Raw genomic sequence first — 54,595 nt, forward strand, 5'->3', positions numbered from 1 at the left:
GTGTTCTGTTCAAATCCCGTTATGCAATTCTGACGCCAGGCGCGCCGGGACTGAATGTCTCGCGCCGGATCCGCGATGAGGAGCTGCGCGCAGAGCTGGACGCCCTTGCGGGCCGTGCGATGGCCGGGGCGGCGCCTGATCTGGGGCTGATCCTCCGTTCGGTCTGTGATGCCGCGGAACCCGAAGAAATCGCCGAGGATATTGCCAGCCTGCGCGGGTTGACCGAGGCCGTGCTGGCCGATCTCAATGGCGCGCCGGAACTCCTGGTCGATGCGCCCGGGGCGCATGAGCTTGCCTGGCGTGACTGGGGTGACCCCGCACCTGATGAGGTGATCGAAGAGCCGGGAAGTTTTGCCGATTTTGGCGTGGCTGATCAGCTGGATGCGCTGACCGGGGCGCGGGTCGGTTTGCCGGGCGGGGGGCATATCTGGATCGAGCCCACCCGTGCATTGGTGGCCGTCGATGTGAATACCGGCCCCGATACCTCGCCGGCTGCCGCGCTGAAGATCAATATCGCCGCCGCGCGGGAACTGCCGCGTCAGCTTAGGCTGCGCGGTCTTGGCGGTCAGGTGGTGATCGATTTCGCGCCGATGCCCAAGCGCGACCGCAATATCCTCGACCAGGTGATCCGCGCGTCGTTCAAGGGTGGCGGCGAGACCAGCCTGGCCGGCTGGAGCGGGCTTGGCCTGTTCGAGCTGACGCGGCGCCGGGAGGGACTCGCGCTGAGTACGCTCTGGCCATGACCTGTCCGATCTGCGGTAAAAAGACCGAAGCCGCCTCGCGCCCCTTCTGTTCAAAGCGCTGTGCCGATATCGATCTCGCGCGCTGGCTGGGCGATGGCTACCGGATCGGCGGTGCCGAAGATGATCCCGCAGCTGACCTGCCAGAGGCAGAGCCGCCAGTACCGCCGGATCGGGCACACTGACCGCAGAGCCTGGCTGCCCTTTGATGCGGGCCGCCGGTCGGGCTTAGATATTATGCCGCGCAATCTGTGATTCCGGCGCAGTCAGCGAGACTGCACAGCTTCGCGCGCCATCGGCTTGCCGCCCGGTCCTCTGTGCCGCCTGTAGGCCATGCAACGGGACGCAGGGGGCAAGATCAGTAGAGCCGGTTCACCGGCGAAAAGGCGAATGGCCCGATTGCTTTCTTTTCCGGCGGAAGATGTCGCGACCGCCAATTAGGCAGCCGCGACTCCTGGCTGGCTCTGAGGCGTCTCGGATGGACCAGAGCCGCCCGACACCCCTGAGTGCCCATCCCCTGCGCGCGAGGCCCATAGTGCCCTTTCATGCGCGTCCCCGGGGCGAATGTCTGTCCCTCCTATACTCGGGCCGTTTTCTGTTTCGCTTCCTCGCGGAAACCTGACTCACGGCCTGGGAGAGATTCGCATTCCTGATCCCCCTGTCTGTGGGGATCGGCCCGGACCGGATCGCAGTTGCTGTATCCGCCCTGGTTTTCGGGTCAGCAGAGCATTCTGCGGGCGGTCGCTTGCTGCATCAGAGGCTTTGCTGTGAGAGCTGGCAGCAAAACAGCCAGTCAAAACATTGTTTCAGGACAATGATTTCGCCTTCTTGGAAACTTATTCGTTTTCCCTCTGGACAGCGCCTGACACACTCGGTATCACCCCGCCACCAAGGTTGCCCGGATAGCTCAGTTGGTAGAGCAGCGGATTGAAAATCCGCGTGTCGGCGGTTCAAATCCGTCTCCGGGCACCATATTATCCCTTGATAACTAATAATATTTACCCACTTTAGCGCGGCGCGAAGCTACAGGGAGATGGCTGTGGGTATCGCTTGGGTATCATTAGATGCGGCCCCTGCGCTCACAGGCGATCCCGCAGTGGGCGACCGCACGGTACACCCAATCACGGTTTGGGCACCCCCAAGGTGCGTCGCAATCGGCCCAAAGCCGCCTCTCGCATCATTGATTGTTGCACTACAAACCGGCCGTTCGAGTGCAACGCAGCGAAGGGGTATGCAGCCCGCTAGTTGCCGGTTCGCCAGTCGGCCTGCTTAGACTGGCAGCCGCAGCTCGCTAAAAATCGAAACACCGTACAGGTAGGGCCGCTCGCTCAGCTGCGGACGCTCTTGTATGCATTTCCAAATTGCCGAACCCGCTTGGCGGATGTCGGACGCACCCTGTGCCCCGCACGAGATCTCGCGTGACTTTTGTAGCTTCGCTAGCTACAACTACTTCATGTATGTTCTTCGAGAAGATATTGACAGACATGAGCCCAGTAAGGCTACATTTTGTGCAATTTTTGGGATGCTGGGTCCTTGGAACCGACATTTTCGAGTAAACTCATGAGAGACTTGGCGACAGAACCCAAGAAGGCTTACTGAGCTACTCCCCGGAAATCGGACAGTGACGGAAGCTACGATCTGACGTTTGCTGGTCTCCACGGACGAGGAGATCAGGCATGCGAAAACGCAGGAACCATGACGCGGGCTTCAAGGCGCGCGTGGCACTTGAGGCCATCAAGGGCGAGCGCACTGTGTCGGAGTTGGCGGCCGAATACGGCGTGCATCCGACGATGATCCATCAATGGAAGAAATCGCTGCTCGACGGGGCTGCGGACATCTTCGAGCGCGGCGGCAAGAAGCCCGCGACGGAGGTGGATGAAGAGACGGTCCGGTCATTGCACGCCAAGATCGGGGAGCTGGCTGTCGCCAACGATTTTTTGTCACGAAAGCTCAAGCCGTGGAGCGGAAAGTGAGGCGTGGGATGATCGAACGGGACCACCCTGCACTGTCGATCGGGGCGCAGTGCCGCCTGCTGTCGATCTCGCGCTCGTCGTTCTGCCACGAGCCGGCTGGAGAGACTGATCAGAACCTCGGCCTGATGCAGCTGATCGACCGGCAGTTCATGGATACGCCCTTCTACGGCGTCCGGCAGATGACCTGGCATCTGCAAAACGAGGGGCACGGCGTGAACCAGAAGCGCATCCGGCGGCTGATGCGGCTCATGCGTTTGATGCCGATTTACCAGAAGCCCAACACCAGCAAGCCGAGAAAGGGCCACAAGACCTATCCCTACCTGCTGGGCGGGCTGCGGGTCGATCGCCCCGGTCAGGTCTGGTGCGCCGACATTACCTATCTCCCGATGCGGCGGGGGTTTCTGTATCTGGTCGCCATCATGGACTGGTTCACGCGCAAAGTTCTGGCCTGGCGCATATCGAACACCCTGGAAGCGGACTTCTGCGTCGAGGCGTTGAACGAGGCCATCCACCGGTTCGGCGCGCCCACAATCATGAACACTGACCAAGGCAGCCAGTTCACGTCCTTCGCTTGGACAGATCGGCTGAAACGCGTCGGAACCCGCATCTCGATGGACGGCAAGGGGCGGTGCATCGACAATGTCTTCATCGAGCGCCTGTGGCGGTCCCTGAAATACGAATGCGTCTATCTGCATGCCTGGGAGACCGGGTCTCAGGCAAAGGCCGCAATCGGATCCTGGGTCAGCTTCTATAACCATCGGCGGCCACACACTGCCCATGGCGGGTTGCCCCCCGCCGTGGTCTACTTCAACAGCATCGAAACCGACCGGCAGGCACAGGCGGTAGCTTAAACATCCTCGAAAACTGTCCAAGCATCGGGGAGTAGCTCAATCAGCGTCAGATCGATCAACCACGGTGTCTATGGCTGGTGGTTCGACGGGCGGCTGCCTGCCGTACCGAGGGCTGGCTGCCGCAAGCGAGCGGGGAAAGACCTGCTATACATCGGCATTGCATCTCCCAGCAGTCAACCGGCTCGTTCCAGATCGCCGATGGCACGTCGTATTTGGCGAAATCATCTGCAAGGAACCGTTAGGACGTCTACACTTCGTCTATCGATTGCAGCTTTGTTGCGTACGGAATTGCATCTGGAATTCTTTCGGGACGGGCAGGATCGGGTACGCATGAGCCGCCAGCATGAAGTGCAGCTGAGCACTTGGCTGCATGAGCATGCGGCAATTTCCGTTATGCAACATGATGATCCTTGGTCCGTAGAAAAGGCCCTGATCGAAGATGGCCCGCCGCTTCCACTCAACCTGAGCATGTCCATCCATTCTTTCAGAAAGGCACTAAGCGAGCTTCGGCGTTCACTTGGGCGCAAGCCCACGCTACCCGGATAGTTAGCCACGTGCCGAGGGAACCGCCACAGGCCGAGCAGGACTGGCGCAGGACGACGAAATCGGGTGTTTCCGGAGGAACCCCTGCGGATTCTGTGCAAAGGGCGTAAAACTAGGGTCAGGACCCATTGATCTTGTGCTTTCAGCATGATTCAGGCTCGTCAAGGAGATCGATGGATGAGCAACCTATTTTGGCTGACTGAGGCGCAGATGGCGCGTCTGGCGCCCTTCTTCCCCAAGAGCCACGGGAAGCCTCGTGTTGATGACCGGCGTGTTTTGAGTGGAATTATATTCATCAATCGCAATGGCTTGCGGTGGAGAGATGCCCCTAAGGAATATGGTCCTGCGAAGACCCTCTACAATCGTTGGAAGCGCTGGAGTGACAGGGGTATCTTCGCCTGCATGATGCACGGCCTGGCGGCAGAGGCGGCTGTTCCGAAGACGGTGATGATCGATGCCACATATTTGAAGGCGCATCGCACGGCATCCAGCCTGCGGATAAAAAAGGGGGGGCAGACGACAGACGGGGGCGGGCAATCGGTCGAACCAAAGGCGGGATGAACACCAAACTGCACGCCGTGACCGACACCGCAGGACGCCCCATCCGGTTCTTCATGACCGCAGGCCAGGTCAGTGATTACACTGGGGCCGCCGCGTTATTGAGCGGCCTGCCATCGGCAGACTGGCTGCTTGCAGACCGTGGATACGATGCCGACTGGTTCAGAGAAGCCTTGAAAGACAAGGGGATAAAGCCGTGCATCCCGGGCAGGAAGTCTCGGAGCAAGCCCGTCAAATATGACAGGCGCCGCTACAAGCGCCGAAATCGGATCGAGATCATGTTCGGCAGACTGAAAGACTGGCGGCGGGTCGCAACGCGATACGACAGGTGCCCGAGGGTGTTCCTCTCAGCAATCGCGCTCGCCGCAACCGTCATCTTCTGGCTGTAAAACAATAACGAGTCCTGACCCTAGCCTCCTACGCCAATTTTGAGCCTTTCTTGGGTCTGTTTGCCTCCCGAGCGATACCCGCAAGGTATCCGTCCGACTGGCCTGAAATCGTAACGATATGAATTTGCACATATTTTTTGGAGGATTGAGCGTGGGGCAGAAAGATAGATAGTCAGAAGGTCAGGCAAATGCCGCGTTCGAGTTGGTCCCAGCGTGGTTGACAGCACGTGCGCTGCCCCCACCCAGAGGCGCGCGCCGGTCTTGCCTTGGGTCACATTGATCCCATCGCCCTCGATATCGCTCCAGCGCATCTTCAACACGTCCCCGATCCGCTGGCCGGTGCCGAGGGCAAGCTCGAAGATCAGCAGCGCGCGCCCGGTGGCCTTGGCGCGATAGGCGTCGATCATATCTTGCGGCCAAGCCTCGCGCGGCGGTGCGCCGGACTTCAGCAGGCTCACGCCTTTGGCCGGGTTATCCTCGCGCCAGCCCTGGTCAATCCCATGCTCGAAAAGGATGCGCAGCACCTGGACGATGTAGTTGGCGAATCGCACTGTCTCCGCATTGGCATCACGGGCCCGGATCACGTCCTTGCGCTGCATCCCGGCAACGTCCAGCGCTCCCAGCTTGCTTTTGATCCAGACCAGCACCTTATCGTAGTCGCGGGCTGTGCGCGGGGCGAGGCCCTTGTATCGCGGGCTGGCGTGATAGGACTGGATCAGCGCCGCGAATGTGCGCCCGGCGGCGGTCTGCGGGGCGACCAGCGCGCCGTTGAGTATCGCAGCATATTCCAGCGCGAATTCCTTGGTGCCGGGCACCGAGTTGATTTTAACCGTCTTCCAGCCTCGCCGCTGGAAATAGAGGCCTTTCGGCTTCTGGTAGACATGGGCGGGCAGGGCGCGCTTCAACGTCTAAAGTCCACCATATCGAATGCGTCAGGCGTTCCGCCTTGAGGGCCGGGTGGGGTGATTTCCATGAGGCCAGTGTTCGTGTCCCACTGGACCTTGCAGCCCATGGCAACCATTTCTTTCATCACCGCCAACCGCTCGCTCGGGCGGATAATCGGCTTCACTTCACCCATATGAACCTCCATCCGATAATGTAAATTTATTGGACATAACCACCCCTGCGACCGGCGCGGCGCTTATGTGCTGATGCGCCCCTATCATCCGCCCCCTTTCTCTCGCGCGGCGCGGGCGAACAGATCACCGGCCGCCTTCCTGCTGCGCCTCGTTGCTGCCGAATTCGCCGCGTGGTGCTTCGCGTCATAGCGAAGATGGCACCGCTGGCACCATGCGCGCAGGTTGGACCTGGCGCAGTTCTCGGGCTGGTGATCGAGGTGCGCGACGGTGAGGATGATCCTGACCAGACCGCGCGTCGGATATTCAGACCCTCGCGCCATGCCCTTGTATTCGCCGGTCTCTGCGCAATGAACTTGTCCATGCATCAGCATATAAGTGCCCACTGCGAACCCCGTCCCGCGCGAGATATATTCGCCGTTCGGTGCCCCGCACTTCTCGCACTTATTGCCGGCCGCCTCGCGCACCTCACGGCTGATCCGCTTCCAATCTGCCGGGTATCAGCTCAACGACATCGGCATGATGATGTCGCTGGGTCAGAGCCCGTTCATGCTGATGATGCAACAAGGGCAGCAGGTCGTGCAGGTCTTTGGCCAGATGCGCGCGGCTGGCATGCAGATCGGGCCGGCCATCGCCAGCGCTTTCACCTCGATGCTGAACCCGCTTTCCTTCGCCACCATGGCGGTGATCGGCTTTGGCGCGGCGGCGCTGCAATGGTTCACCGGCGCGGGCGAAAAGGCAAAGAGCCTAAGTGAAGTGATTGACGAATTGTCGTCGCGGGTTCGGGCATACCGGTCGGCGGTCGATGATACGCTGACGCCCATGGGTCAATTGCGCAAGGAGTGGGGCCTTCAGGCGGAGCAGATCCGCGAGGTCAATCAGGCGATTGCGCTTCTCGAGCGCATCCGCGCGATCCAGTCGATGACGGAAGGTGTCGCTAAGATCCGTGAGGGTTTTTCCGGGCTGAAGAGCGACCTGGACGAGATAGCAACGCTTCAGGAGGCCATTGAACAGCGCCAGCAAGCTACAGAGTTCGGCGGAGGCGACCCGGCCGGAGTACAATTTGCGCTCGAGATGCAACGAGGCATCATCGAGAGCATTCGCAATGAATATGGGCTGACGGTTGTTCAGGCGCAGCAGCTGCAAACTACTCTGGAAGGCCTGAACGCGGCGAAAGGGCCAGAGGCGCAACGTGCGGCTTTGACCGCCATGCGTCAGGTGCTCGTCCAGATTATGCAGGACAGCGAGGGCCTTCCCGCGAGTTTTACCGCTGCCGCAGAGCAGATCATCACCAGCGAGATGGCGGCATGGGAGCTGGAAAAAGCGCTACGGGATGGTGATGGCTCCGCCAGGTCTCTTGCCTCGGTCAATATGGCGGCCGGGATTTCTGCGGCCGGGGCGCAGGTGCGGATCAATGGGCGCGCCAGCAGCGCCATGCTGCCTTTCGGCACTGCAACCCTGGGCACCGTGGACGCCTATGTGCCGATTGGCGCGAACAGTTATTACACGGATGCCGATGGGGTCTATGTCCGCAGGGCGACCACGGGCGCAGGTGCAGCGGTATCGCTTCGGGCCACGGTCCCGTCTGTTGATGGGAATGTGTACCGGGTCACTGCGAAGGTAAAATCCAGTCACGCACAGACCCTGAGCCTGCGCAGCCAATGGCTGACGGCGGAAGGCACATCCGTGACGGGGGCGCTTTACGCCGCGACCGCTGTGGAAGCCGACACGCTGACCACGATCACCATGATTTTCGGGCGGGTTTCCGGGGGGCTGGTGACGCATAACGGCGGATCGCAGGCCCAGTGGAACAATGCTGCAATGCTGAGGTTCGGCGTCTCGGCTGCGAACGGCATTGCTGCGTCCACTATGAACGTTTACGAAATTTTGGTGGACGATCTGACCGGGGCGGATGCTGCGGCCAGATCCGCCAGCGGCGCGGCTGGTTCCGCCAGCGCGGCCGCAACCTCGGCGTCGTCTGCCGCCGCCAGCCAGACTGCAGCCGGCACCAGCGCGTCCGCAGCCCAGATCGCCCAGACGGCGGCAGAGACCGCGCGGGGGCAGGCTCAGACCCATGCGACCAATGCCGCAACTTCGGCCTCCAATGCCCAGGGCTCTGCCAATGCCGCCGCGATCAGCCAGGGCGCTGCCGCCACCTCGGCCACCGCTTCCGGCAACAGCGCCACCGCCGCCGCCGGCAGCGCATCGCTGGCAAGCACGAAGGCGACCGAGGCCGGCACTTATTCTGCCGAGGCGTTGGATTTCCGCAACACGGCAGCCCGCCTGATGTCGGGCGGTGTCAGCAAGAACCCGGTCTTCAACGACTGATCCAGCACCTGGCCGGCCAATATCGGTCTCAGCGCGACCGGCGGCGCGATTTCGAAGCTCACCAGCGGCATCCGCTACAACAATGCCCTCGACATGCAGGCCACCGTGCCCGGGACGAATGGTCCGACCCTGGTGCTGGGCGTCGTCAATCAGGGCCTCGACTGTTCACGCTCGCCTGCCGGCGTCATGATTCGGATGGTGATCGAATATGTCTCGGGCAATCTGGCAACCAGCGGGGCCGATATCCGCGCTGCCTGGTTCGATGGGCAGACCCGGCTCGTCGACCGCCTTCTGAAGGATCTGATCACCGCGACGACCGGCGTCGTGCAGACCATCGAGATCTACATCCCGCGCCCGGCTGCGGCGAATCCGGTGACGGCCACGGATTTTCAGCTCATCTTTCTGGCTTCGAGTACCGTTGCCGGGTCGGCGGCTTCCAATGTCCGTTTCAGGGTGCATCGCTTCGATTTCGAAGAGGTGCTGACCTCTTCCGAAACCTCGATCTACCAGCGTGCGGTCGCGGATCTCGCGGGGATCCAGTCTGCTGTGATCGGCTTCCGCGCGGTGGCGGGATCTGCCGGTGCGCTGCTGGAGCTGGTGGCGACCTCCGGCCCGACAGGCTCCACCTCTCTGGCGCGGATCTCGGCCGATAATATCCTGCTTCAGGGCACGGTGACGGCCGATTATTTAAATGTGAACTGGCTGGTCGGCGGCAGAATCTCGGCTAGCTATCTTGATGTCGACAGCCTGCTCACCATCCTTCCGGGGGCCGGCCTCAGCTATGGCAAATCCTCGGTCGCCTCGGATGAGACGGACGGGATCTATTTCGGCCATGATGGCGGCCGCTTCGGTCTGGCGGCCAGCCGCACCAATGCAGGCAAGCGGCAATCCCTGAAACTCGCGAGCTCGACGGGGCTTCAGATCCTCAATGCCCGGCATTTCGTCTCCGGTGACGCAGTGCCGACGCAGACGATCTATACCGCCTCGACCGCCGGCATCATCAATGTGCCTGCGGGCACCAGCCGCATGAGTTTTGATCTGATCGGCGGCGGCGGCGGCGGCGGCACAAGGCAGATCAGCGGCGGACAGTCGACCTGGGGTTATCCCGGCGCCGCGACCACCGTTTACGTCTATGACGGCGCCACGCTCAAACACACCTTTGTCTCGGCCGGGGGGCAGGAGGGGCGAGGTCTCAACAGTAATGGCGGCACGGTCTCGACCCATGGCGCGGCCTGGGGCAGCGGCGGCAAAGGTGGCCTGAGCGGCATCGGCGGAGTTCCATCCCAGGGGGGCTGGGCAGCGGCTGCGGTTGTTACCGACTGGATCGACGTCAGCGGCTATGCCTCGCCCCGGATCAGGGTCGTTGTCGGGGCCGGTGGCCTGCCCGGGGCGGGCGGCGCCGGCTGGAATTCCGGTGACCCGGGAACGCCGGGCCGGGTGGTCATGTCCTATAGCGCCGCGCGCGATGTGAAGGCCGATGTGCTGCCGCTGGAACCGACCGCCGTGGGCAGTTTCGTGACCACGGCCACCGGCGCCGGCAGCTTCCCTAACCTCGGGGCGGGGCTGTGGATCCTGCACCGCAACACCGCGACCAATGGCGTCGGCCTTGGCTATGTGACGCTCTCGCCAGGCAATGTGGTGCGGGCCTATCAGGATGGCTCCGCCACGCTGATCAGCAGCCAGACCCCGACTTATACAAGCGGCGAGGCCAACTGGACGGTGTTCTATTCCTTCTACGCAATGGGGAGCTGGGGATGATGCGGGTCTGGTATGACCCGGCTGATGGCCGGATCCTCTATACGATGCAGGGCGCGGCCGACCTGCCGGGCGACTATATCGAGACCGATCTGGCGGCTGAGGATCTGGGCGATCTAACCGGCTGGGCGGTGATCGGCGGCGCGCTGGTCCGGATCTCGCTGGAGCCGCTGCGGGAAGAAGCCCGGATGGCGCTGACGGCCTGGATCACCACAGCGCGCGCCCGCCTGATAACCGCGCTTCCGGGGCAGGATATGATCTATCTCGCCAAAGAGGCCGAGGCGCGCGCCTGGGTCGGGGCCACGGATCCCGATCTCGCGACCTTCCCGCTGCTCTCGGCCGAGATCGGGATCACCGCGCCGGATGCGGATCAGCTGGCGCAGCTCTGGCTCAATATGGCCGATCTCTGGCGGATGGCTGCGGCAGGCCTCGAGGCGCTCCGCCTCTCGACGCAGGCCGCCATCGCCGAAGCCCAGACCCCCGAAGACATCACGGCGGCGCTCGCCGTGATCACCGCTTAACCCCGTGAAAGGAGACAATAATGGCCACGCCCAAAGACACCAACGCCCTCGACATCGCCCAACTTGACGCGCTGCGCGTCAACATCGAGGCGCTCCCGGCCGAGATCGACGGTATCGATCTTTCACAGCCCCGCCAGACTGCGCTGATCCAGCTCGATCAACTCGCAACTTCGGTCAAGATCCTTCGCAAACTCAGCACCTGAAGAGAAGAAACATGGCCCGCAAACCATCGTCCGCCACGAAGCCCGACCATCCCGTCCCTCCGGGCATCGCAATGCCGGCAGTCTATACCAACCATGCCCATGTCTCCAGGGCGGGCGGGGTGATCCGTCTCACCATGAGCGAGGCCATGGACGGCCAGATCATCCCCCGCTCTGCACTCCTGATCACCGTCGATCAGGCGCAGGAGCTGCAAAGCCTCATCGGACAGGCACTGTCGGCGCTGACGCCGAGGGCTGCCGAAGCAGTTTGTTCTGTCACTGAAGCTGGCTGAAAGGCCCAGCTGATGCACTGACCGGCCTCAAGGGAGGCCAGAGGGGGCGGCAACCCGTAGCTTTGAGCCCATAGCCGCCGTTCGTTCTATCTCAGGAACTGAGATAAGCGATGATCCTGGAGGAGAGCTGCATCGTACATTGCAAACACCGAGTTTGCGAATGGTGTGCCAATCACATCGCTCCTTTCAGCGATTATCTTTGCCAGACCGGTCGCAGCGGGACGTTGTTGCGCGTCAATCACCATGACAGCCGGTCCATTCTCACCTTGAAAGTGGATGAGTGCGACCGCACAGCGACTTAGCGGGCCCTCCTCCTCGTCCTCTCCCCAAGGCCCTACTATTAAATCGAAATTCGCAGGATGCGTCGCGAGTGGTGCGCCGGGCGTCCATTGCATGAAATATGACGCCAGGGTTCCGGCATCTTTCAGGTGTAGATAGCCCGAGACCTGACGACTAATGCCGCCACAGCATTCACATGTTGACATGTGTTCTTCCAAGGGCTCTGCGATGAGATCGCCTGCCTGGATGTGTAAATTATCAAAATACTGTCGTTGCTGCTCGTTCATGTGCTCTCTGGTCAAGAAGTTGCGTCTAACCTGCAAAGGTCAACGTAGCCGCACTCATCCTGAAGTAAAGGCGCCGACCGTCCACTTCGTCCCGCATAGCAGTCACGCTACCCAACAGGAACCGGGCTGACGCCGGGTGTTTAACCCTGACTTTAAGAGGGCGTTCAACCCGTGCCGGGAAGGGCGCTCAGGCCCCGGTTTCTAAAAGTCGAATGGTGCAGGTTTGGGTGTCAAACAGTGCAACTTTCGCTGTCACGCTACAACCCACATGCTTCACAAAGTGATTGATGAACCCGGGTGACATCATTGCTTGACATGACAAAGTAAATCAGTCAGGAATGCCCGCAGATCAGCCAGGCTCTTCGCGAGCGCAGCCATAAACTCTCTTAGAGGCGATGGAGAAGACCATGACCCGACCTGCAACGGGCGACCGGCTTCCTTTGGCGGAGATGCTGCGCCAGGCGGCGGCCGGAACGGCCCCTTCGGCGGCACTGGAAGCTCTGATCGAACGCGTAGGGGCAGTGAAATGAACGCCCATACCGAGACCGCTCTGACCCCCTGGCTGCAAAATGACGCGACGCCGGTGCATGATGCGCGTGTGCTGACGGATGGTGGTTCGCTGGCCAAGATCGTGCTGGATGGCCAGGTTTACACCCTGCGCATCACGCGCCAGGGCAAGCTGATCCTGACCAAGTAACCTCCTGCTTTCACGGGCAAAGTCTGCGGGCTTTGGCAGATCAGACATCTATTGAGCAACCAGTCCTGAATGGCGGGGGAATCCGCCTCAGACTTTCCCTCGTCCGGCAGCTCTCCCTCGTGCTGCCGAACGGGGGAATTTTATGTGTGGCAAAGGGATACCGGTGGGGACCTGGCTGGATCCCACCGGGTCAGCCACCGGTATGACTCATATGCCGGCTCATCTGACCCCGGATCAGACCCTGTCCCGCCTCAGGGGAGGCACTGTCTGCCTGGCGGCCATAGTCGAAATCATGGCCCTTGGGCTTGCGGGCAATCGCCTCGCGGATCGCGGCCTCCAGCGGCGCCGGATCGTCCGGATGCAGGCGCAGCGGCGCGCGCAGATCGGCCATATCCTCCTGTCCGAGGCACATGTAAAGCTCACCGGTGCAGGTCAGCCTCACCCGGTTGCAGCTTTCGCAGAAATTATGCGTGAGTGGGGTAATGAAGCCGATCTTTTGTCCGGTCTCATTGATCCGGACATAGCGCGCCGGGCCGCCGCTGCGTTCCAGCAGATCGGTGAGGGTGAAGCGTTCCGCCAGCCGGGCGCGCAGCGCACGCAGGCTCCAATACTGGTCGAGGCGGTTTTCCTCGCCCATCTCGCCCATCGGCATCACCTCGATGAAGGTGAGGTCATGGCCTTCGCGGGCGCACCAGTCGAGTAGCGGGAACAGTTCGTCCTCGTTAAAGCCTTTCAGGGCCACGGTATTGATCTTGACCCGCATCCCGGCGGCCTTTGCGGCAGAGATGCCGTCAAGCACCTGGGCCAGCCGCCCCCAACGGGTGATGGCGGCGAATTTCTCAGGCACCAGGGTGTCGAGCGAGACATTGATCCGCTTCACCCCCAGATCGGCCAGTGGCTGCGCGAAACGGGCAAGCTGGCTGCCATTGGTGGTCAGCGTCAGCTCTTCCAGAGCGCCGCTTTGCAAATGCCGCGCCATCGCCTCGAAAAACGTCATGATGCCGCGACGGACCAGCGGCTCGCCGCCCGTCACCCGCAGTTTCGACACGCCAAGCCTGATAAAGCCCGAACAAAGCCGGTCCAGCTCTTCCAGCGACAGAAGCTCGGCCTTGGGCAGGAAAGTCATATGTTCCGCCATGCAATAGGTGCAGCGGAAATCACAGCGATCCGTCACCGAGACCCGCAGATAGCGGATGGCGCGCGCGAATGGGTCGATGAGCGGAGCCGTGTTGTTCATCTGATTAAAATAGGGGCGGCGGGCCTGTGCCACAAGCTGCAATCGCCGGCCAATCGGGGAGTTGCAGGCAAGGGGCGGGACGCCTATTCTGCCCTTATGATGAAACGCGCCCTTCTCCTCCTGTCGCTGTCCCTGGCTGTGCCGGGATGTTCCGTTTTCGAAGGGTTCGGCAAAGGGCGTGACGCCCCTGCGGCGAATCCGGGCCTTGCGACCGAATTCGCGCCCGCGGTCACGACCACCGCACTCGGGGCGAGCGGTCACAGCGCTGCGGCGCTGGACAAGACCTCGGATGCGGAAAAGGCGGCAGCGCTTGCCAAACCGGTCGCTTCGGGCGAACGCGAACTGGGCAAGGCGGTGGTGGCTCTCGGGCCGCCCGCTGAAACCGGCCTCTGGGTGCAAAGCGTGCTGGTCCAGACCAAAGGTCAGGGCCGGGTCGTGGCCCCTGGCGGGAAATCGCTCGCGGTCGAGCTGCGCCCGGGCAGTGGCGGCGCGCTGATGTCGCTTTCGGCCTATCAGGCGCTTGGCCTGCCGCTGACCGGCCTGCCCGAGCTGACGCTTTACGGCAACTGAGCCGCGCGGGCTTCAGTCGGCTATTTCATAGGGCAGCAGATCGCGGGTATTCGGATCGACCCTGAGCCGGCGTTCCAGCGGCGGAACCGAGCGCTGGTGGCAATTCATCCGCTCGCAGATCCGGCAGGAGATCCCGATCGGCTCGAACCGACCGCGCGGGTCAAGTCCATCAGAATAGACCAGATCCGGCGCATGCTGGATCTCGCAGCCCAGGCCAATCGCATAACGGCGCACCGGCGCGAGGAAGGCGCCGGCGGGTTTTGAGACTTCGCGTGCGAGGTTCAGATAGCGCACCCCATCCGGCGTTTCGACAAATTGGCGCAGGAATTTCCCAGGCGTTTCAAAGGCCTGGTGTACGTTCCACAAGGGGCAGGCGCCGCCGAACCGCGCGAATTGCAGCCGTGTCGCGGAATGACGCTTGGTGATGGTTCCGGCCTGATCGACGCGGACAAAGAAGAACGGGATGCCCTTGGAGCCCGGCCGCTGCAGGGTCGAGAGCCGATGCGCCACCTGCTCGATCGAGGCACCAAAGAGATCGGCAAGCCGCTCCAGATCATGGCGTGTCTCGCGCGCGGCCTGCAAAAATGCGCGGTAGGGCAAAAGTGCGGCCCCGGCAAAGTAATTCGCAAGCCCGATCTTGGCGATATCGCGCGCCTCGGGCGTCGAGAACCGCGCCAGATCCAGCGTCGCCTCCAGCAGGTCATTCTGGGTGATCAGCGCCAGCTGGTGCAACAGCTGAAACCGCTGCGTCGCGTCCTGGGCCTGGCCCGAGATCACCAGCCGCCGCGTTGACGGGTTGTAATGGCGGACAGGCACGCCGGCCTCATAATGCAGCGAGACGCCGCGCTGGCGCAGCAGATCCTGGGCCAGCCGTACCACATCGCGCTTTGGCTCTGCCGATCCGGCAAAGATCTCGGCGGCGCGGTCGACCGCATCGATATAGTTGTCACAATAATGGAAGAAGTCGCGGACCTCTTCCCAGGGGCTGGGTTTCAGCCCGATATCCTCGCGCCCCAATGCCTCATCCAGCGAGGCCAGCCGCTCATGGCTTTGCCGGTAGGCACGGTGCAGGTCGAGAAACGCCCGGGCTAAGGCCGGCGCATTCGAGGCCGCAAGCCGCAGATCCGCCAGCGGCGGGTTAGAGGCGGTGAAAACCGGATCTGCCAGCGCCTCGCGCATATCGGATACCAGCCGCTCGCTCTCGCCCACCGTCAGCTCGGTGACATCGAGCCCGAATTCCTGCGCCAGCGCCAGCACCACCGCTGCCGAAACAGGGCGGTGATTGTTCTCCATCTGGTTCAGATAGGGCAGCGAGACGCCAAGCTTGTCGGCAAAGGCCTTTTGCGTCAGGCTCAGCCGCCCGCGGATCTCGCGCAGCTTCACCCCGGCATAGAGTTTTTGCGTGGCCATATCGGGCTCCGTATTTGCAAATCGCAAGTTCTATTTGCAAAGACAGGTGGTCAAGCGGATTCGCCGCCTGCTGGCGCTATCATCTCGCAGAATCTGGTGCTGCCCATCGCCCGACAGGCAGGGGCAGGGTGGTCTGATGATTTCCATAAAGGACCCGCCCATGGCACAGATCGAAATCCGCCCGCTCCGCGCCTCGGATGAACCCGAATGGCGCCGCCTCTGGGCCGATTACCTGACCTTTTACGAAACCTCGGTGCCGGAAGAGGTGTACCGATCCAGCTTTGAGCGCCTCCTCGGCGACGATCCACAGGATTTCTCGGGCCTGATCGCGCTGGTCGATGGCAGGCCGATGGGGCTCACGCATTTCCTCTTCCACCGCCATGGCTGGAAGATCGAGAATGTCTGCTATCTGCAGGATCTCTATGTTGCCCCCGAAGCGCGCGGCACCGGCCTCGGGCGAAAACTGATCGAAGAGGTCTACCGGATCGCCGATGAAAAAGGCGCCCCCGGTGTCTACTGGCTGACGCAGGAGTTCAATACCACCGCCCGCCAGCTTTATGACCGCATCGCAAAAGTGACGCCCTTCATCCGCTATTCGCGCTGAAGAGCCTCATTTTCTGCCTCTGAATACTCCCGGGGGGCGGGGGCTGGCCCCCGCCTCTGCCATCATCCGGCAGCTCAGCCGTTGCCGCGCCGCGTGAACAGCCCGGCATCCTGCGCTGCACGTCGCAGGGCGTTGGATTTATTGACAGTTTCCTGGTATTCCGCCTCCGGGTCGCTGTCATAGACAACGCCGCCCCCGGCCTGGATGTAGAGCTTTTCATCCTTCAGCACCGCCGTGCGCAGGGCGATACAGAAATCCATCTCGCCATTGGCCGCGAAATAGCCGCAGCCGCCGCCATAGACGCCACGCTTTTCCGGCTCCAGCTCGTCGATGATCTCCATCGCCCGCACTTTCGGTGCGCCCGAGACCGTGCCCGCAGGCAGCCCCGCCAGCAAGGCTGACAAAGCATCCTCGCCCTCGCGGATCTGTCCCACCACATTCGAGACGATATGCATCACATGCGAATAGCGTTCGATCACGAATTTCTCGGTCGGCCGCACGGTCCCCATCTGCGCCACACGGCCCACATCATTGCGCCCCAGATCCAGCAGCATCAGATGTTCGGCCAGCTCTTTCTGATCGGCCAGCAGATCGGCCTCCAGCGCATTATCCTCTTCCACCGTCGCGCCGCGCTTGCGGGTTCCGGCGATGGGACGGATCGTCACCTCGCCATCCCTGAGCCGCACCAGGATTTCGGGGCTGGCGCCGACCACCTGATAGGGGCCGAAATTGAAGAAGAACATGAAGGGCGACGGGTTCGTGCGCCGCAACGACCGATAGAGCGCGAAGGGCGGCAGCGGGAAATCCATCGTCCAGCGCTGCGACGGCACCACCTGGAAAATATCACCGGCGCGGATATAGTCCTTCGCTTTCGCGACCGCTGCCTTATAGCCGTCATGGCTGAAATTCGAGGTCAGCTCGCCCGAGATCGCCACACCGTCGATCTCGCGCTGCACTGCCGGCGCCCGGTCAAGATCGCGCAGCGCATCCATCACCCGCTCGGCCGCCTGGGCATAGGCTGCGCGGGCAGAGACGCCCTTTTCATACCAGGCCGGCGCCACCACGATCACTTCGCCGCGCACCCCGTCCAGCACCGCCACGACCGAGGGGCGCATCAGAACCGCATCGGGCAGGCCAAGCGGATCAGGATTCACATCCGGCAGATGTTCCACAAGCCGGATCATGTCATAGCCAAGATAGCCGAACAGCCCGGCAGATGCCGCCGGCAGATCATCGGGCATGTCGATATGGCATTCGGCGATCAGGGCGCGCAGCGTGTCGAGCGGATGGCCTTCAAGCGCGGTGAACCCATCCGGATCAAACCGCGCCGAGCGGTTGATCTCGGAGGCTTCTCCCCGGCACCGCCAGATCAGATCGGGCTTCATGCCGATGATCGAATAGCGACCACGCACCTCGCCGCCGGTCACCGATTCCAGCATGAACGTGTCTTTGCGCGCCTCGCCAAGCTTGAGCATCAGCGAGACCGGCGTATCCAGATCCGCAGCAAGCCGGGCCCAGATCAGCTGGTTTTTCCCCTCTCCCCAGGCTTTCTCGAAGGCGTCGAAGGAGGGTTCCAGTTTCATTGCAGGCTCGAATTCACTTGGTTGATGGCGTTTTGATTGAGGGTCATGCCCGCTTTATCCGCAACGCTGGTGGTGAAGGCGGTGAAAGCATCTTGGGCGACCGCTTGTTCAAGCTGCGAGGAAATCGCGGCTTTCAGTGCTTCGGCCTCATCGCCGGTTTCCGCTGCAGCGGTCACGTGATCCAGCCGCAACAGGCCGATAAAGCTGCCTTCCTCGATCAGTCGGATATCACCGGCCTTCATCGCGAAGGCGGCTTCCAGCACCGAGGCCGGGATGTTTTCCGTCGTGGCCCCGTCGCGCGAGGTCTCGGCCACGGTCTCGACCGTGCCCAGCGTCGCGAAATCGGTGCCGCTTTCGGCGGCGGTTTTCAGTTCCAGCCCGCGCGCATCCAGTGCGGCGCGAAGGTTGCTTTGCTGCAGCGCCGCCAGCACTTCAGACCGAGCCTCGTCAAAGGGGATCGGCGTCGGCGGCACCATCTCGACGAATTCCAGCGCCACGACACCGCCGTCATCCAGCGTCACCGCCTCGGGGAAGTCGCCTTTTTTCAGGGCACCGGCAGCTGCGCGGAAGGCCTGATAGCCTTCGAGCTTGTTGCCGGTCTGCGCGCCCGGACCGGTGGCGATATAATCGATCTGGCCCAGTTCCATCCCGGTCTGGGTGGCAAGCTCGTCAAGGCTGGCGCCGCCGGCAAGGAGGTCGTCGATCTCGTCGATCTTATGATTGATCTCAAGGCGTGCGGCTTCCAGCTTCACTTCCTGGGCAAGATCGTCATGCGCTTCTTCAAATGTGGTCTCTTCGCCCGGCAGCACGCCGTTGATGCGGAAGAGGGCCGGACCAAGCGATGTTTCTGCCGAAATAACCGCGCCTTCGGCTGCGGCAAAGACCTCGGCCCCCGCCGAACCGAGTTCGGTCTCCGAGACATCGCCCATATCGACCGCAACCATCGACAGGCCGCGTGCGGTGACGAGATCTTCGAAAGTGGCCTCGCCGGCAGTCAGCCGCGCCAGCGCCGCTTCGCGCGCTGCGTCATCGGGATAGACCAGCCGCTCGACAAGGCGGCGCGGCGGGATCACGAATTCCGAAATCCGCGCGTCATACATCTTGCGAATCGCCGCCTCATCGACCGGCAGGCCAGTGGCGATGGTTTCCGGGAGCAGCACGGCATAGCGCAGCCGCTTTGATTCCCCGCGGGTGAATTCAGCGATATTGGCGTCATACCAGGCCTTCAGCGCCGCCTCATCGGGATCGGTCAAGGGGGCGGTGAGGCTGGTTTCCGTCAGCCGGATCAGCGAGAAGCCGCGTCGCTCTGCCACCCATTTATAGATCGCATCGGTGGTGGCCTCGGGGGCGGCAAAGCCGCCGGTCACCGCGCCGGACAAAAGCGCGCGGGCCGCATCACGACGCAGGCTTTCCTCGAAATCGGCCTCGCGCCAGCCGGCACGGCTCAGCGCCTCACGGTAGACGGTACGATCAAAGCTGCCGGAACTGCCGATAAAGGCCCGTTCTTTCATGACTTCCTGTGCGACAGTCGCGTCGCCCACCGAAAGCCCTGCCGAAAGCGCCGCATTGTCCAGAGCTGCGCGGGTCACAAGGCCCGCAAGCGCCTGGCGATCGATGCCAAAGCTGATCGCCTGCTGCACCTGAATTTGCGTGCCGAATTGCTGCGACAGCTTTGCCGCCTCGTCGCGTACGGCCTGGGCGTAATCGCGCACCGGAATGTCGATCTTGCCGACCGAGCCGATGGAATTGATGGTGCCGCCGAAATTGCTGACACCAAAGCCGCCAAGCCCGAGGATCAGCATGCCGGTCATCAGCCAGGTCAGGGCCGAGGTGCCCTTGTTCTTCTTTTTCGGCTGATCATCAGGGCTTTTGGCCATGTCGCGGGCTCCGGTCAGAACATTTGCGCCTGTCTAAGGGCAAGCGGGGTGTGGGGCAAGGGCAGGGGCGTCACGCTTTCGCGGGAGGCGGGTGCGTCAGGGCCGGAAGTCTTGCAGCCGGCGGAACATTTCGGCAATGCCATCGCAATCGATATTGGCGAAAGCGATGCGGATCTGGCGGCGGCCGGCCTCGGAGCCTTCGGGCGTAAAGAAGGTGCCGGGCAGCATCAGGATGGCGCAGTCATCGACAAGCCGACGGCACAGATCATCCGAGGCGAGGTCGAACGGGTGTTCCACCCAGGCAAAATAGGCGCCGCATCCCATCAGCACCCAGTCGGGTAGCGCAGTGAAGCCCTCAACCATCGCCGCGCGCCGTTTCAGGATTTCCTGACGCTCGCCCTCGACCCAGGAGCCGAGGTTGCGCATGCCCCAAAGCGCCCCGGTCTGCCCCAGCTGGTTCGGGCAGATGGCGATGGTGTCGAGCACTTTCTCGATTTCCGTGAGAAGCGCGGCAGAGGCGACAATCGCCCCCACGCGGTGGCCGGTCATCCGGTAGGCTTTCGAAAAGCTGTAAAGCTGGATCACCGTCTCGCCCCAGGCGGGATCTTCGAAAAGATCATGCGGGCGCCCGCCGGTCTGCGGCGAATGGCGGCTGTCGAAATCGCGATAGGTCTCGTCGATCACAAGCGCGATGCCATGCGCGCGGGCAAGATCAAAAAAGGCCCTGAGCGTGGCGGACGGATATTCGACACCGCCGGGATTGTTCGGCGTGACCAGCACGATGGCACGGGTCTTCGGTCCGATCAGCGCCGCTGCTGCTGCCGGGTCCGGGATCAGCGATGCCCCGGTGTCCAGCACACAGGTGGTCACGCCGCTCATATCGAGCCACATTTTATGATTGAAATACCACGGCGTGGGCAGAATGACCTCATCTCCCGGGCCGGCAAGCGCGGCGAGCGTCGCGCAAAAGGCCTGATTGCAGCCCTGGGTGATCGCAACCCGGTCCGGAGCAATCGTGCCGGAATAGGCGCGGGAAAACTGAGCCGCGATCTCTTCGCGCAGCGCCGTCATGCCCAGAACCGGCCCATAGAGATGCGCGTCAGGGTCATTCAGCGCGGCATCGGCGATGGCCTGGCGCAATTCCAGCGGCGGGATCTCCAGCGGCGCGGCCTGGCTTACATTGATCAGCGGACGGTTCGCAGGAAAGCTCTTGCCCTGGATCCAGCGTCGCGCCTCCATCACCGGAGGCAGTTCGGTTGCGCCAAGATTTGAATTTAGCGGAAGAGACATGGCCGGCTCCTGTGCCTGATGGCTGATGTGGAGCGGGGGGCTGCCCGCCCCCCGGGCCCGTTTCGGGCCGCCCCCGGATGCTCTCAGGGGGTAAACAGCGCCTTTGAGGCGCAGGAGGGAGACGGAACGCCCCCGGTCCCGATCAGTCGGTGCCGCGATAGGGCTGCACGTATTGCAGCGCCATATCCCAGGGGAAGAAGATCCAGGTGTCTTGGCTGACCTCGGTGACATAGGTGTCGACCTGCGGCTTGCCATGCGGCTTGGCATAAACGGTGGCGAAATGCGCTTTCGGGTAAAGCCTGCGCACCAGTTCCAGCGTTTTGCCGCTGTCGACAAGATCGTCGACGATCAGGATACCGGCGCCGTCTTCCATCAGCTCGGGCTGGGGCGATTTGGTCACCACCGCCGAGGCCTGGGCCTGGTGATTGTAGCTTTTCACGCTGATCGTATCGATCACGCGGATATCGAGCTCGCGCGCCACGATCATGGCCGGCACCAGCCCACCGCGTGTGATCGCCACAACGGCGCGCCACTGGCCGCCCGCGCCCGGGCCCTTGCCGTCCAGCCGCCAGGACAAAGCGCGTGCATCGCGGTGGATCTGGTCCCAGCTGATATGGAACCCTTTCTCATGTGGCAGGCGGTCAGCGGCCATTGGCGTCCTCTGGTCAGGTAGCGGCGATTTTAAAGCTGAGTAGGGCGAGTATGCCGCCGAAACACCGGTCGATTACGGTTTTCAGCCGGGCATAGGCGCGGCGGGTGCGTTCAAGCGAGAAGAGCCGCGCAATCAGAAGATTGAAGAGAACCTCGTTAAGGAAGACCGCGATCAGAAGCGCGGTCAGCCAGGGCCAGGTGGTGCCCGGCGGCACGGTGCCGACAAAGATGGCCCCGAAAAACACCGCCGCCTTGGGATTTGAGAACTGGGTGGCAAGCCCGAGCCAGAGCGCGGCCAGCGCGCCGCGCGGCGGCTGACCGCTGTTATCGCCCAGGGGTTCGGGCGCGTGGCGCCACATATTGAACGCGATCCACAGAAGGAACAGCGCGCCCGTGATCTTGAAGCCCCAGAACAGCGCCGGGGCGAGTTTGAAAAGCACCGCCAGCCCGAAAAGCGCTGCCAGTGCCCAGAACACCGCCCCGAAGCCGATGCCGCAGGCGAGAAAGAAGCTCGTGCGCATGCCCTCGGTCACAGCCGTTCTCGCTGTCATCAGAACCGCCGGGCCCGGAGAGGCCGCGGCGATCAGATGCAGGAAATAGGCTGCAAGGAATGCGCTGAGGCCCATCTCAGTCCTTCTTGCCGGTCACAACGTCGATATCGGGGGCATCAATCGCCTTCATGCCGACGACATGATAGCCCGCATCGACATGCAGGTTCTCGCCCGTGGTGCCGCTGCCCAGATCCGACAACAGATAGAGCGCGGATTTCCCGACCTCTTCCTGGGTCACATTGCGGCGCAGGGGCGAATTCAGCTCGTTCCATTTCAGGATATAACGGAAATCGCCAATGCCGGAAGCCGCCAGCGTCTTGATCGGACCGGCCGAGATCGCATTGACGCGGATCCCGTCACGGCCGAAATCTTCGGCCAGATATTTCACCGATGCCTCCAGCGCCGCTTTGGCCACGCCCATCACATTGTAATGCGGCATCACCTTTTCGGCGCCGTAATAGGTGAGGGTCAGCATCGCGCCGCCCCGTCCCATCATTGCGCCTGCGCGCCGGGCCACAGCGGTAAAGCTGTAGACCGAAATATCCATCGACATTGCGAAATTGGCGCGGCTTGTATCGGCATAACGCCCGCGCAATTCGTTCTTGTCGGAAAAGCCAATGGCATGAACCACGAAATCAATCGTGCCCCATTTTGCCTTAAGCCCGTCGAACAAAGCATCGAGCGATTCTTCGCTTGCCACATCACATTCGAACAGAAGCGGCTCACCCAGGCTGGAAGCCAGTGGCTCAACCCGTTTTTTAAGCGCTTCACCCTGATAAGAGAAGGCAAGTTCGGCGCCCGCTCCTGCCAGTGCCTGGGCCACGCCCCAGGCAATCGATTTGTCATTGGCAAGGCCCATGATCAGCCCGCGTTTGCCAGCCATCAGTCCGGTTGACATTCCTGGTCCCTCGCACACCTTTACGGTTTGATAGCGTTGACGTTTAGGCGGAAAGGCGGTCTGCCGCAAGGGCGGGAGACCGTTACCGTTGACGTAAGAACAGGAGCGGGCATCGATGGAACGGACCGGAATATTCAAAGGCGACGATCCTTTTGCGATCGCGCGCAGCTGGCTGGCCGAAGCCGAAGCTTCAGAAATGAATGATCCGAATGCGATTGCGCTGGCGACGGTGGACGAGGCGGGGCTTCCGGATGTGCGCATGGTGTTGCTGAAGGAAATCGCGGCCGAATCCTTTGTCTTTTATACAAATTATACTTCGGTGAAGGGGCGCGAGATCGAGGCTTCGGGCAAGGCGGCTTTCGTTCTGCACTGGAAAAGCCTGCGCCGGCAGATCCGCGTGCGCGGCACGGTCACGCGCGAGGAAGGCCGGGTCGCCGATGACTATTACCGGAGCCGCAGCCTGACGAGCCGGCTTGGCGCCTGGGCCAGCCGGCAATCACAGCCCTTGTCCTCGCGTGAGGCGCTGATGGCCGAAGTGGCAAAAGTTACCGTGACGAAAGGGCCGATTCCGTCGCGGCCGCCATTCTGGGGCGGATTTCGCATCACGCCGCTGGAGATCGAGTTCTGGGCAGATGGCGCTTTCCGCCTGCATGACCGGTTCCGCTGGAGCCGTATCGGGGGCGATGACGTGGAGGGCAGCGAAAGGGTTGCAAGCGGTTCGGGCGATTGGACAGTCCTGCGGCTCAACCCCTGATAAGTGCAGAAAAAGGTAAACAATTCTGTCGGATCATACGATTTCCTCTTGATCAGGCGGGGTTAAGCCTTCATCAACCGAAAAGGGCTTAATCTGGGGAGATAGTCCTTGTTATGACTGAAGAAGAGAAGGCCACGCAGGTGTTGCAGGGCCGGGTGAAGTGGTTTGATCCGGCTAAAGGCTTTGGCTTCATCGTCAGCGATATTACCAATGCCGATATCCTGTTGCACGCGAATGTTCTGCGCAACTTCGGGCAGAGTTCAGTCGCGGATGGAGCAGGAGTCACCGTACGGATCCAGACTACACCACGCGGTGTACAAGCGGTTGAAGTTCTTGCGATTGAACCTCCGGAAGGGCCTGTTGTGCCCCTGGGGGAACTGGCGGGTGAGCTTTCGGCAGCGGATTTATCTGTTCTGCCGATGGAGCCTGCACGTGTAAAATGGTTCGACAAAGCCAAGGGATTTGGCTTCGCCAATGCTTTCGGGCGGGCGGAAGACATATTCATCCATGTCGAGGTCTTGCGGGTCTCGGGTTTTGCGGATCTGATGTCAGGCGAGGCGGTGGCGCTCAAGGTGATTGAGGGCCGGCGTGGCAGAATGGCAGTGCAGGTGCTGAGTTGGGAACGTGCAATCGTCGCCCAGACGGGCGAAGCCGAATGATGGCGCGGGCGGTGGCGGTGCTGCCGCCCTGCTGTCTGGTCTTGTCGCAAACTACACATAAATCCCTGGAAAATTCGGACAGCACTCTGGCTGCAGCGCCGGAGTACTGCGTGTCTGGTCGCAGGCCGCGCGGGAACGCTCGTGCGCTGCTTTCGGCCATCCTGGCCGGGGTGATCCTGAGCGGTGTGGCTGTGCCAGGCCTGCCCTTTGCCGGCGCGGCACAGGCGGCGCAAACCTGTTCCCTGTCACGCATCGACCTGCGCCCGCCCGCGAAAGCAGGGCAGGGGGAACCCCAGAGCTTTTCCGTCGAAATCGCCGATACGGCTGCCAGCCGCGCTCAGGGTCTGATGTATCGCGAAAGCCTCGCGCCCGAGGCAGGGATGCTCTTCATCTATGAGACACCGCGTCGCGCCGAGTTCTGGATGAAGAACACGCTGATCCCGCTCGACATCATTTTCGCCGATTCACGGGGGCGGGTGACGGTGGTGCATGAAAACGCCGTCCCGGGCGATGAGACGCCGATTCCGGGCGGTGACAATGTTCTCTACGTGCTCGAGATCAATGGCGGGCTGGCAAAGAAAACCGGAATCGTTCCGGGCAGTGAGATGCGCCATCCGCTGATCAGCGCGGGTGCCTGGCCCTGTCGCTGACCATGTCGCAGCCTCGGCCCCGTCTTTGCCTCGCGCGTAACGGCGCTATCTGCGGCCCTGCCTTGAAATCTGAGTGACGCTGCCGGCTAGAATGCGAGATCAGCCCGATCCGGACGGCAGGGTATTGCAGATCCGGATCTGGCCCCAAGCCACCTGCGGCCGCCCGTCGAAGCGGAAGTGATGAGGGCGCTGTTCTGTCGGTGCCGTGAAGCCGCGACCGGCGCGGGCTTTCCGCTGCAGGTCCGGAGAGTGAAGGCGCCCTCTGTTCGGGCCCGGTGGCGAAGGCAATTGTCAGAGCGCAGCACAGGCCCGCCCCCGGCGCTGCCAAACCCGGCAGCCGGGTCAGATGATCTGGCCGAATTTCTGACATAGTAAAAAACAACGTACTCAGCGCCGGACTGAATCGGTTGCCCGCCGGGGCTCCGGCAGCATGAAGAAGGCCCCGCGCGGGCGGTATTATTTTTTATATTCAGCATCTTATATGGCGATCTCGCTTGGTGGTGCGGGAAGTGAAGGTCTTCGCGTATTGCCGTATGAACAGGCGACCAACAGGTGCGTGCAGAGCTTTCTGTGCCGGTTATTTCGGGTAAAGAGGTGGGGCCGTCAGGCTTCCTGTTCCGTGATTTGCGCCACAGATCGGAAGCCGATGGTGCAAAGCGCATTTTTATTGCAAACGGGGCTTTCCCTGCCGGTGGGAAACAGCTATCTGACTGCCAGTTCGGGGCGTAGCGCAGTCTGGTAGCGCGACGGTTTTGGGTACCGTAGGTCGGGAGTTCGAATCTCTCCGCCCCGACCAGCACTTAGCAGGTTTGCAGGTGCAGATTTTACACCACATTTTACAGCTTTGTTCCGGTTGTGTCCCGAAGGCGGGCCAGCTTGTCGCCAATTCCGTCTGCCATTTGCGGTGACAGCGCGACGTAGTTTTCGATAACCTCCGCCGCATGTTTGATGGACCATCCCATCGCAACCGCGATCTCTTTGAGTTCTGCGCCGGCAGCCAGAAGCCGGGTGGCGGCCGTTCCTCGCGCGTCGTAAAGGCGGAGCTCCTTCCTCATCTTGAGCTTGTCTCGCCATTCACTGACAGAATCACCCAGGTAGTTTTCGTGGCTGTAGGCCTCGCCCCCCTTGTTGATGATGAGGTAGGTCTGATGCTTCGGCATATCATCGATCAATGCCGCCAGGCGCGGCGTTACTGGGATCGATGCCAGTCGGCCTCGTTTGCGGGTCCGCAGTACAATCCTGCGGCCATGCGGTGTGGGTAATATGTCATCACGCGTAAGGCGGACCAGATCGCCCGGCCGCAGGCCGGTCTCGGTTGCTACAATCAGAATCCTGCCCACTTGGGGTGGTGCACCGGCTACGAAGTCGTCGATCTCGGCCTCGCTCCACATAATCTCCGCGCGATCTGACGAATACAGGGCGGGGATATCCCGCAGATGATTCTGCAGTATCATTGCGCGGTCGATTCCGAACTTTACCAGACGCTGCAGGTGGCGCAGTCGGTCATCTCCGACTTTGCCGCCGATCTTGTCGCGCCACTCCAGGACCTTGCGTCGAATTCGAGGGTCGTCAAAGGCGTCCGCGTCGATCTTGCCAAATTTGGTATCAATCCCGTTTTTGGGATGAAAGAAACTGTTGCGCATATCCTTTTGGGTGGTCACCTTCTTGTCGGCCTCGGTTTCCTTCATTGGTGTGCGCTTCGATTTCCGGGAGGCCTTGTCGAGGGCCTTGTTGATCCCGGCGACGGCGCCCATCGTCGTTTGGGCTTCCTCTCCGCCAGCCCGGATGGTCATGCGCGTATCGCCGTCCATGCCGGATCCTTTCAGCAGCATCCCGGCGGGGTGCCGGGGAAGGTGAGGTTGAGGAGGGTGGTCAGCACCGCATGGCCTGCGACCAGGGCGAGCCCGACGACTGCCAAACCAGCGCCGACCACCAACAGCGCCTTCAAGGTCTCGAAAGAGGCGGAGCAGATCTGGGCCAGTCAGCATCTCAACATCGAGATTGGCGTTGGTCTGGGCGGCTCGGCATGGTCAGGGGCGATGCATTGGGAAGAGGCGGTGTGCGAGGGGCTGACCCTCGATGAGCTGCTCGAGCAGAGTGAGGTTTGCACCATCGGGGTTGACTGGGGCGGTGCAGACGACCTTGCGGCCCTCGCAGTTCTCGGACGCCGCAAGGTGGATAAGGTCTGGCTACTCTGGGTTCGTGCCTGGGCGCGACCATCGGTTTTCGAACAACGGCCGAAGATTGCGCCTCAGCTGCGTGATTTCGAAGCAGATGGGGATCTGAAGGTTGTAGCGACCGGCGAGGAACAGGCCGCAGAGGCAGCGGCGATCTGCGCCCGGATCTGGGCGGCAGGAAAGCTGCCGGAGGCGTCGGGGATCGGCCTCGACAGCGCCGGCATCGCGCTGCTGTTCGACGCTCTGACCGCGTTAGAGATGACCGATCCTCTGGTGCAGGCTGTCAAGCAGGGGTGGGCCTTGCAGACTGCGCACCAGACCCTGCCTCTGAAGCTGGAGTCGAAACGCCTGCTGCACGGCAATCAGCCGCTCCTGAACTGGTCGGTTGGCAATGCGAAGCAGGAGTTGGTCCGCAACAATTATATGGTGACCAAGGAAGCCTCGGGCGCGGGCAAGATTGACCCGCTTATGGCCGCTCTGGATGCCGCGATGCTGATGTTTCTCAACCCTGCGGCGTCTGGTGGACCATCGGTCTACGAGTCGCGCGGCATTCTGATGATCTGAGGTGTTCATGGGCCTGTTGGACCTGTGGCGTGGCTCGCCCGCGCCGACTGCCGCCGCCCGCGTGGAGCCGGCGGTCTCTTCGATTGTCGCGCCGGCCGTCTAGGGTCAGGACCCATTGATCTTGTGCTTTCAGCATGATTCAGGCTCGTCAAGGAGATCGATGGATGAGCAACCTATTTTGGCTGACTGAGGCGCAGATGGCGCGTCTGGCGCCCTTCTTCCCCAAGAGCCACGGGAAGCCTCGTGTTGATGACCGGCGTGTTTTGAGTGGAATTATATTCATCAATCGCAATGGCTTGCGGTGGAGAGATGCCCCTAAGGAATATGGTCCTGCGAAGACCCTCTACAATCGTTGGAAGCGCTGGAGTGACAGGGGTATCTTCGCCTGCATGATGCACGGCCTGGCGGCAGAGGCGGCTGTTCCGAAGACGGTGATGATCGATGCCACATATTTGAAGGCGCATCGCACGGCATCCAGCCTGCGGATAAAAAAGGGGGGGCAGACGACAGACGGGGGCGGGCAATCGGTCGAACCAAAGGCGGGATGAACACCAAACTGCACGCCGTGACCGACACCGCAGGACGCCCCATCCGGTTCTTCATGACCGCAGGCCAGGTCAGTGATTACACTGGGGCCGCCGCGTTATTGAGCGGCCTGCCATCGGCAGACTGGCTGCTTGCAGACCGTGGATACGATGCCGACTGGTTCAGAGAAGCCTTGAAAGACAAGGGGATAAAGCCGTGCATCCCGGGCAGGAAGTCTCGGAGCAAGCCCGTCAAATATGACAGGCGCCGCTACAAGCGCCGAAATCGGATCGAGATCATGTTCGGCAGACTGAAAGACTGGCGGCGGGTCGCAACGCGATACGACAGGTGCCCGAGGGTGTTCCTCTCAGCAATCGCGCTCGCCGCAACCGTCATCTTCTGGCTGTAAAACAATAACGAGTCCTGACCCTAAAGGCAACAGGCATAGCAAATGGCGTCAAAGTAAAACATCTTACGGACAGGCACTTTGAGATCGCGGTAGTGGGTAGTGATGGACTAGACCACAACATAGCTGACGTGGGGTTTGGGTGCAGTCAAGTGCTGCCGGTTCTTGTTTCTGGCTTAAAATCAATGATTAGGCAGAAGTTGCCCAGCGGGAGAGTTTCTTTTGGACATTCGACCCTAGTTGTTCAAGAGCCGGAAATTCACCTGCATCCAAATGCCCAAGCTGAACTGGGTTCATTTTTTGTTGGAGTCGCAAATAAGGGACCCCAGGTTTTCCTTGAAACTCACAGCGACAACATGGTTTTGCGTGTCGCTCGCCACATCGCAGCAGGGGACATTGATGCTGATGCTGTGAGAATATTTTACATAAGAGATGACAATGGCACGAAGAGCGTTTCACGGATAGAGTTTGATGAATCTGGAAGATTTAAACCCGAGTGGCCGGGCGGATTCTTCCCTCAACGACAATCAGAATCTTTTGAACTAGCCAAGGCCTCCGTTGCAAGGGTGAAAAAAATTGATGCCACCAACCGTAATTGATGCAAACTGCATGAAGCATTTTCAAGATGAGAGGTTAAATGGAGAGGAAGGTGCTTATCACGAAATGATTAATTGCGCATTCACAAAGGGTTCTGTTGCTATAGATTTAGATAAGCGGGCCGAGCAAGAATACTACGATTGCTGCAAGCCATCCGTTGCAGGTATCAATTTGCAAGATTGGATTAGTGATCAGCTGATTACCGGAAAATTTATTTATTGCATCCATGATGACAGCGCAAAAAGGAAGTTGCGAGAAATGGGAGTTCCTGCAAAGGATTTGAAATGGCCAGCTATTGCCATTGGCTCAGGAGCAGACCTGATAATAACAAATGACATAGACCTATTTGACCCTGCCGCAAAAAATTACACCTCCAAGAAGAAAGATCAGATCAAGCGAGACGGAGGTCCTGTCTCTAAGTATCTTAGGAAGAATCACAGCATAGAGGTATCAAAGGCAGAGCACTTTATTTCAACTTAGCCTTTTATTTTCGGATCTTTGCTTCTCGGAATCGTGGCAGCGCTTGCAGAGGGCTTGCAGGTTGTTCCAGTTCATCACTAGCGCCACGTTGCCGTGGTGGCGCTGGATATGGTCCACAACCTCGGCACCAGCACCGCAGAACGCACAAGTCGGGTGCAGGCGCAGGAACTCGGTCCGTAGGGCTTCCCACTGGCGCGTATAGCCGCGCTGGCGGCTGTTCGGGCGGGTTGCATCATACCGGCGCTTGCGGGCGCGGATGGTATCACGCTGGCAAGCGCAAAGTTCACCAGCCGGAATAATGGCACCACATGAACAGAGACGGGGCGGCGCTGGCATCACGTCACCAGAGCAAGGTGACGGCGACTGCATCCGTGCCGGTCGCCATAATCCGCTTGGGGCGCAAAGCGATGAAAAGCGGCTTGCAATCCAGCGTCATGCCTTGGGCAAGGATGGTCAGTTCCTCACCGTTCTGCATCACCAGCCGAAGCGGGCGCGGTGTCATTGCGTCCTGTATGACGCCGCTGCCGTCTGGCTGTTCCAGATATGGGATATGGATTGCCGAAGGGATCACCGGCAGGTCAGCGGTGTCGTTCGGGGTGACGGTCAGGGCATTGTCATAAGGCGCGCCTTCGCTGGGGGCGCGGCCTTGGAACGGGTCGTTACTCATTGGATACTCGCTACTTAACTGGTGGTGGACTTCCCGAGGAATTTTCCAATCATGCCGCCATTGCTGGCGATGTCCTCGCGGTTGTGGATGCTCAGCGCCCCATTGATCATGGTGCCACCCGTCCAAACCCGACCATAAGCAATAGGGATGATACCCCCTTCGCGGGTTGTGTTTTGCGGGCCGGTCATGGTGAAGGACTTTTCGTTTTCCTCGGCTTTCAGCTCCGGGGCCAGCAAGGTCGCCACGCCGGTAAGCATGAGGCTGGCTCCCATAGCGCCTGCAATGGAACCCATGCTCATACTGCCGCCCGCGAACAACGGGGCAGCAAGGGCCGCGCCACCGAGGGAGGCAAGCCCGATCAGTGCAACCCCTGCAATGATCTTGCCGAGGCCACCGCGTTTTGAACCTTTGATAACCGGGACAATGAACAGGTCTTGGGTGCCAAGTTTGAAGCCCGGCAACATGGCTTCATCCAGTTCCATGCCGTTCTTTTGGGTCTTTCCGACAATCACCCGGAAATGGCCGTTGCGGATGGTATTGAAGAACTTGGGGAAGTTCGCTTGCAGGGCGTCAATGGCCTCTTTGACGGTATCAACCGCCAGCCTGATCTTATGGCCGAACTCACGGCCCAAGCTGCCGTGAAGATGTATCGTTCTCATTGGTGCCTCGCTTTCAATGCCCGCAGCCCTTCGCGGTCAAAGGCAGGGTCAAAATCCTGTTCCTCGATCTGCCGCAGGCGCTCAGGTGTATAGTTCCCGGCAGGGGCTGATTTGTCGGATGGGATGCCAGCAAGGCGCAGTTCGCGTTCGGCTTGCGCTTCCAGCGCCGTGACGATCTCGGCCACAGAAGCGTTCCAGACCTCGGACGGGGGCCAGTGCAGCCAGCTTGTGGCGCGGCTGAACAGTTCGGTGAAGAACCGGGATAGCGGCATGGGGTCGGATGCTGGCGCTGGTGATGGGGTTGCCTCGCCCTGCGCTGGTGCAAGGATAGCAGCGAACAGGGCGAGGCAGGCCGCTTGTGCTAATGGGGTATAGCGCACAAGCGGGATGGTAGCGGCATACGCCAGGGCGATTTCTGCCCCCTGCCGATCGGCAGCGGCGGCGCGGATGACCGCGTAAATCGTGGTGATCTTTTGCCGGGCGATACCATCCCAAAGGGACGCGATACCGCCCGGCAGGCTTTCAAGGGCCACTGCCACCCGCAGGGATGCCCGCAGCATCACGGTATGGGGGCCGATCTGCAGCGAGATTTCCGAAGCGGGTTGCAGCGCCGAAGGCATGGCTTATGCAGCCATTTTCAGCTTGCGGAACACATCGGTGCGGACCACGCCTGCACCGACACGGCGGCGGGCATGGAAGCGGGCAAGGCCGGTGATGCGTTGCGTCAGCAGGTCGGGCATCACGTCGAGCGCCACGCGGTCATAGATGCGATAGCCCGCTTTGAAGTCGCCAAAGATGATCGGCGTTGCAGCAGCCACCACGTTCGGCATGTCCAGCGCTTCCACGACAGGACGCCCGAGGATGGTTTCCGGCTGGCCCGCCTGATAACTCGGCTGCCACAGATAGTTGCCGTTGCCGTCTTTCAGCTTGCGCACGGTCGCCAGCGTGGTGCCGTTCATCACCCATGAACCCCGGTTCCGGTAGGTGGCGGGCATCGCATAGAACAGGTTGATAAGGGCATCCGGCGACAAGGTGGTGGCATGGCCGTTGTTCGTCTCGGCAATGCCCGCAGCGGTCATAAAGCCGGTCGGTTCGATGGCGGATGCAGCACCAACGCCGCCGTTAACAAATGCCGTGGCCTCTTTCAGGCCGAAGTCCTCGGCCAGCGCAAGCCGGACCTCGGCCTCCACATTGGCGGAATCTTCCAGCATCCGCAGCGACAGGTCCACATAGGTCGCCAGTTCCTTCACCGTGAACTCGGATTGGCCGAAGGTCGGTTCCGAGGCGGTGCGGGCGGTGGTTTCACCCACCCAAACAGCATTGGTGATGGTGTTCCGTTTCGGCAGAAGGATGGTGTGGCTGGTCGGCTGGTGCAGCCAGCCGGCCCCCGTGCGCGAAGCTCCGGATCGCGGCGCTCCAGTGTCGCGAGCAGAGCAAAGGCCGGACAGACGCTGCATCAGACTGAGGGAACTTCCGGCTGAGTGGATTTCCGGGGCAGGTCAGAAGTAGCTTCTCATCCATGGGAGGGGGAGCTCATCCTGGCTTTGGGGGAAATTTCCTCAGCGCTCATCTCTGACCATCTCCAAATCCGAGTCGAGCGCCGGAACCGCCGCAGTGATGTGCTTTGCACAGCGGTGATTTGCTAGCCGATCACTCAGCGTTCCGGAACATCACGGTTGGTGCGGGGCGCTATGGCCCCGGCCGCGGCCAAGATCTGGCCGCAGACCATGCCAGCTGTGTCATCGACGTCGATGTGCTGCATGAGGCGGCGCTGGTCGCGCGCCAGATCGGCGTGGGGCAAAGGACCGCTGCCCCGGCCTATCCCGGGAGGGCCAGGCTGGGGGCGGCAATCCGGAGAGAGTGGCCTCAGAAGTCCCAGTCTTCGTCTTCAGTGGCAACCGCCTTGCCGATCACATAGCTCGAACCAGAGCCCGAGAAGAAGTCATGGTTTTCACTGTCAGGCGACAGCGCCGCGAGAATCGCCGGATTGACCTCGCAGACCGAGGGCGGGAACAAGGCCTCATAGCCAAGGTTCTGCAGCGCCTTGTTGGCGTTGTAATGCAGGAAGGCCTTCACATCCTCGGTCAGACCGATGCCGTCATAAAGCTCTTCGGTATAACGCTGCTCGATCTCGTAAAGGTCAAACATCAGGGCAAAGGCGAAATCCTTCAGCTCTTCGCGCTTGGCTTCGGTCAGCTTCTCCAGGCCGCGCTGGTATTTGTAGCCGATATAATAGCCATGCACCGCCTCGTCGCGGATGATCAGGCGGATCAGGTCGGCGGTATTTGTCAGCTTCGCGCGGCTCGACCAGTACATCGGCAGGTAAAAGCCGGAATAGAACAGGAAGCTCTCGAGGAAAACGCTCGCGATCTTACGCTTCAGCGGATCTTCCCCGGCCTTGTATTTCTCCAGCACGATCCGGGCCTTGGCCTGAAGATGCGGGTTCTCTTCCGACCAGCGGAAGGCATCGTCAATCTCTTTGGTCGAGCACAAGGTCGAAAAGATCGAGGAATAGGACCGCGCATGGACCGATTCCATAAAAGCGATATTCGTCAGGCAGGCCTCTTCATGCTGCGTCACCACATCGGGCATCAGCGAGATCGCCCCAACCGACGACTGCACCGTATCCAGCAGCGTCAGCCCGGTGAAAACCCGGATCGTCAGCTCCCGCTCTTCGGGCCTCAGCGTCGACCAGGACTGCACATCATTCGACAGCGGCACTTTCTCGGGCAGCCAGAAATTCACCGTCAGCCGGTTCCAGACCTCGAGGTCCTTTTCATCCTGCAGCCGGTTCCAGTTGATCGCTTTCAATACCGTTTTCGGCATCACATGATCCTTCATCGGGGAAGAACCTTTCATCTGTCTAAAAATATCCCACGGGGGTCCGGGGGTGTGAAACCCCCGGCGCTCAGCCAGACCTCACAGGGTGCAGGAAACGCAGCCCTGCACTTCGGTCCCTTCCAGCGCGGTCTGGCGCAGGCGGATGTAGTAGATCGTCTTGATGCCCTTCTTCCAGGCATAGATCTGCGCTTTGTTGATGTCGCGCGTGGTGGCCTCGGCCGGGAAGAACAGCGTCAGCGACAGGCCCTGATCGACATGTTCCGTCGCCGCCGCATAGGTGTCGATGATCGCTTCCGGCCCGATGTCATAGGCATCGCGGTAATATTCCAGGTTCTCATTCGACATGAAGGCCGCCGGGTAATAGACGCGCCCGATCTTGCCTTCCTTGCGGATCTCAATTTTCGCCACGATCGGATGGATCGAAGAGGTCGAGTTGTTGATATACGAAATCGACCCGGTCGGCGGCACGGCCTGGAGGTTGCGGTTGTAAAGCCCGCTCGCCATGACATCGGCTTTCAGCGCTTCCCAGTCTTCACGGGTCGGCAGCGTCACACCCTCAAACAGTTCGGTGACTTTCTCCGACACCGGCAGCCAGTCGCGGCCGGTATATTTGTCAAAAAAAGTGCCATCGGCATATTTCGACTTGTCGAAGTCTTTGAAACTCTGCCCATGCTCGCGCGCCAGCAGGTTCGAGGTGCGGATCGCGTGATAGGCGACAGCGGCAAAATACACGCTGGTGAATTCGACACCTTCGGGCGAGCCGTAATGCACATGCTCACGCGCCAGATAGCCATGCAGGTTCATCTGGCCCAGCCCGATGGCATGGCTTTCATCATTGCCGCGGCGGATCGACGGGACCGAGTCAATCGCCGACATTTCCGACACGGCGGTCAGGGCGCGCACGGCCGCTTCGACGGTCTTGCCCAGATCCGGGCCGTCCATTGCTGCCGCAATATTCAGCGAGCCGAGATTGCAGGAAATATCCGTGCCAAGGTGATCATAGCTCAGATCCTCGTGGAAGGTGGACGCCTCGTTCACCTGCAGGATTTCCGAGCAGAGGTTCGACATGGTGATGCGCCCGTGGATCGGGTTCGCCTTGTTCACCGTGTCTTCGAACATGATGTAAGGGTAGCCGCTCTCGAACTGGATCTCGGCGATGGTCTGGAAGAATTCCCGCGCGTTGATCTTCTTCTTCTTGATCCGCTTGTCATCGACCATCTCGTCATATTTCTCGGTGACCGAGATTTCCGAGAAGGGGACGCCGTAGACCTTCTGCACATCATGCGGCGAGAAGAGATACATATCCTCGTTGTTCTTCGCGAGCTCGAACGTGACATCCGGGATCACCACGCCAAGCGACAGCGTCTTGATGCGGATTTTCTCGTCGGCATTCTCGCGCTTGGTGTCGAGGAAACGCAGGATATCGGGGTGGTGGGCGTTCAGATAGACCGCGCCCGCCCCCTGACGCGCGCCCAGCTGGTTCGCGTAGGAGAAGGAATCCTCCAGGAGCTTCATCACCGGAATGACGCCCGAGGACTGGTTCTCGATCCCTTTGATCGGCGCTCCGGCCTCACGCAGGTTCGTCAGCATCAAGGCCACGCCACCGCCGCGTTTCGACAGCTGCAGGGCGGAGTTAATCGAACGGCCAATCGACTCCATATTGTCTTCAAGCCGCAGCAGGAAGCACGAGATCAGCTCGCCGCGCGACATTTTTCCTGCGTTCAGGAAGGTCGGCGTTGCGGGCTGGAAGCGGCCCGAAAGGATCTCGTCCATGAAGGACATCGCCAGCGCCTCATCGCCACGCGCGAGCGCCAGCGCGACCATGACCACGCGATCCTCGTAACGCTCAAGGAAGCGCTGACCGTCGCGGGTCTTCAGCGTGTAGCTGGTGTAATATTTGAACGCGCCGAGGAAGGTCGGGAAACGGAACTTCTTCTCATAGGCCGCATCCCAGATCTGGCGCTGGAAATTGCGCGAATACTGGTCCAGCACATCGGGCTCGTAATAGCCCTCATCGACCAGATAGCGCAGTTTTTCATCCAGGTTGTGGAAGAAGACCGTGTTCTGGTTCACATGTTGCAGGAAATATTGCTTCGCCGCCATGCGGTCGGCGTCGAAGCGGATTTTGCCTTCCCCGTCATAGAGGTTCAGCATTGCGTTCAGCGCATGGTAGTCCAGCGCCGGCTTCACGCCATTGTCGAGCATTCCATCCCCCAGAATAGATCAAGCCCGCGCCGGACGCGGGCGATGTCGGTTTCCGTGCCGGCCAGCTCGAAGCTGTAGAGAACCGGCACATTGCATTTGGCAGCTATAACCCGGCCCGCAAGGGCATAGGTCTGTCCGAAATTTCGGTTGCCCCCGGCGATCACTCCGCGCAGACCGGCGCGCCGCTCAGGGTCATTCAGAAAGCGGATCACCTGTTTCGGGACCGCGCCACGCCCCTCGCCATCGGCGAATGTCGGGCAGATCAGAACGAAATCCCCGCCCGGATCCGGCATAGGATCCTGCGGGGATATTGGGATACGCAGCGCCGCGCCATAGCGGCCAGCGCTGACTTCTTCCAGGCGCGTGACGAAACGCAGGGTATTGCCCGAGGCAGAAGAGAAAAAGACGAGCCCGGGCACGGAGACCCCCTCAGCTGGCGAGGCGGCCGATCATATCGGGACGAAAGCCAGCCCAATGGGCGTCACCGGCGATGACGACGGGGGCCTGGCGATAGCCGAGTGCCACGACGCGATTCATCGCATCGGCATCTTCGGTCAGATCGATGATGGAATAGGACAAGCCTTTGGCGTCGAGCGCACGGGTGGTTGCGGTGCACTGAACGCATGCGGGTTTGGAGTAAACGGTGATGGTCATTGCCTGATCCTTCTACTGTCCCATGTGGCTGCGGTTCACTGAGAAACGGCCAGCGGAAAGCTTCCGCCGGGTCATATTCTCGCGCCCGTCGCACGGTTTTGTTGCCTTCACTTTGCCCTGGGATCCTGCCGCGGCTATGGTCTTCCCGAAGGTTTCCCCCCGGAGTTTCCCCTGGCCGTTCCTGCCGCTGGCTGCGCCCGGAAATGCCCCGGTTTCCCCGGATTTCGGACGCGTCGCAGGCTGCAGGTTTGCTCCCGGAACATCTGCATATTGATCCCCGATTTGCCCTGCTGTCAACATCTTGTGTTATTGAAATGCCAGCCGTGACCGGAACGACTCAGAGTTGAAAAGCTGCTGAAATCAGAGGAAATCGTTGCTTTGCCGTGGGCGCATGGCGGAAATGTGTGCCCCTAAACCCACAGAGCCGGGCTGCGCAATATTTCGCCTTGCACAATATCCAGGAGCAGGGGCGCCCCCTGGTCGGGCCGCTTCGTGGACAGAATGGTGCACATCTCTGGGGATAAGCCGGTTGACCCAGGGGAAGGCACTGCAGCTGCCGGTCGCGCCCGCCGGGCCGTCATCAAATTGATTCGAAGGTCCCGAGTGGCAGGTCCTGGTTCGCGGTGTTTCAGGCAGCCGGGGCAGGCGGGATGGAATAGGTCATATTCGCCCGAGCCACCGGATCCTCGACCCCGTCCGAGAAGATCAGCGCATCGGCCACCGCCAGCACACGGCCAAGTTTCAAAAGCCGCACATCGCAGTAAAGCCCGCGCCCGGCGGCTGGCTTGCGCATGAAATCGATGGAACATCCCGTGGTGACCGCAAGCGCCACCGGCCCGATCCTCGACAGGATGGCAAGGTAGACTGCCACATCGGCAAGGGCGAACATCGTGGGGCCGGATACGGTGCCGCCCGGGCGCAGATGGCGTTCGGCCACTTGCAGCCGCAGCCTTATGCCCTGATCTGTCACCGCATCGACGGTGAAATCCGCCGCCACCTGGCCGAAATCGCGGGTGACAAAGTCGTTCAGCGCGGCTCTGTCCATCAGGATCGGTTTTGTCATCGGTGTTCTCCCATATCTGCGCGCGGTGCCCGGCGGGGAGAGTAGCTGTCTCAGACGCACCGGCAAGGCTGCCGATGCGTCATTTCTGTCAGGATTTCTGTCAGGCCGCGCCGCTCTCAGACCTCAACCGTGATCTTGCCCATCGGGTTCGAGCAACAGGCGAGGATCCAGCCCTCGGCAATCTCGTCATCCGAGATGCCGCCATTATGGACCATATGCACATCACCTGCGGTTTTCTTCACCTTGCAGGTGCCGCAAAGGCCAAAGGTGCAGCCCGAGGGGATATTGAGCCCCGAGCGTTTCGCGACGGCCAGCACCGTATCGGTCTCGGAGCAGCGCGCGGTGACGTTCGACGCCGCAAAGGTGATCTGCGCGCCGGCATCCGCATCCGGGATCACATCTTCGATCACCGGCGCCTCGGCTTCGGAACTTACCGGGGCGCCAAAGCTCTCCTGATGGTAATGTTCCATATCGAAGCCAAGCGAGACCAGCATGTCGCGCACCGCCTGCATGAAGGGCTCCGGCCCGCAGCAGAAGACCTCGCGCTCCAGATAATCCGGCGCCATCAGGCCCAGCATGATCTGCGACAGGCGCCCCTGATAGCCGGACCAGGTCTGGAACGGGTCTGGCTCTTCAACCGTGAACCGGAGTTTCAGCCCCGGCACGCGGTCGGCAAAGCCTTCCAGCCGTTTCTTCAGCAGGATCTCTGACGGGCGTTTCGCGGCATGGACGAAGGTGATGTCGGGCATCTCGCCCGAATCCCAGGCCCAGGTCGTCATCGACATCATCGGCGTGATGCCTGATCCCGCCGAGATAAAGAGGTATTTCTTTGCCGGATGCCGGTGCGAGCTGAAAATCCCCGCCGGGCCGTAAGCTTTGATCTTCATCCCCGGCTTCAGGTGATCGAGCATCCAGCGCGTGCCGATGGATGTCGCCTGGGCTTTCACCGTGACCGAGATCGACAGCGGCCGCGACGGCGAAGACGAGATCGTATAGGTGCGCTGCACATTGCCCTTCGCGCCCTTTTTCGGATCAACCGGCAGGTCGAGCGTCACGAACTGGCCCGGCTGATAGTCAAACCAGGCGCCCGAGGGCGCGCGGAAGGTGAAGGTGGCAGTATCCGGCGTCTCGGGCACGACCATGGCGCATTCAAGATGCTCCGCATCATCCCAGGGTTTCGCGGACCAGTTAAGCTGTTGCCTTCCCATGATTTATTCCGCCGCCAGTGCCGGGCCTGTGCCGGAAACAGGGCCAAGGCGTTGCGTCATGATGCCCGCATACCAGTCCACGAACTGCATCACCCCTTCTTCCTGGATCGGGGAATAGGGCCCTGGTTCATAGGCGGGCGAGAGAATGCCCTTCTGGTTTTCTTCGACCACCTGGCGGTCTTCGTCATTGGTGTTGAGCCAGACACGGGTCAGGGTTTCGAGATCATAATCGACGCCCTCGACCGCATCCTTATGGACCAGCCAGTTGGTGGTCACTTGCGTCTCGGTCGGGCTGATCGGCAGGATGCGGAAGACGATGGCGTGATCGCCAAGGAAATGGTTCCAGCTGTTCGGGTAGTGGAAGAACAGAAGGCTGCCGGCATCGTTGAAGGGCATGGTGCCCATGCGTTTCGCCACCGCCGCCTTTGTCGACATCGTATAGCTTTCGGCGCCGTTGAGCAGCGGGATGCGGGCGAGCCGCCATTGCATCTGCGGATGGTTGGTGAAGCGCGAGGGCAGGCCGGCCGCCTCGCAGCGTTTCCAGTGTTCGATGATGTCGGGCGAGGCCGAATCGGGTCCCTCCATTGCCGTCATGCGCGGGTTGTCGGAATAGGTCCGGCACAAAGACGGGTGCGCGCCGCCGCAATGATAGCATTCGCGGTTGTTCTCGATCACCAGCTTCCAGTTGCCGTTTTCGACGATGGTAGAGCTGAAAGCGACCTTTGCATCCGCGAGCCCCGAGGGGGCCAGATACGACATCAGCTTCGGCGCGAGGTCGGAAATGGAAGGGGGCACATCGGCGAGACAGATGAAGACCATGCCGCCAAGATCGACACAGTGCACCTTCTTCAGCCCGAATTTCGAAGGGTCGAAATCCTCGCCCATATCGCGGGCGAAAATGAGCTTGCCTTCGAGGTCATAGGTCCATTGGTGATAGGGGCAGACAAGGTTCGTCGTCGAGCCATTGGTCTTCGCGCAAAGCCGCTGACCGCGATGGCGGCAGACATTGTGGAAAGCGCGGATGCGATTGTCTTTGCCTTTGATGATCACCACCGGATAGGCGCCGACCTGAAGCGTGGCAAAGGCGCCGGGTTTCTCCAGCTCGCAGCCCGGAATGGCAAAGAGCCATTCGCGATACCACAGATGTTGAAGATCAGCCTCCAACACCCCGGGATCGCAATATAAATCGCGCTCTAAGGCATAGCCGCTCTGGCGTGCCAGAAGGCGGGAAAGGGTCTCGGACTGGCTCAGCATTCGCTGTCCTTCGCGTTAGCCCGCGCGCGCTGCGCGGGCAGGTTTGACGTGCGATGGACAACAGGCGGCGAAGGGCCCGCGCGGGGATGGACCCGCGAGCCTGTTGCCGCTTCGCCGCCCACCGCGGCTCGACATCTCGTGCAAGGCTGGTTTCCGGGCTTGGCGAGCGGTCTTTTCAACCCTGGTCGCGACACCTTCCCGGGCTCCTCCGCCCAGTGGTCCTTGTCGCGCCTCTCAGCCTCTACCGTTGCGGGGGCAGCGCCGGCTTTGACCCCTTGCGGGACCGCACCGGCTTCCCAATTCTCCGCTGTCGCCAGCGGCACCTTGCGAGGCTGAATTGATCACAGTGCGGCGGCCGGGATTGTCTGTTTGCGACATGTCGCAAAGCGGAACAGACAGCGGCCCTGTAAGCAGCCTCATTCGCGCTGAAAGCGGGATTTTGCCGGTTGCCAAACGAAAATGCTCCGCTTAACGATTGGGCAACTTACTCGTTGGGGTGTCCCGGGAAACCGGGGCTGAGAGGCCGCAAGGCTAACCCATCGAACCTGATCCGGTTCATACCGGCGGAGGGAACGGGTGGTCTGATCGTGTCTCTGGCGGCCCGTTGCGGCTTGCCCGGACGCCAGTCTCCCCAAATCTTTTCGCCGGTCATTGGGGGCATGATGACGGCGATAGCTTTGACCATAGCGGGGTCTGATTCCGGCGGCGGCGCAGGGATCCAGGCCGATCTCAAAAGTTTCGCGGCGATGCGCGTTTACGGGGCCAGCGTGATCACCGCGATCACGGCGCAGAACACCCGCTCGGTGACAGCGGTGATGGCCCTGCCGGTGCAGATGGTCCGGGCGCAGCTTGATGCGGTGTTCGATGATCTTGCCGTGGGCGCGGTGAAGATCGGGATGCTGGGCGATCCGGAACTGGTCTCGACCGTAGCGGCGGCGCTGAAGGGGCGTAATCTGGCCCTGGTGGTTGATCCGGTGATGGTGGCGAAATCCGGCGACCGGCTGCTCGCGGCCGAGGCAGTCGCGGCGCTACGCGAGGAGCTTTTGCCGCTTGCGACGGTTTTGACCCCGAACCTGCCCGAAGCGGCCGATCTTCTGGGCGAAAGCCAGGCCAGCAGCCATGGGGTGCAGGAAATACAGGGGCGCGCGCTCCTGTCGCTTGGGCCGGCCTGGGTGTTGATGAAAGGCGGTCATGCCGGGGGGGCAGAATGCCGCGACCTGCTGATCGGCCCTGAACCCCATGTTTTCACGGCAGAACGCCAGCAGACCAAAAATACCCATGGCACCGGGTGCAGCTATGCCGCAGCGATTGCGGCAGGGCTGGCGCAGGGGATGACAATCCCCGATGCGGTGGCGCGGGCGCATCGCTGGCTCCAGGGGGCGATCCGGGCAGCGGATGCGCTGCAGGTCGGATCCGGCCATGGGCCGGTGCATCATTTCCACGCGCTCTGGCCGCAATCATGAGCAGCGTCCATATTCTCGGGGCCGGTGTCATGGGCCTTGTGATGGCCAGTGAACTTACGGCGCGCGGCCATGAGGTCACGATCTCGGACCCTGCCGGAGGCCCCGGGCCGCAGGCCTGTTCCTGGTGGGCCGGCGGTATGCTGGCGCCATATTGCGAGGCGGAATCGGCAGAGGAACCGGTCGAACGGCTGGGGGCCGGCGCGGCCGCCTGGTGGCAATCCCATACCGGGCTGGTCACCGGGGCCGGGACGCTGGTTCTGGCCGATCCGCGTGACCGGGGCGATCTGGCGCGCTTTGCGCGGCTGACCAAAGGACATCAGACCATTGGCGGTGATGAGATCGCACAGCTTGAACCCGATCTGGAAGGCCGATTCCGCGAGGGGCTCTGCTTCAGAACCGAAGCACATCTGGCCCCGCGCGCGGCGCTTGGCGAACTGGCCCGCCGTCTCGCGGCCCGGGGGATCGTGGTGACGCCCGAGCCGTCAGAGGCGCCGCTGACCATCGACTGCCGGGGGCTCGCGGCGCGCGACAGTCTCAGTGACCTGCGTGGTGTGCGCGGTGAGATGCTGTTGATCCGCTGCGAGGGCGTGAGCCTTTCGCGCCCGGTCCGCCTCCTGCATCCCCGCATCCCGCTTTACATCGTGCCGCGCGGCGACGGGCATTTCATGCTGGGCGCCACGATGATCGAAAGCGGCTGGCGTGGCCAGGTGACGCTGCGGTCGATGATGGAGCTGATGGCGGCGGCCTGGACGATCCATCCCGGTTTTGGCGAGGCCGAGCTGGTCGCGACCGGGGCCGATGCGCGCCCCGCTTTCCCCGACAATCTGCCCCGGATCCGGCGGCGGGGCGATGTAATCTTTGCCAATGGTCTCTACCGCCACGGATTCCTCCTCTCGCCCGCCTGCGCGCGGATGGTGGCGGAACATCTCGAGACCGGCGCACAGCCCGAGTTCATGGATGAGGTGAGGACATGAGAGTTTTCGTGAATGGAGAGGCAAGGCTGACCGGGGCGCGCACCCTGGCGGCTTTGCTTGAGGAACAGGGCTTTGGCGTAGCCGTGGCGACTGCGGTGAATGAGGTCTTCATCGCCAAAGTCGCGCGGCTGGAAACAGAAATACAAGAGGGCGACCGTGTCGAAGTGCTCGCCGCCATGCAGGGGGGCTGAGATGCCGGTATTCTACGGAACTGCTGTTGAAAGCGCGCTGATGCTGGGCACGGCACAATATCCCTCGCCGAAGATCCTGGAAGACGCGTTTCGCAGCTCTGAGGCCGGGATCGCCACCGTCTCATTGCGCCGCGAACAGCGAGATGGCGGTGACTTCCGCGCGCTTGTGGCAGATCTGGGCGCGAAGATCCTGCCCAATACCGCTGGCTGCCATACGGTGAAAGAGGCCGTGACCACGGCCCACATGGCGCGCGAGCTGTTCGCGACAGACTGGATCAAGCTTGAGGTGATCGGCCATACCGATACGCTGCAACCCGATGTCTTCGGACTGGCAGAGGCCGCCCGCATCCTGATTGCCGACGGGTTCAAGGTCTTTCCCTATACGACCGAGGATATTGGCGTCTGTGCGCGGCTGGTCGAGGCCGGTTGTGAGGTGCTGATGCCCTGGGGCGCGCCGATTGGCTCGGGGCGGGGGCTGATGAACGAATATGGGCTGCGCGTGCTGCGGGCAGAGTTTCCCGATCAGGTTCTGGTGGTCGATGCCGGGATCGGGCTGCCTTCCCATGCGGCGCGGGCGATGGAGCTGGGCTTTGATGCTGTGCTTCTGAATACGGCGGTGGCCAAGGCCGGTGATCCGGCGCGGATGGCCGGGGCCATGGCCGGGGCGATCCGGGCGGGCAGGGCGGCCTATCTCGCGCAGCCGATGGAACCGCGCGATATGGCCGCGCCCTCGACACCCGTGGTGGGGAGGGCGTTTCTCGCATGACCCTGCCGCGTTTCTATCCGATTTTCGATTCTGCTGCCTGGGTGGCGCGGATGCTGCCGCTTGGGGTCCGCCTGGTGCAGCTGCGTGTCAAGGATCGCAGCGCTGACGAGACGCGCAGTGAGATCCGCGAGGCGCTGGACCTGTGCCGCGCGCATGATGCCATCCTTGTGGTCAATGATCACTGGCAGCTTGCAATTGAAGAAGGCTGTGACTGGATCCATCTCGGACAGGAGGATCTTGATGCCGCCGATCTGGTAGCGATCCGGCGGGCCGGGCTGCGGCTCGGTATATCGACCCATGACGAAGAAGAACTGGCGCGCGCGCTGGCGCTGGGCCCGGATTACATCGCCCTGGGGCCGGTCTGGCCGACGATCCTGAAACAGATGAAATGGCATCAGCAGGGGGTGGAAAAGCTTGCCGACTGGAAGGCCCGGATCGGGGATATCCCGCTGGTGGCGATCGGCGGTCTGACCCCCGCGCGCGCGGCAGAGGCCTTTGCCGCCGGGGCGGATCTGGTTTCAGTGGTGACCGATATCACACTGAACCCCGACCCCGAGGCACAGGTGCGGCACTGGCTCGGGGTGACGGGATGAGCCGCTATGCGCGCCAGACCCTGCTGCCCGGGATCGGGGCCGGGGGGCAGGCGGCTTTCGCCGCGGCGCATCTGCTGGTCGTGGGGGCCGGGGGGCTGGGCGTGCCGGTGCTGCAATATCTGGCCGGTGCCGGTATCGGGCGTATCACCGTGATCGACCCGGACCGGGCCGAGGAAAGCAACCTTCACCGACAGCCGCTTTATGCGGGTGGTATCGGCGCGCCGAAGGCTGCACTTGCGGCAACTGCGCTGCGGCTCCTGAACCCTGACTGTCAGGTGACGGCGCTTGTGGCGCATTGCGATCCTGCAACTGCACCCGACCTGGTGGCGGCGGCCGATCTCATCCTCGATTGCGCCGATAGTTTCGCGGCAAGCTATCTGCTGTCTGACCTGTGCCACCGCGCCCGGAAGCCGCTGATCTCGGCTTCGGCGCTGGGGCTTTCGGGCTATGTCGGCGGGTTTTGCGGGGGCGCGCCTTCGCTCAGGGCGGTGTTCCCCGACCTGCCGGAAACCCTTGCGACCTGCGCCAGCGCCGGTGTGCTGGGCCCGGTGGTAGGGATGCTGGGCACCGTCATGGCGCAGATGGCGCTGGCGCATCTGGCGGGGATCATGCCATCGCCGCTTGGCCAGCTGATCCGCTTTGACATGGCGGGCTGGCGCTTCAGCAGCTTTCGCTTTGACACCGCGCCCGAGCCGGAGACGGCTTTCCCTTTCATCGCCAGGGCTGCGATCCGCCCCGGCGATTACGTGATCGAGCTGCGCGACCGCGCCGAGGCGCCGCTCGCGGTCACCCCCGCGGCCCATCGCATCGCGCCTGACCAGATCACGGGGGCCACGCCCGCGCCACATGAGCGCATCGTTCTCGCCTGCCGCTCCGGCCTCAGGGCCTGGCGCGCGGCGACGCAACTCCATCCGATTTTTCCCAATGAGATCGTGCTGATCGCCGATCCGCCCCTGACGGAGACCGAGATATGACCCGTTTCGCCCTGGCCCTGCTGGCCGGTATCGCGCTGACCGGACCCGCCCGGGCAGACGACCGTATGACCCTGATCCTTGACTGGTATGTGAACCCCGACCATGGCCCGGTGATCATCGCCCGGGAAAAGGGCTTTTTCAAAGAGCAGGGGCTTGAGGTTGAGATCATCGCGCCTGCCGACCCGACGGAGCCTCCGAAACTGGTCGCGGCGGGCCAGGCCGATCTGGCGGTCTCCTATCAGCCGCAGCTGCATCTCCAGGTTCATGAAGGGCTGCCGCTGGTCCGTGTCGGCACCCTGGTCGCGACCCCGCTCAATTGCCTGATGGTGGCGGCAGACGGGCCGGTGCAGAGCCTTGGCGATCTCAGGGGAAAGCGAATCGGCTATTCGGTTTCGGGCGTCGAATCCGCGCTGCTGTCGGGGATGCTGGCCAGCGCCGGGCTGACGGCGGGGGATGTCGAAATGGTCAATGTGAACTGGTCGCTGACGCCGTCGCTCCTGACCGGTCAGGTCGACGCGGTGATCGGGGCGTTTCGCAATTTTGAAATGACACAGATGCGGCTTGCCGGTGGCAACGGGCGCTGTTTCTACCCCGAAGAGGCCGGGATCCCTGCATATGATGAGCTGATCTTCGTGGCCCATACCGGGTTTGACCAGGACCGCGTGACCCGCTTCCTGACCGCGATCGAGCGTGCGACGGCCTATATGATCAACCATCCCGATGCCGCATTCGAGGCTTTTGCCGCCACCGCGCCGGACCTTTCCGACCCGCTCAACACCGAAGCATGGGCCGCTACATTGCCGCGTTTTGCCCATTCTCCGGCGGCGCTGGATCATGGGCGCTATGCCAGGTTCGAGGCGTTTTTGCTGCAATCGGGCCTGACGGACACGCTTTTGCCGGTTTCGAAACTGGCGGTTGATCCGGGGGCGGCAGAATGAGCGCCGCTGATTACGGAGCCGGATTTGCTGCCCTGCGAAGCGCCTGTCCCGATGACTGGAACGCCTATACGCGGCACGCGTTTCTCGACGCGCTGCACGATGGCTCGCTGCCGCGCGCCGATTTTCTCAGCTATCTGCGCCAAGATTATGTTTTCCTGATCCATTTCGCCCGGGCCTGGTCGCTTGCAGTGGTCAAGGCCGGCAATCTGGCCGAGATGCAGGCGGCCAGCGCGACGGTCCATGGCCTTCTGCATCACGAGATGGCGCTGCATATCCGGCTCTGCGCTGCGGCGGGAATATCGGCGGCAGATCTTGCCGCCACCGAGGAGGCGACCGGCAATCTGGCCTATACCCGGTATGTGCTGGATGCCGGGCTGAGTGGCGATTTCCTCGATCTGCTGGCGGCGCTGCTGCCTTGCGTGCTGGGCTATGGCGAGATCGGCGCGCGGCTGATCGCAACCGCCGGTGAAACGCCCTATCGTGACTGGATCGAAACCTATGGCGGCGAAACCTATCAGCAGATCTGCCGCGAGGCGGGGGCGCTTTTTGACATGGCCATCCGCGACCGCCTGGGCGAGGCCGCGCAGACCCTGCCGCGCTGGCGCCAGCTCGAGCGCCATTTCCGTGTTGCCACGCGGCTTGAGGCCGGGTTCTGGCGCGCGGGCCTTGCGTGATGCAGCTTTCAGGCGAGGCCTGGATCGGCCGCGAGCGCCTTTTCCCGCCCTTGCGGCTGGAGCTGGCGGCGGGCGAATGGCTGGTGCTGCTTGGCCCGTCGGGCGTGGGCAAGACCACGCTTTTGCGGCTGATCGGCGGACTTCCGGTCGGAGCGGAGTTTCGCGGTCAGATCACCGGCCGCATGCCGGTCGCGCTGATGGCACAGGATCCGGGGCTGATGCCCTGGGCCACGGTGGCGGCGAATATCACGCTGGGCGCCACGCTGCGCCGCGAGACGCCGGACCGCGCGCGGCTCGCGTCAGTGCTGGAACAGACCGGCCTTGCCCCCCATGCGGCAAAGCGTCCGGCCGAGCTCTCGGGCGGGCAGCGGCAGCGGGTGGCACTGGCACGGGTTTTGATGGAGGACCGGCCGCTTGTGCTGCTGGATGAGCCGTTTTCGGCGCTGGATATCGGGCTGAGGCTCCGGATGCAGGATCTTGCGGCGCGCCTGTTGCGCGACCGGACCGTGATGATGATCAGCCATGATCCGGTCGAGGCCGCACGGCTCGCGAACCGGATCCTTCTGATGACGCCGGCGGGTCTTGAGGACATCGCAGCCCCCGCAGGTCGGACACCGCGTCCGAGCGACGCGCCAGAGGTTCAGAATGCCGCGACTGCGCTGACCCGGCGGCTGGTGGCGCTGGCATGATCCGGATTTCTGTTACCGTTCTGGTTCTGCTGGCGCTCTGGCAGGGGGTGATCCTTGCCACCGGCCTGCCGCCCTTTCTGCTGCCGTCACCAGGGGCGGTGGCCCGGGCGCTCTGGACCCATCAGGGGGTACTTGCGACAGCTTTCCTGAAAACGCTGACCGAGACCCTTGCGGGTTTCGCGCTTGGCGCGGTGATCGGGTGCGGGCTCGCGCTGCAGATGGCGGCGTCCGGGCGGCTGCGGCGCTGGCTTGGCCCGGTGGTCGTGGTCTCGCAAACCATCCCGATTTTCGCGCTGGCGCCGATCCTGACGCTCTGGCTGGGATATGGCATGGCGCCGAAACTGGCGGTGGTGGCGCTGGTGACATTCTTCCCGGTCGCAAGCGCCTTTCATGACGGGCTGACCCGCGTACCCCAGGCGCGGCTGGATCTGGCGCGGGTGATGGGGGCAGGGCGATGGGCGATGCTGATCCGGATCCGATTGCCTTCGGCGCTGCCGGATCTGGCCACGGGGCTGCGGCTTGCCGCCGTGCTGGCGCCGGTGGGCGCGGTGATCGGCGAATGGGTCGGCGGATCAGAGGGGCTTGGCGCAGTCATGCTGCATGCGAATGGCCGGATGCGGATCGACCTTGTCTTCGCAAGCCTCGCGCTGGTCGTCGCATTGTCGCTGGGTTTTCAGCGCCTGATCGCCGGGCAGCTTGCCGCCCGGCTGGAGCGTTATGCCGGCTGAAAGAGGGCGGGGCTTTCGGCCCCGCCGATCACTCCACCGTCACCGATTTCGCAAGGTTCCGCGGCTGGTCCACATCGGTGCCTTTCGCAATCGCGGTATGATAGGCCAGCAGCTGCGCCGGCACCGCGTAAAGGATCGGCGCCCAGACCGGGTCGACTTCGGGCAGCGTCAGCTGCGCCCAGGTGCCCTGTCCGGCATGGGCAATGCCCGCCGCATCCGACAGCAAAAGCACCTTGCCATGACGTGCCATCACCTCTTGCATATTCGACACCGTCTTGTCGAAGAGCGGGTCCGAGGGCGCCATCACGATCACCGGCACATTGGCATCGATCAATGCGATGGGGCCGTGTTTCAGCTCGCCCGATGCATAGCCTTCGGCGTGTATATAGCTGATTTCTTTCAGCTTAAGTGCACCTTCCAATGCCATCGGATACATCGGCCCGCGCCCGAGGAAGAGGATGTCGCGCGCCTCTGCCAGCTCGTTCGACACCGTCGCGATCTGGTCTGACAGCGCCAGTGCCGCATTCAGCAGCCCTGGCAGATTGCGCAGACTGACGATGCGCGCGGTCAGCTCATCTGCCGTGATCCTGCCCCGGTCAGAGGCGGCTTTCAGCGCCATCAGCGCCAGCACCATCAGCTGGCAGGAAAACGCTTTCGTCGAGGCGACGCCGATCTCGGCGCCCGCAAGGATCGGCAGCACCAGATCGCTTTCGCGCGCGATCGAGGAGGTCGGCACATTCACGACCGAGACCACCTTCGCCACTTTTTCCTTCACATAACGCAGGGCGGCCAGAGTATCGGCGGTCTCGCCCGACTGGCTGACAAACAGTGCCATCGAGCGATCCGAGAGCACCGGCTCGCGGTAGCGGAACTCGGATGCGACGTCGATTTCCGCCGGGATGCCGGCGATCTGCTCAAACCAGTATTTCGCGACATGGGTGGCATAGCTTGCCGTGCCGCAGGCCACCATCACCACCCGGTCGATATTGGTGAAATCGAGGCCCTCGGGCAGGTTCAGCGCCGGGCTGGCGCTTGATCCGGTATAATGGCGCAAAGCATCGGCCAGCACGACCGGCTGTTCGGCGATTTCCTTGGCCATGAAATGCTTGTAGCCGCCCTTTTCCACCCGGGTGGCGCCCAGCTGGATGCGGGTCTCGGCCCGGTTGGCGCGGCGGCCTGCGGCGTCGAAAATCTCGGCGCCTTTGCGGGTCAGAACCGCCCAGTCACCCTCTTCGAGATAGGTGATGCGATCGGTCATCGGCGCCAGCGCAATCGCGTCTGATCCGACAAACATCTCGCCTTCGCCGCGCCCGATGGCGAGCGGGCTGCCCTTGCGGGCGCAGATGATCAGATCATCCTCACCCTCGAACAGCATGCAAAGCGCGAAGGCGCCATCGAGCCGGGGCAGGGTCTCACGCGCGGCCTCGATGGGGGTCGCGCCCTTGTCCATGCTGCGTTTCAGCAGCAGCGCAACCGTTTCGGTATCGGTCTCGGATTCCTGGACATAACCGTCTTCCGCCAGCTCGCTGCGCAGCGCGCGGAAATTCTCGATAATGCCGTTATGAACCACCGCCACGCCACCTGCGCGGTGGGGATGCGCATTCACCACTGTCGCGGCGCCATGGGTCGCCCAGCGGGTATGGCCGATGCCGGATTTCCCTGCCAGCGGCTCATGCACCAGCAGATCCGAGAGGTTCACCAGCTTGCCCACCGCGCGGCGGCGGTCCAGCCGCCCGCTGTTCACCGTGGCGATCCCTGCGGAATCGTAGCCGCGATATTCCAGCCGCTTCAGCCCCTCGACCAGCAGCGGCGCCACTTCGTTATTGCCCAGAACACCAACTATGCCACACATGGGATTATCCTCTGCTCTTCGCGGCTTTGATCGCGCGAAGCTTTTCCATCAGTTTCAGCGCGAGACCGGGCTTGCTGACCTGTTTCGCGCGGCCCAGAGCCACGGCACCGGCGGGCACGTCTTCGGTGATCACCGAACCCGATCCCGTCAGCGCATCATCGCCTACCGTAACCGGCGCGACCAGCATCGTGTCCGATCCGATAAAGGCGCGTTTGCCGATCCGGGTGCGATGTTTCATCACGCCGTCGTAATTGCAGGTGACGGTGCCTGCACCGATATTAGTGAACTCGCCAACATCGGCATCACCGATATAGGTCAGGTGGCCGACCTTGACGCCTTCATCGAGAATGGCGTTTTTGATCTCGACAAAATTTCCGACATGAACATCTTCCGCCAGTTCGGCACCGGGGCGCAGGCGCGCAAACGGCCCGACATCGGCCCCGCGCGAGACATGGCAGCCCTCAAGATGGCAAAAACCCTTGATTTCCGCGCCGGATTCGATGGTGACACCGGGGCCGAACAGAACATTCGGGCCGATGATCGCATCGCGGCCAATGATGGTGTCGAGCGCGAAGAACACGGTCTCGGGCGCGGTCAGGGTGACGCCGGTCTCCAGCGCCTCTGCTCTTGCCCGGGCCTGGAAGGCGGCTTCGGCTTCGGCCAGTTGCGCGCGGGTATTGACGCCCAGCGTCTCGGCCTCGTCGCAGACAACCACAGTGGCGGTGAGGCCTTTCGCGCGCGCGATCCCCACCACATCGGTGAGGTAATATTCGCCGCTGGCATTCGCATTGCCGATTTCCGCGATCAGCGCGAAGAGGTCTTTCGCCGAGGCGCAGATCACGCCCGAATTGCACAGGGTGACCGCGCGTTCGGCCTCATTCGCATCCTTATATTCAACGATGCGTTCCAGGCTTTCGCCCTCGGTGATCAGGCGGCCATAGCGGCCGGGATCTGCGGCCTGGAAGCCGAGCACCACCACGGCATTCCTTGCCCGCGCCTCAAGCATCGCCTCGAGCGTTTCTGCGCGGATGAAGGGGGTGTCGCCGTAAAGCACGATCACATCGCCCGGTTGGCCTTCCAGCGCAGCACGGGCCTGGTCGACCGCATGGCCGGTGCCTTTCTGTTCCTCCTGGCGGGTGATCACCACATCAGGGTCGAATTTCAGTGCAGATGCGGCGACCTCGTCACCGCCATGGCCCACCACAACGATGGTCGCGACCGGAGAGAGCGTGGCGCCCGTTGCCATCGCGTGATGCAAAAGTGGCGCGGCGGCGACCTTATGCAGGACCTTCGGAAGATCCGAATTCATGCGCGAGCCCTGGCCTGCCGCCAGGATGATGAGCGAGACCTGCATTCTGCCCCTTCCTTTTGTTTAAGGGCCGTTCTACCGAAGCCAGACAGGCCCGCCAAGGGGGGCGGCGGTCACAGAGGATTGCGGCATGTTGCAAGATCGGCTTTCGCCCGGGAAAGCGCCGGAAGGCGCCCGCAGGCATCGAATGCGTGACGATGGCGCCTGCGTGGTCTTTGACCTTGATGGCACGCTCGCCGATACCAGCGCCGATCTGCTGGCGGCGGCCAATGCCTGTTTCACCGAAATGGGGCAGGGCGCGCCGCTGACATCGGCTGACAGTCTGACGGCGTTTCATGGCGGGCGGGCGATGCTGCGGCTCGGCTTCGGGCGGCTGGGACAGGTGGTGCCGGAGGGCGCGGCGATGGAGCGGCTTTATCCCGAGCTGTTGCGCCATTACCGCGACGCGATTGCGGTGCAGACGCGGATGTATCCCGGCGCGGTCGAGACGGTCGAGGCGCTGCGCATGGCCGGCTATAAGGTTTCGGTCTGCACGAATAAGCCCTACGCGCTGGCAGAAGAGCTTCTGCGCCAGCTTGGAGTGCGCGATCTGTTCGGCGCGCTGGTGGGCGCGGATACTTTGCCGGTGCGAAAGCCCGATCCGGCGCCCTATCATCTGGCGGTGGATCGGGCGGGCGGGGTGGTCGGGCGCTCGCTGCTGATCGGGGATACCGAGACCGATCTGCTGACCTCGCGCGCGGCGGGGGTGCCTTCGGTTCTGGTGACATTCGGGCCGGAGGGCGCGGGGATTGCGCGGCTGGCACCGGATGCGCTGCTCGATCACTATGAGGGTCTGCCGGGGATCGTGGCGCGGCTGATCGGGTAGAGGGGGCCAGCCCCCTCGCGGCTTTGCCGCTCACCCCCGGGATATTTAAGGACAGATGAAAGGCGGGAGGAGGGACCGGCTTTTATGTTGCCGGAATGGGGGTGGCTGTGGAAGATTGCCGGCGAGCGCGGTCTTTTGGCAGGGGCGATCCTAGAGGGCTGCGTTTCAGGCAGAAAAAGGCCCGGCGCGGGGGCCGGGCATTTGTCAGTGGGAAGTCAGGGATCAGGCCGGGATCGCCATGCCTTTTCCGCGGGCGAGATCGCGCATTTTCGCCTGGAGTTTTTCGAAGGCGCGGACCTCGATCTGGCGGATGCGTTCGCGCGAGACGCCGTAGCTTTCCGACAATTCCTCGAGCGTGACCGGCTCGTCGGCGAGGCGGCGCTGCATCAGGATGTCTTTCTCGCGGTCATTCAGCACCGACATCGCCTCAGTCAGCATCTCGCGGCGGGTGTCGAGCTCGTCCTTTTCGGCATAGGCGCCGGCCTGGTCGCTGTCTTCATCTTCGAGCCAGTCCTGCCATTGCGTGGCGCCATCGCCATCACCGCCGATCTGGGCATTGAGCGAGGCATCTGAGCCGGAGAGGCGGCGGTTCATCTGAACCACCTCATCTTCGCTGACCGACAGATCCTTTGCGATCTGGGCGAGATTTTCGGGGCGCAGATCACCCTCTTCCAGCGCGCCGACCTTGGCCTTGGCCTTGCGCAGGTTGAAGAACAGTTTCTTCTGCGCCGAAGTGGTGCCCATTTTCACGAGGCTCCAGGACCGCAGGATATATTCCTGGATCGCGGCGCGGATCCACCACATCGCATAGGTCGCGAGACGGAAGCCCTTTTCCGGATCAAAGCGTTTGACCGCCTGCATCAGCCCGACATTGGCCTCGGAGATCACTTCGGCCTGGGGCAGACCATAGCCGCGATAGCCCATGGCGATCTTGGCGGCGAGCCGCAGATGCGAGGTCACCAGCTGGTGTGCTGATTTCGGATCCTGGCGTTCGGTCCAGGCCTTGGCCAGCATATATTCCTGCTCGGGTTCGAGGAGCGGGAATTTTCGGATTTCCTGGAGATAGCGGTTCAGGCCCTGTTCAGGGCTCGGTGCGGGAAGGTTGGTATAGGTGCTCATGCATTTGCCCCCTGTTTTCTCTTCCGGTGCCATCAGCCCCCGGAGGATGATTTCACTTATGATCCGGGGATCCTCCTTACAAGGGAGCGATCCGTGGAAGATGAACGTGAGATGGGGCGTTTGGATCCCGATAATAAGAATTGTGTCGATCGGTTCACGGGAATGTCAGGGCGCGGGCAGTGGGCGCGCGCAGTATGGTGTCTCGCGGCGCGCCGGGGCAGAACCCGGGGGCAGAAAATCCGGCAAACCTGGGAGGAGCCGTCAGAATGGAGAAGCCGCGCATTTCAAAGGTGATGCTGCCCGCAGGCGAGCCGGGGGTGGAGCTGGAGCTTGTCGTGGCGCGACCATCGCGGCCCGGGCCCTATCCGGTGATGCTGTTCAACCATGGCTCGACCGGCAGCGGGCGGAGCCCGGCCATGTTCCGGCGCAGCGTCAGCCCGGCGGTGATCAGCAACTATTTTACGGCCCGGGGCTGGATGGTGGTTTTCCCGCAGCGGCGCGGCCGGGGGAAATCGGGAGGGGGCTACGGGGAAGGGCTTGCGGCCGATGGTTCGGGCTATTCCTGCGAGGCGGAGATCGCGCTTGCGGGGTTCGAGCGGGCGGTCGAGGATCTTGACGCGGTGATGCGCGGGCTCTTGCTCTGGCCGGATGTCGACCAGGGGCGGCTGGTGACTGGCGGCGTGTCGCGCGGCGGGATCCTCGCGATTGCATTCGCCGGAATGCGGCCAGGCCTGTTTCGCGGCGCGGTCAGTTTCAATGGCGGCTGGCTGGGGCGGGCCTGTCCGGCGCTGGACCAGGTCAACCCGATGCTGTTTGCGCGTGGGGCTGGCGGGGCGCATGAGACGCTGTGGCTGCATGGCAATCAGGACCAGTATTACCGCATTACTCACTGCCGCAGCAATTTCGAGGTCTTTCGGGCCGCAGGCGGGCAGGGGC

The 54,595-nt window shown here is 62.2% G+C and carries 57 protein-coding genes, 2 tRNA genes, 5 pseudogenes and 2 riboswitches (2 of these 66 only partly in view); of the genes and pseudogenes, 35 read left to right on the forward strand and 29 right to left on the reverse strand.

The window, feature by feature from the left end:
* The 6 genes and pseudogenes from BLW25_RS04430 to BLW25_RS04455 all read left to right on the forward strand — a co-directional run.
* Positions 1 to 743, forward strand: the 3' portion of a protein-coding gene (locus BLW25_RS04430) for a ribonuclease E/G (protein ID WP_092896690.1). The gene continues 298 nt to the left of window position 1, outside the view; the window shows 743 of its 1,041 coding nt (coding positions 299–1,041); the start codon falls outside the window, past its left edge; its stop codon occupies positions 741 to 743.
* Positions 740 to 925 (forward strand): DNA gyrase inhibitor YacG, encoded by a 186-nt coding sequence (locus BLW25_RS04435; protein ID WP_092896692.1) that lies wholly within the window; start codon positions 740 to 742, stop codon positions 923 to 925. The genes BLW25_RS04430 and BLW25_RS04435 overlap by 4 nt, the downstream gene beginning before the upstream one ends.
* 711 nt (positions 926 to 1,636) lie before the next feature.
* A tRNA-Phe gene (locus BLW25_RS04440) sits at positions 1,637 to 1,712 on the forward strand.
* Between the two features lie 704 nt (positions 1,713 to 2,416).
* Positions 2,417 to 3,564: pseudogene (locus BLW25_RS04445) on the forward strand (IS3 family transposase).
* 54 nt (positions 3,565 to 3,618) lie between these two features.
* Positions 3,619 to 4,110 carry a GIY-YIG nuclease family protein gene (locus tag BLW25_RS25305; protein ID WP_366268255.1) on the forward strand — a complete coding sequence of 164 codons (492 nt, stop codon included), beginning with the start codon at positions 3,619 to 3,621 and terminating at the stop codon, positions 4,108 to 4,110.
* Positions 4,111 to 4,284: 174 nt separating this feature from the next.
* Positions 4,285 to 5,054, forward strand: a pseudogene (locus tag BLW25_RS04455) (IS5 family transposase).
* 20 nt (positions 5,055 to 5,074) lie between these two features.
* Here BLW25_RS04455 and xerC read toward each other — a convergent pair.
* From xerC to BLW25_RS04470, 3 genes are all read right to left on the reverse strand, one after another.
* The gene (gene xerC / locus BLW25_RS04460) at positions 5,075 to 5,959 is read right to left on the reverse strand and encodes a site-specific integrase (protein WP_092896696.1); all 885 of its coding nucleotides are present in this window, start codon (positions 5,957 to 5,959) and stop codon (positions 5,075 to 5,077) included.
* On the reverse strand, positions 5,956 to 6,132 hold the full coding sequence (locus tag BLW25_RS24240; protein WP_171909474.1) for a hypothetical protein: 177 nt from the start codon (positions 6,130 to 6,132) through the stop codon (positions 5,956 to 5,958). The genes xerC and BLW25_RS24240 overlap by 4 nt, the downstream gene beginning before the upstream one ends.
* Before the next feature lie 84 nt (positions 6,133 to 6,216).
* Positions 6,217 to 6,597, reverse strand: a complete 381-nt coding sequence (locus tag BLW25_RS04470) for a hypothetical protein (protein ID WP_216279330.1) — start codon at positions 6,595 to 6,597, stop codon at positions 6,217 to 6,219.
* Here BLW25_RS04470 and BLW25_RS04475 point away from each other — a divergent pair.
* The 5 genes from BLW25_RS04475 (at position 6,509) to BLW25_RS04495 (ending at position 11,227) form a co-directional block, all read left to right on the forward strand.
* Positions 6,509 to 8,458, forward strand: coding sequence for a phage tail length tape measure family protein (locus BLW25_RS04475; RefSeq protein WP_290438662.1), 1,950 nt, complete (start codon positions 6,509 to 6,511; stop codon positions 8,456 to 8,458). The two genes, BLW25_RS04470 and BLW25_RS04475, sit on opposite strands and share 89 nt — an antisense overlap.
* Before the next feature lie 93 nt (positions 8,459 to 8,551).
* Complete coding sequence (locus BLW25_RS04480) at positions 8,552 to 10,216, forward strand: hypothetical protein (protein ID WP_092896704.1); 1,665 nt, start codon at positions 8,552 to 8,554, stop codon at positions 10,214 to 10,216.
* Positions 10,213 to 10,734 carry a hypothetical protein gene (locus BLW25_RS24245; protein WP_092896706.1) on the forward strand — a complete coding sequence of 174 codons (522 nt, stop codon included), beginning with the start codon at positions 10,213 to 10,215 and terminating at the stop codon, positions 10,732 to 10,734. Before BLW25_RS04480 ends, BLW25_RS24245 begins: the two co-directional genes overlap by 4 nt.
* A 20-nt stretch (positions 10,735 to 10,754) precedes the next feature.
* On the forward strand, positions 10,755 to 10,937 hold the full coding sequence (locus tag BLW25_RS04490; RefSeq protein WP_092896708.1) for a hypothetical protein: 183 nt from the start codon (positions 10,755 to 10,757) through the stop codon (positions 10,935 to 10,937).
* Between the two features lie 11 nt (positions 10,938 to 10,948).
* Positions 10,949 to 11,227 (forward strand): hypothetical protein, encoded by a 279-nt coding sequence (locus tag BLW25_RS04495; RefSeq protein ID WP_092896710.1) that lies wholly within the window; start codon positions 10,949 to 10,951, stop codon positions 11,225 to 11,227.
* An 86-nt stretch (positions 11,228 to 11,313) separates the two neighbouring features.
* Here the strand turns inward: BLW25_RS04495 and BLW25_RS04500 are convergent, their stop codons facing one another.
* Entirely contained in the window at positions 11,314 to 11,793 is a 480-nt protein-coding gene (locus BLW25_RS04500) for a hypothetical protein (protein WP_092896712.1), read from the reverse strand.
* Positions 11,794 to 12,200: 407 nt separating this feature from the next.
* On the opposite strand from BLW25_RS04500, the gene BLW25_RS25195 reads away from it, so the two are divergent.
* Positions 12,201 to 12,323 carry a hypothetical protein gene (locus BLW25_RS25195; protein WP_283177623.1) on the forward strand — a complete coding sequence of 41 codons (123 nt, stop codon included), beginning with the start codon at positions 12,201 to 12,203 and terminating at the stop codon, positions 12,321 to 12,323.
* Entirely contained in the window at positions 12,320 to 12,490 is a 171-nt protein-coding gene (locus BLW25_RS04505) for a hemin uptake protein HemP (protein ID WP_092896714.1), read from the forward strand. Before BLW25_RS25195 ends, BLW25_RS04505 begins: the two co-directional genes overlap by 4 nt.
* Before the next feature lie 190 nt (positions 12,491 to 12,680).
* Here the strand turns inward: BLW25_RS04505 and moaA are convergent, their stop codons facing one another.
* Positions 12,681 to 13,727, reverse strand: coding sequence for a GTP 3',8-cyclase MoaA (moaA, locus tag BLW25_RS04510; RefSeq protein ID WP_092901503.1), 1,047 nt, complete (start codon positions 13,725 to 13,727; stop codon positions 12,681 to 12,683).
* Between the two features lie 99 nt (positions 13,728 to 13,826).
* Here moaA and BLW25_RS04515 point away from each other — a divergent pair, with 99 nt between their 5' ends.
* Positions 13,827 to 14,297 (forward strand): hypothetical protein, encoded by a 471-nt coding sequence (locus tag BLW25_RS04515; RefSeq protein ID WP_143040437.1) that lies wholly within the window; start codon positions 13,827 to 13,829, stop codon positions 14,295 to 14,297.
* Positions 14,298 to 14,309: 12 nt separating this feature from the next.
* Here the strand turns inward: BLW25_RS04515 and BLW25_RS25485 are convergent.
* Together BLW25_RS25485 and BLW25_RS25490 are read right to left on the reverse strand one after the other, a co-directional pair.
* A pseudogene (locus BLW25_RS25485) lies at positions 14,310 to 15,104 on the reverse strand (short-chain fatty acyl-CoA regulator family protein); the annotation flags it as partial.
* Between the two features lie 92 nt (positions 15,105 to 15,196).
* Positions 15,197 to 15,707 (reverse strand): annotated as a pseudogene (locus BLW25_RS25490) (helix-turn-helix domain-containing protein); the annotation flags it as partial.
* Positions 15,708 to 15,867: 160 nt separating this feature from the next.
* Here BLW25_RS25490 and BLW25_RS04525 point away from each other — a divergent pair.
* Positions 15,868 to 16,311 carry a GNAT family N-acetyltransferase gene (locus BLW25_RS04525; RefSeq protein ID WP_092896720.1) on the forward strand — a complete coding sequence of 148 codons (444 nt, stop codon included), beginning with the start codon at positions 15,868 to 15,870 and terminating at the stop codon, positions 16,309 to 16,311.
* Positions 16,312 to 16,385: 74 nt separating this feature from the next.
* Here the strand turns inward: BLW25_RS04525 and trpE are convergent, their stop codons facing one another.
* The 6 genes from trpE to fabI all read right to left on the reverse strand — a co-directional run bounded on the left by trpE (position 16,386) and on the right by fabI (position 23,161).
* The gene (trpE, locus tag BLW25_RS04530) at positions 16,386 to 17,894 is read right to left on the reverse strand and encodes an anthranilate synthase component I (protein WP_092896722.1); all 1,509 of its coding nucleotides are present in this window, start codon (positions 17,892 to 17,894) and stop codon (positions 16,386 to 16,388) included.
* The gene (locus BLW25_RS04535; protein WP_092896724.1) at positions 17,891 to 19,771 is read right to left on the reverse strand and encodes a peptidylprolyl isomerase; all 1,881 of its coding nucleotides are present in this window, start codon (positions 19,769 to 19,771) and stop codon (positions 17,891 to 17,893) included. Before BLW25_RS04535 ends, trpE begins: the two co-directional genes overlap by 4 nt.
* A 96-nt stretch (positions 19,772 to 19,867) precedes the next feature.
* A complete protein-coding gene (locus BLW25_RS04540; RefSeq protein WP_092896726.1) occupies positions 19,868 to 21,061 on the reverse strand; it encodes an aminotransferase in 1,194 nt (397 codons plus the stop codon).
* Positions 21,062 to 21,203: 142 nt separating this feature from the next.
* Positions 21,204 to 21,713, reverse strand: a complete 510-nt coding sequence (gene gpt / locus BLW25_RS04545) for a xanthine phosphoribosyltransferase (protein WP_092896728.1) — start codon at positions 21,711 to 21,713, stop codon at positions 21,204 to 21,206.
* 13 nt (positions 21,714 to 21,726) lie between these two features.
* Complete coding sequence (locus tag BLW25_RS04550) at positions 21,727 to 22,338, reverse strand: LysE family translocator (RefSeq protein WP_092896743.1); 612 nt, start codon at positions 22,336 to 22,338, stop codon at positions 21,727 to 21,729.
* Between the two features lies 1 nt (position 22,339).
* Complete coding sequence (gene fabI, locus BLW25_RS04555) at positions 22,340 to 23,161, reverse strand: enoyl-ACP reductase FabI (protein ID WP_092896745.1); 822 nt, start codon at positions 23,159 to 23,161, stop codon at positions 22,340 to 22,342.
* A gap of 115 nt (positions 23,162 to 23,276) precedes the next feature.
* Here fabI and pdxH point away from each other — a divergent pair, with 115 nt between their 5' ends.
* The 4 genes from pdxH (at position 23,277) to BLW25_RS04575 (ending at position 26,020) form a co-directional block, all read left to right on the forward strand.
* The gene (gene pdxH / locus BLW25_RS04560) at positions 23,277 to 23,915 is read left to right on the forward strand and encodes a pyridoxamine 5'-phosphate oxidase (protein ID WP_092896747.1); all 639 of its coding nucleotides are present in this window, start codon (positions 23,277 to 23,279) and stop codon (positions 23,913 to 23,915) included.
* A gap of 113 nt (positions 23,916 to 24,028) precedes the next feature.
* A complete protein-coding gene (locus BLW25_RS04565; protein ID WP_092896749.1) occupies positions 24,029 to 24,574 on the forward strand; it encodes a cold-shock protein in 546 nt (181 codons plus the stop codon).
* A gap of 176 nt (positions 24,575 to 24,750) precedes the next feature.
* A complete protein-coding gene (locus BLW25_RS24880) occupies positions 24,751 to 25,224 on the forward strand; it encodes a DUF192 domain-containing protein (RefSeq protein WP_394328444.1) in 474 nt (157 codons plus the stop codon).
* Between the two features lie 719 nt (positions 25,225 to 25,943).
* Positions 25,944 to 26,020: transfer RNA gene (locus tag BLW25_RS04575), tRNA-Pro, on the forward strand.
* 40 nt (positions 26,021 to 26,060) lie between these two features.
* On the opposite strand, the gene BLW25_RS04580 is transcribed toward BLW25_RS04575, so the two are convergent.
* Positions 26,061 to 27,035, reverse strand: coding sequence for a tyrosine-type recombinase/integrase (locus tag BLW25_RS04580; RefSeq protein ID WP_171909475.1), 975 nt, complete (start codon positions 27,033 to 27,035; stop codon positions 26,061 to 26,063).
* Between the two features lie 57 nt (positions 27,036 to 27,092).
* On the opposite strand from BLW25_RS04580, the gene BLW25_RS04585 reads away from it, so the two are divergent.
* The 4 genes and pseudogenes from BLW25_RS04585 (at position 27,093) to BLW25_RS23880 (ending at position 29,973) form a co-directional block, all read left to right on the forward strand.
* Positions 27,093 to 27,965 carry a hypothetical protein gene (locus BLW25_RS04585; RefSeq protein WP_171909476.1) on the forward strand — a complete coding sequence of 291 codons (873 nt, stop codon included), beginning with the start codon at positions 27,093 to 27,095 and terminating at the stop codon, positions 27,963 to 27,965.
* Between the two features lie 164 nt (positions 27,966 to 28,129).
* Positions 28,130 to 28,899 (forward strand): annotated as a pseudogene (locus BLW25_RS04590) (IS5 family transposase).
* A gap of 35 nt (positions 28,900 to 28,934) precedes the next feature.
* Positions 28,935 to 29,495 carry an AAA family ATPase gene (locus BLW25_RS04595; RefSeq protein ID WP_290438702.1) on the forward strand — a complete coding sequence of 187 codons (561 nt, stop codon included), beginning with the start codon at positions 28,935 to 28,937 and terminating at the stop codon, positions 29,493 to 29,495.
* Between the two features lie 10 nt (positions 29,496 to 29,505).
* The gene (locus BLW25_RS23880) at positions 29,506 to 29,973 is read left to right on the forward strand and encodes a hypothetical protein (protein WP_143040440.1); all 468 of its coding nucleotides are present in this window, start codon (positions 29,506 to 29,508) and stop codon (positions 29,971 to 29,973) included.
* Here the strand turns inward: BLW25_RS23880 and BLW25_RS04600 are convergent.
* The 12 genes from BLW25_RS04600 to BLW25_RS04655 form a co-directional block, all read right to left on the reverse strand.
* Positions 29,965 to 30,342, reverse strand: coding sequence for an HNH endonuclease (locus BLW25_RS04600; RefSeq protein ID WP_366267806.1), 378 nt, complete (start codon positions 30,340 to 30,342; stop codon positions 29,965 to 29,967). The genes BLW25_RS23880 and BLW25_RS04600 overlap by 9 nt on opposite strands.
* A complete protein-coding gene (locus tag BLW25_RS04605) occupies positions 30,314 to 30,640 on the reverse strand; it encodes a spike base protein, RCAP_Rcc01079 family (RefSeq protein WP_092896760.1) in 327 nt (108 codons plus the stop codon). Before BLW25_RS04605 ends, BLW25_RS04600 begins: the two co-directional genes overlap by 29 nt.
* A gap of 14 nt (positions 30,641 to 30,654) precedes the next feature.
* On the reverse strand, positions 30,655 to 31,299 hold the full coding sequence (locus BLW25_RS04610; RefSeq protein WP_092896762.1) for a tail assembly protein: 645 nt from the start codon (positions 31,297 to 31,299) through the stop codon (positions 30,655 to 30,657).
* A complete protein-coding gene (locus BLW25_RS04615) occupies positions 31,296 to 31,832 on the reverse strand; it encodes a hypothetical protein (protein WP_143040441.1) in 537 nt (178 codons plus the stop codon). The genes BLW25_RS04610 and BLW25_RS04615 overlap by 4 nt, the downstream gene beginning before the upstream one ends.
* Before the next feature lie 90 nt (positions 31,833 to 31,922).
* On the reverse strand, positions 31,923 to 32,756 hold the full coding sequence (locus tag BLW25_RS04620; protein ID WP_092896766.1) for a phage major capsid protein: 834 nt from the start codon (positions 32,754 to 32,756) through the stop codon (positions 31,923 to 31,925).
* 409 nt (positions 32,757 to 33,165) lie between these two features.
* Entirely contained in the window at positions 33,166 to 34,158 is a 993-nt protein-coding gene (gene nrdF, locus BLW25_RS04625; protein WP_253188210.1) for a class 1b ribonucleoside-diphosphate reductase subunit beta, read from the reverse strand.
* 60 nt (positions 34,159 to 34,218) lie between these two features.
* On the reverse strand, positions 34,219 to 36,345 hold the full coding sequence (gene nrdE, locus BLW25_RS04630; RefSeq protein WP_092896770.1) for a class 1b ribonucleoside-diphosphate reductase subunit alpha: 2,127 nt from the start codon (positions 36,343 to 36,345) through the stop codon (positions 34,219 to 34,221).
* On the reverse strand, positions 36,327 to 36,764 hold the full coding sequence (nrdI, locus tag BLW25_RS04635; protein ID WP_092896772.1) for a class Ib ribonucleoside-diphosphate reductase assembly flavoprotein NrdI: 438 nt from the start codon (positions 36,762 to 36,764) through the stop codon (positions 36,327 to 36,329). Before nrdI ends, nrdE begins: the two co-directional genes overlap by 19 nt.
* 10 nt (positions 36,765 to 36,774) lie before the next feature.
* Entirely contained in the window at positions 36,775 to 36,999 is a 225-nt protein-coding gene (nrdH, locus tag BLW25_RS04640; RefSeq protein ID WP_092896774.1) for a glutaredoxin-like protein NrdH, read from the reverse strand.
* Between the two features lie 628 nt (positions 37,000 to 37,627).
* Positions 37,628 to 38,062, reverse strand: a complete 435-nt coding sequence (locus tag BLW25_RS04645) for a PaaI family thioesterase (protein ID WP_249495260.1) — start codon at positions 38,060 to 38,062, stop codon at positions 37,628 to 37,630.
* A 116-nt stretch (positions 38,063 to 38,178) separates the two neighbouring features.
* Positions 38,179 to 39,270 (reverse strand): FAD-binding oxidoreductase, encoded by a 1,092-nt coding sequence (locus BLW25_RS04650; protein ID WP_092896776.1) that lies wholly within the window; start codon positions 39,268 to 39,270, stop codon positions 38,179 to 38,181.
* A gap of 3 nt (positions 39,271 to 39,273) precedes the next feature.
* Complete coding sequence (locus tag BLW25_RS04655) at positions 39,274 to 40,524, reverse strand: aromatic ring-hydroxylating oxygenase subunit alpha (protein WP_092896778.1); 1,251 nt, start codon at positions 40,522 to 40,524, stop codon at positions 39,274 to 39,276.
* 126 nt (positions 40,525 to 40,650) lie between these two features.
* Positions 40,651 to 40,866, reverse strand: a riboswitch (cobalamin riboswitch).
* Between the two features lie 140 nt (positions 40,867 to 41,006).
* Positions 41,007 to 41,113, forward strand: a riboswitch (TPP riboswitch).
* Positions 41,114 to 41,186: 73 nt separating this feature from the next.
* Here BLW25_RS04655 and thiD point away from each other — a divergent pair.
* From thiD to BLW25_RS04705, 10 genes are read left to right on the forward strand one after another with little or no spacing between them, the layout of a single operon-like run.
* A complete protein-coding gene (thiD, locus tag BLW25_RS04660) occupies positions 41,187 to 41,987 on the forward strand; it encodes a bifunctional hydroxymethylpyrimidine kinase/phosphomethylpyrimidine kinase (protein ID WP_092901509.1) in 801 nt (266 codons plus the stop codon).
* A complete protein-coding gene (locus BLW25_RS04665; RefSeq protein WP_092896780.1) occupies positions 41,984 to 42,961 on the forward strand; it encodes an FAD-dependent oxidoreductase in 978 nt (325 codons plus the stop codon). Before thiD ends, BLW25_RS04665 begins: the two co-directional genes overlap by 4 nt.
* Positions 42,958 to 43,152, forward strand: a complete 195-nt coding sequence (thiS, locus tag BLW25_RS04670; RefSeq protein WP_092896782.1) for a sulfur carrier protein ThiS — start codon at positions 42,958 to 42,960, stop codon at positions 43,150 to 43,152. The genes BLW25_RS04665 and thiS overlap by 4 nt, the downstream gene beginning before the upstream one ends.
* A 1-nt stretch (position 43,153) precedes the next feature.
* Entirely contained in the window at positions 43,154 to 43,918 is a 765-nt protein-coding gene (locus BLW25_RS04675; RefSeq protein ID WP_092896784.1) for a thiazole synthase, read from the forward strand.
* On the forward strand, positions 43,915 to 44,511 hold the full coding sequence (locus tag BLW25_RS04680) for a thiamine phosphate synthase (protein ID WP_092896786.1): 597 nt from the start codon (positions 43,915 to 43,917) through the stop codon (positions 44,509 to 44,511). Before BLW25_RS04675 ends, BLW25_RS04680 begins: the two co-directional genes overlap by 4 nt.
* A complete protein-coding gene (locus BLW25_RS04685; protein WP_092896788.1) occupies positions 44,508 to 45,485 on the forward strand; it encodes a HesA/MoeB/ThiF family protein in 978 nt (325 codons plus the stop codon). Before BLW25_RS04680 ends, BLW25_RS04685 begins: the two co-directional genes overlap by 4 nt.
* Positions 45,482 to 46,423 carry an ABC transporter substrate-binding protein gene (locus tag BLW25_RS04690; protein WP_092896790.1) on the forward strand — a complete coding sequence of 314 codons (942 nt, stop codon included), beginning with the start codon at positions 45,482 to 45,484 and terminating at the stop codon, positions 46,421 to 46,423. Before BLW25_RS04685 ends, BLW25_RS04690 begins: the two co-directional genes overlap by 4 nt.
* The gene (locus tag BLW25_RS04695; protein ID WP_092896792.1) at positions 46,420 to 47,097 is read left to right on the forward strand and encodes a TenA family protein; all 678 of its coding nucleotides are present in this window, start codon (positions 46,420 to 46,422) and stop codon (positions 47,095 to 47,097) included. Before BLW25_RS04690 ends, BLW25_RS04695 begins: the two co-directional genes overlap by 4 nt.
* Entirely contained in the window at positions 47,097 to 47,786 is a 690-nt protein-coding gene (locus tag BLW25_RS04700; protein ID WP_092896794.1) for an ABC transporter ATP-binding protein, read from the forward strand. The genes BLW25_RS04695 and BLW25_RS04700 overlap by 1 nt, the downstream gene beginning before the upstream one ends.
* A complete protein-coding gene (locus BLW25_RS04705; RefSeq protein ID WP_092901512.1) occupies positions 47,786 to 48,514 on the forward strand; it encodes an ABC transporter permease in 729 nt (242 codons plus the stop codon). Before BLW25_RS04700 ends, BLW25_RS04705 begins: the two co-directional genes overlap by 1 nt.
* 28 nt (positions 48,515 to 48,542) lie before the next feature.
* On the opposite strand, the gene glmS is transcribed toward BLW25_RS04705, so the two are convergent.
* On the reverse strand, positions 48,543 to 50,366 hold the full coding sequence (glmS, locus tag BLW25_RS04710; protein ID WP_092896796.1) for a glutamine--fructose-6-phosphate transaminase (isomerizing): 1,824 nt from the start codon (positions 50,364 to 50,366) through the stop codon (positions 48,543 to 48,545).
* A 4-nt stretch (positions 50,367 to 50,370) separates the two neighbouring features.
* Positions 50,371 to 51,720, reverse strand: a complete 1,350-nt coding sequence (gene glmU / locus BLW25_RS04715; protein WP_092896798.1) for a bifunctional UDP-N-acetylglucosamine diphosphorylase/glucosamine-1-phosphate N-acetyltransferase GlmU — start codon at positions 51,718 to 51,720, stop codon at positions 50,371 to 50,373.
* 142 nt (positions 51,721 to 51,862) lie between these two features.
* On the opposite strand from glmU, the gene BLW25_RS04720 reads away from it, so the two are divergent.
* Positions 51,863 to 52,540: an HAD-IA family hydrolase gene (locus tag BLW25_RS04720; RefSeq protein WP_092896800.1), complete on the forward strand. Its 678-nt coding sequence runs from the start codon at positions 51,863 to 51,865 to the stop codon at positions 52,538 to 52,540.
* A 222-nt stretch (positions 52,541 to 52,762) separates the two neighbouring features.
* On the opposite strand, the gene rpoH is transcribed toward BLW25_RS04720, so the two are convergent.
* Positions 52,763 to 53,659, reverse strand: coding sequence for an RNA polymerase sigma factor RpoH (rpoH, locus tag BLW25_RS04725; protein WP_092896802.1), 897 nt, complete (start codon positions 53,657 to 53,659; stop codon positions 52,763 to 52,765).
* 266 nt (positions 53,660 to 53,925) lie between these two features.
* Between rpoH and BLW25_RS04730 the strand changes: the two genes are divergently transcribed.
* On the forward strand, positions 53,926 to 54,595 hold the 5' portion of the coding sequence (locus BLW25_RS04730) for an alpha/beta hydrolase family protein (protein WP_216279331.1). Its footprint extends 98 nt past the window's final position; 670 of the gene's 768 nt are visible here — the first part of the coding sequence; it begins with the start codon at positions 53,926 to 53,928; the stop codon falls past the right edge of the window.

This window comes from Rhodobacter sp. 24-YEA-8, assembly GCF_900105075.1.
GTDB lineage: Bacteria > Pseudomonadota > Alphaproteobacteria > Rhodobacterales > Rhodobacteraceae > Pseudogemmobacter.

Excerpts from the sequence above, each read along its gene's own strand:
- trpE (WP_092896722.1), bottom strand. The coding sequence starts at position 17,894 with ATGAAACTGGAACCCTCCTTCGACGCCTTCGAGAAAGCCTGGGGAGAG.
- glmU (WP_092896798.1), bottom strand. The coding sequence starts at position 51,720 with ATGCAGGTCTCGCTCATCATCCTGGCGGCAGGCCAGGGCTCGCGCATG.
- BLW25_RS04600 (WP_366267806.1), bottom strand. The coding sequence starts at position 30,342 with ATGCAGTCGCCGTCACCTTGCTCTGGTGACGTGATGCCAGCGCCGCCC.
- BLW25_RS04700 (WP_092896794.1), top strand. The coding sequence starts at position 47,097 with ATGCAGCTTTCAGGCGAGGCCTGGATCGGCCGCGAGCGCCTTTTCCCG.
- thiD (WP_092901509.1), top strand. The coding sequence starts at position 41,187 with ATGACGGCGATAGCTTTGACCATAGCGGGGTCTGATTCCGGCGGCGGC.
- BLW25_RS04665 (WP_092896780.1), top strand. The coding sequence starts at position 41,984 with ATGAGCAGCGTCCATATTCTCGGGGCCGGTGTCATGGGCCTTGTGATG.
- BLW25_RS04655 (WP_092896778.1), bottom strand. The coding sequence starts at position 40,524 with ATGCTGAGCCAGTCCGAGACCCTTTCCCGCCTTCTGGCACGCCAGAGC.
- nrdE (WP_092896770.1), bottom strand. The coding sequence starts at position 36,345 with ATGCTCGACAATGGCGTGAAGCCGGCGCTGGACTACCATGCGCTGAAC.
- BLW25_RS04605 (WP_092896760.1), bottom strand. The coding sequence starts at position 30,640 with ATGAGTAACGACCCGTTCCAAGGCCGCGCCCCCAGCGAAGGCGCGCCT.
- glmS (WP_092896796.1), bottom strand. The coding sequence starts at position 50,366 with ATGTGTGGCATAGTTGGTGTTCTGGGCAATAACGAAGTGGCGCCGCTG.
- BLW25_RS23880 (WP_143040440.1), top strand. The coding sequence starts at position 29,506 with ATGAAGCATTTTCAAGATGAGAGGTTAAATGGAGAGGAAGGTGCTTAT.
- moaA (WP_092901503.1), bottom strand. The coding sequence starts at position 13,727 with ATGAACAACACGGCTCCGCTCATCGACCCATTCGCGCGCGCCATCCGC.
- pdxH (WP_092896747.1), top strand. The coding sequence starts at position 23,277 with ATGGAACGGACCGGAATATTCAAAGGCGACGATCCTTTTGCGATCGCG.
- BLW25_RS04490 (WP_092896708.1), top strand. The coding sequence starts at position 10,755 with ATGGCCACGCCCAAAGACACCAACGCCCTCGACATCGCCCAACTTGAC.
- gpt (WP_092896728.1), bottom strand. The coding sequence starts at position 21,713 with ATGGCCGCTGACCGCCTGCCACATGAGAAAGGGTTCCATATCAGCTGG.
- fabI (WP_092896745.1), bottom strand. The coding sequence starts at position 23,161 with ATGTCAACCGGACTGATGGCTGGCAAACGCGGGCTGATCATGGGCCTT.
- BLW25_RS04535 (WP_092896724.1), bottom strand. The coding sequence starts at position 19,771 with ATGGCCAAAAGCCCTGATGATCAGCCGAAAAAGAAGAACAAGGGCACC.
- nrdF (WP_253188210.1), bottom strand. The coding sequence starts at position 34,158 with ATGAAAGGTTCTTCCCCGATGAAGGATCATGTGATGCCGAAAACGGTA.
- BLW25_RS04620 (WP_092896766.1), bottom strand. The coding sequence starts at position 32,756 with ATGCAGCGTCTGTCCGGCCTTTGCTCTGCTCGCGACACTGGAGCGCCG.
- BLW25_RS04720 (WP_092896800.1), top strand. The coding sequence starts at position 51,863 with ATGCGTGACGATGGCGCCTGCGTGGTCTTTGACCTTGATGGCACGCTC.
- BLW25_RS04685 (WP_092896788.1), top strand. The coding sequence starts at position 44,508 with ATGAGCCGCTATGCGCGCCAGACCCTGCTGCCCGGGATCGGGGCCGGG.
- BLW25_RS04500 (WP_092896712.1), bottom strand. The coding sequence starts at position 11,793 with ATGAACGAGCAGCAACGACAGTATTTTGATAATTTACACATCCAGGCA.
- BLW25_RS24245 (WP_092896706.1), top strand. The coding sequence starts at position 10,213 with ATGATGCGGGTCTGGTATGACCCGGCTGATGGCCGGATCCTCTATACG.
- BLW25_RS04680 (WP_092896786.1), top strand. The coding sequence starts at position 43,915 with ATGACCCTGCCGCGTTTCTATCCGATTTTCGATTCTGCTGCCTGGGTG.
- BLW25_RS04505 (WP_092896714.1), top strand. The coding sequence starts at position 12,320 with ATGAACGCCCATACCGAGACCGCTCTGACCCCCTGGCTGCAAAATGAC.
- BLW25_RS04525 (WP_092896720.1), top strand. The coding sequence starts at position 15,868 with ATGGCACAGATCGAAATCCGCCCGCTCCGCGCCTCGGATGAACCCGAA.
- BLW25_RS04515 (WP_143040437.1), top strand. The coding sequence starts at position 13,827 with ATGAAACGCGCCCTTCTCCTCCTGTCGCTGTCCCTGGCTGTGCCGGGA.
- BLW25_RS04480 (WP_092896704.1), top strand. The coding sequence starts at position 8,552 with ATGCAGGCCACCGTGCCCGGGACGAATGGTCCGACCCTGGTGCTGGGC.
- BLW25_RS04650 (WP_092896776.1), bottom strand. The coding sequence starts at position 39,270 with ATGGGAAGGCAACAGCTTAACTGGTCCGCGAAACCCTGGGATGATGCG.
- BLW25_RS25195 (WP_283177623.1), top strand. The coding sequence starts at position 12,201 with ATGACCCGACCTGCAACGGGCGACCGGCTTCCTTTGGCGGAGATGCTG.
- BLW25_RS04610 (WP_092896762.1), bottom strand. The coding sequence starts at position 31,299 with ATGAGAACGATACATCTTCACGGCAGCTTGGGCCGTGAGTTCGGCCAT.
- BLW25_RS04565 (WP_092896749.1), top strand. The coding sequence starts at position 24,029 with ATGACTGAAGAAGAGAAGGCCACGCAGGTGTTGCAGGGCCGGGTGAAG.
- nrdH (WP_092896774.1), bottom strand. The coding sequence starts at position 36,999 with ATGACCATCACCGTTTACTCCAAACCCGCATGCGTTCAGTGCACCGCA.
- BLW25_RS04540 (WP_092896726.1), bottom strand. The coding sequence starts at position 21,061 with ATGTCTCTTCCGCTAAATTCAAATCTTGGCGCAACCGAACTGCCTCCG.
- thiS (WP_092896782.1), top strand. The coding sequence starts at position 42,958 with ATGAGAGTTTTCGTGAATGGAGAGGCAAGGCTGACCGGGGCGCGCACC.
- BLW25_RS04550 (WP_092896743.1), bottom strand. The coding sequence starts at position 22,338 with ATGGGCCTCAGCGCATTCCTTGCAGCCTATTTCCTGCATCTGATCGCC.
- BLW25_RS04675 (WP_092896784.1), top strand. The coding sequence starts at position 43,154 with ATGCCGGTATTCTACGGAACTGCTGTTGAAAGCGCGCTGATGCTGGGC.
- rpoH (WP_092896802.1), bottom strand. The coding sequence starts at position 53,659 with ATGAGCACCTATACCAACCTTCCCGCACCGAGCCCTGAACAGGGCCTG.
- BLW25_RS24240 (WP_171909474.1), bottom strand. The coding sequence starts at position 6,132 with ATGGGTGAAGTGAAGCCGATTATCCGCCCGAGCGAGCGGTTGGCGGTG.
- BLW25_RS04690 (WP_092896790.1), top strand. The coding sequence starts at position 45,482 with ATGACCCGTTTCGCCCTGGCCCTGCTGGCCGGTATCGCGCTGACCGGA.
- BLW25_RS04695 (WP_092896792.1), top strand. The coding sequence starts at position 46,420 with ATGAGCGCCGCTGATTACGGAGCCGGATTTGCTGCCCTGCGAAGCGCC.
- BLW25_RS04580 (WP_171909475.1), bottom strand. The coding sequence starts at position 27,035 with ATGGACGGCGATACGCGCATGACCATCCGGGCTGGCGGAGAGGAAGCC.
- BLW25_RS04435 (WP_092896692.1), top strand. The coding sequence starts at position 740 with ATGACCTGTCCGATCTGCGGTAAAAAGACCGAAGCCGCCTCGCGCCCC.
- BLW25_RS04645 (WP_249495260.1), bottom strand. The coding sequence starts at position 38,062 with ATGACAAAACCGATCCTGATGGACAGAGCCGCGCTGAACGACTTTGTC.
- BLW25_RS04495 (WP_092896710.1), top strand. The coding sequence starts at position 10,949 with ATGGCCCGCAAACCATCGTCCGCCACGAAGCCCGACCATCCCGTCCCT.